This is a genomic window from Streptomyces sp. AK02-01A (assembly GCF_033795305.1).
Lineage (GTDB): Bacteria > Actinomycetota > Actinomycetes > Streptomycetales > Streptomycetaceae > Streptomyces.
Genome location: NZ_JARBAE010000028.1, coordinates 1 through 57,671, shown reverse-complemented (window position 1 = coordinate 57,671; position 57,671 = coordinate 1). Strand labels below are relative to the sequence as shown.

Here is a 57,671-nt window from a genome sequence, read left to right as displayed (position 1 = left end):
CCTCGACGTCCATTACGGCCTGCGCCGTCGGCGCCGCCGCGCTCTGCACGGAGTCTCACTGAGCGTCGCGCCCGGCGAGACCGTCGGCGTCATCGGCGAGACAGGATCCGGCAAGTCCACCTTCGCCCGCGCCACACTCGGACTGGTACGCGCCTCGACCGGCTCGATCGTCATCGGCGGCGAGGACGTGAGCGCCTACGGAAACCGTCAGTGGCGCGACCTGCGCCGCCGCGGCGTGATCCAGTACGTCTTCCAGGACCCGCTGCGCAGCCTCGACCCCGACCTCACCATCGAGGACTCACTGACCGATCCACTGCTCGTCCAGGGCGTCCCGCGCAAGGAAGCGGCCCAGCGGGTCCGCTCGTTCCTCGCCCGCGTCCGCCTCACCGAGGACCTCCTGGACCGGCTGCCCGGTGAACTGTCCGGAGGCCAGCGCCAGCGGGCCGCGGTGGCGCGGGCGCTGGTCACCGAACCGCGGCTCGTCATCCTCGACGAGCCGGTCAGCGCCCTGGACTCCGCCAACCGGGTCCAGGTCCTGGAGATCCTCAAGGAGCTCCGCGCCACCGGAGTGGCCCTCGTCTTCATCTCCCACGACCTCGGGTCCGTCGCCGGGATCGCCGACCGCGTCGCCGTGCTGTACCAGGGCGAACTGGTCGAGGTCGGCGCCGCCGACGACATCATCAACCGGCCCCAGCACGTCTACACACGCCTGCTCGTCAGCTCCGCGCCCACACTGCACAGCGCTCCGGCCAACCGTGCGGAGCGCGAGGCGCTGCGCGCGCTGCTGCACACCTGAACCCACCACGAACAAGGAGAGCCATGTCCCGCACGATCCACCTCGCGCTCCATCCGTACGGCGTCGGCGGCCCCGGCCAGCACGGCCTCTGGAGAGACCCGCGCGTCGCGAAGAACGCCAGCATCGACATCGCCTACTACATCCGGCAGGCCCAGGCAGCCGAACACGCGCTCTTCGACGCCCTCTTCGTCGTCGACAGCCAGTTCATCAACGCCACCTACCCGGCGCACTATCTCAACCGGCTGGAGCCGCTCACACTGCTCTCGGCGGTCGCCACCCACACCCAGCACATCGGCCTGGTCGGCACGGCCAGCTCGACATACAACTCGCCGTTCAACCTCGCGCGCCGGTTCGCCTCACTCGACCACATCAGCGGTGGCCGCGCCGGCTGGAACGTGGTGACCAGCTTCGACACCGGCACCTCCAGGAACTTCGGGCTCGACGAACACCTCGACTACACCACCCGCTACGGCCGCGCCCTGGAATTCGTCCAGGTCGCCCGCGGCCTGTGGGACTCCTACGAGGACGACGCGTTCCCGGCCGACGTGGCACGCGATGTCTTCCTCGACCCGGCCAAGCTGCACGAACTCAACCATGACGGCGAGCACTTCAAGATCGCCGGGCCGCTCAACCTCTCCCGCTCGCCGCAGGGCCAGCCGGTGATCTTCCAGGCCGGAGTCTCCGAGGAGGGCCGCGACCTCGCCGCGCGGGTCGCCGAGGGCATCTACGCGCCGGGCGGCACGCTGCGGCAGGCGCAGGAGTACTACGCGGACATCAAGCGGCGCACCGCCGCCTACGGCCGCGATCCGGAACACATCAAGATCTTCATCCATGGCGGCCCGGTCGTCGCCGCCACCGACGAGGACGCCAGGAACCGCGAGCGGGAGATCTTCGAGGAGGACAACGACTTCGACCGCAACCTCGCTCTCCTCGGCCGTTCCTTCGGCGCGTACGACTTCAGCCGACACGACCTGGACGCGCCGTTCCCGGACGTCGCGCACCTCGCCGAGAAGGGCGGCAGGACGGGCGCAGCCAAGATCATCGACCGGGCCAGGGCCGAGAACCTGACGTTGCGTCAGGTCGCGGAGTCGATCAGCCAGTTCCGTCGCTCGCCGTTCGTCGGCGCACCGGAGACCGTCGCCGACACCATCGAGCAGTGGTTCGACGCCGGCACGTTCGACGGCATCAACCTCGCCTTCCGCACCGACGACGATCTCAACCTCTTCGTCGACGGCGTCGTCCCGATCCTGCAAAAGCGCGGACTGTTCCGCACCGAGTACGCCGGCGACACGCTGCGCGCCAACCTCGGCCTGCCCGTCCCAGCCAACCGCCACACCGCCGAGCGCCTGCTCGCGAACGGCTGAGGACCGCGCGGCCGGGCCCGCACCGCGACACTGGTGCGGGCCGGAGCGGTGGGACACCCGCCGCGCGCGGTCGAGCAGGCCTCGCCGCGCAAGCCGCGGCGCGGGCGCTGCCGTTCACGGTGATACACCTGCCCGATCCCGACGCACGCGCGATCCACGGCACCGTCAACGTCCTCGTACGTCCCGATCAGCACATCGCCCGGCGCGGGACGGGGCTGCCCGACGGAGGTGCCGGCACGGTCCTCGACCATGTGCTGGGCGCCGACCATCACGAGGCCGCGACGACAAATCTCGTCACCGCCGGCGCGACAGGCGCACAGCCGCCGACACCGCCGCCCGGTCCGCCGACCGGTGTGCGATCGGCTTCCTCTCGCCACGACTCCTGCGTGGCCCGACCCTTGAAAGGCAGTCACACCATGACCAACGGGACACCGCGCTTCAGACTCGGTTTCCTCACACACGTCCAGGGCCACGGCGACGACGTGGCCCGGACCTACCGCAATGCCCAGGAACTCTTCGTGGCCGCCGACGAACTCGGCTTCGACGTCGGCTGGGTCGCGCAGCACCACGTCTCCCTCGGCGGTGGCGGCCTCTCCTCACCGTGGACGTTCCTCGCCCACGCCGCCGCGAGGACCACCCGGATCCGGCTCGGCACCGCCATCACGATCCTCCCGCTGGAGGACCCGGTCCGCCTCGCCGAGGATGTCGCGGCCGTCGACACACTCAGCGGCGGACGCGTCGAGATCGGCGTGGGCAGCGGCTCCAGCGATGTGGAGTACGCCGCGTTCGGCCGGGACATCGCCCGCAAACGCGAGCTGACCAGCCAGAATCTGGAGGTGCTGCGCCGGGCCCTGGCGAATGAGGAGGTGCGCACGCCCGGCTTCCGCATCCAGCCTGCGGCCGGCGACTTCACCGACCGGATCTGGCAGGGCGTCTTCAGCGGGCAAGGCGCGCGGTACGCCGCGGCCGGTGGCTCGAACCTGCTGCTCAACCGTGCCGCGTACGGCTTCGACGCGCCGACCGACCAGGTGCAGCGACCCTGGGCGGACGCCTTCCTCGGCGCCTGGGACCAGCCGCGTCGCCCACGAGTGGGACTGTCCCGGTTCGTGTTCCCGGCGAAGGACAGGGACACCGCGCTCCGGCAGATCGGCGACGACGTCCACCGCGCGGCGCTCCGCTTCGCGGCGAACGGCGCCTTCCCCAAGGGCCTGGACAGGGCCGAGGCGCTGCGCCGCTTCCACTCGTTCTACGGCCCGCCCGAGGAGATCGTCACAGCACTCCGGCAGGAGCGGGTCCTGCCGGTCGCGACCGACCTGATCACCCAGTTCAATCCCGCCGTACCCGACCACGACGCCGCGATCCGCGCACTGGAGCTCATCGCGACCGAAGTCGCACCCGCCTTGGGCTGGAAGCCCGCGGCCAAGCCCGAACCCGCAGGAGTGTGAGATGACCGAGTACACCGACCACCACGGTCCCGAGGGCCTCCGCACGCGCGGCACGATCATCGTGGTGCCCGGCCGAGGCGAGACCCGGGCGACTTATGCCCGGTTCGGCAAGCGGCTCGCCGCCGACGCCTACCGTGTCCGTGTCATCGACACCCCGGACTTCGACACCGCCGATCCGACCGGCTCGCTGGCCCGCTTCGGCGCGCGGCTCGCCGATGCCGTCGAGGGCACCGCCGCCGAAGACGGTGTCGTCCGCCCGGTCGTGCTGGTGGGAGCCGACATCGGCGCCGCCGCTGCCGCGCTCCTCGGCCGAGAGGACACTCCTGCCGCCCGGCGGCCGGACGCCGTCGTCCTCGCCGGGCTCCCGGGCCACACCGCCACCGTCGTCGGCGCCTGGGACCACGAGCTGGACGTACGCACCTCCTGCCCCGCTCATCGAGGCACACTCACCGACGACTCCGGGGTCCGGCGAGGCTCGCTCGACGACGCGGTGCCGCAGGAACTGCTCACGGCGGCATACGACAGCGAGGTCGCCGTCCCGGCGCTGATCCTCATCGGCGACGCCGATCCGCTCGCGGATCACAATGCGCTTGTCCGCACGGCCAAGTCGCTGGACCGTGCCCGCCTTTCGGTGGTCCGAGGCGGCCACCACGATGTCCTCAACGACCTGCAGCACCGCTCGGTGGCGGCCGAGATCGTCACCTTCCTGGAGACGCTGCGCAACGAACTGGTGCCGGTGGTCGCGGTGGAATCGAGCGCGTGGTGAGCGCCCCCGTCCGGCGGACGCGCCGCCGACAGCCGATAACTCGATGGCGTCACCGCTCTCGGTTTCTCCGCACGGGAAACGCCTCTGTGTGCCCGGCCACGGCTTCGAAGAGAAAAAGCGCCTGGTCCACCAGGTCCTCGCCGGAGATGTGCAGAGTTCCATTGCCCCAGTTCAGCAGCAGCTCGCCGACTCCGCCGACGACGGCCACGGACATGGCGGCCGTATCGACCCGAGGATCGAGAGGACCCTCTCTCAGCAGCGATGCCACGAGGCCGGTCATGCCTTCCATGCCGCGCCGCCGCTCGTAGGCGGTCAACGGGCCGGCGCTCAGCGACTCGACGAGTTTGACTCGCCCTTTTCGTGGATCCGCGACCGGCAGCCTGACAAGGACGTCGATCATGTCGCGAGCCCGCTCGTGCCGCGTCCGGCCCGTTCCGATCGCCTCGGCGCATCTGGTGATCTGTTCCTCGTAGATGTCCCTCACGAGCGCCGCCATGACGTCGTCCAGGGACGAGAAACTCTCCGTGAAGTATCTGTCCTTCAATCCCGCGTGGCGAAGTACCGAGCGGATGGAGGTGCGAGCGTATCCCCGGCCGGCGAAGAGTTCGAGACCGCTCTCCATGATGCGCCGACGTCGCAGCGAGGTGCGCTGCTCCGCCGTCATTCCTCCATAGGTCCTCATGCCGTGCCGCCTCTCCCGGTGCGCTGTGTCCACACGACGCGGTGTCACACACTGATGGCCTGGTGTCGAGGAGGACGCGGTGGGCCTCTCCGCGGGGGTCAGGTCGGCCGCGGCGTCCGGCCCGCCTCCAACGCCATCCAGCGAGAGCCTTTTCGTCCATTCTACGCATCTGGTGACATTTGCCCCCAGATCGGTGTAGCGTCGGACGCGTGTGGTAGCAAACTGCATAAACGCCCCTCCTGAGGTCGTCTCGTGCCGAGAGGGGCTGCGCAGTGGTGGCTCCCGGCTCAAAGGGCCGAGTGTGAGTCGGCGCGATCATGATCGCCGGTACCGGCCGTGCGTCCCACTGAGCGGCCGTCCACACGGTGACATCCACAGGTGACGTCCACACCCTGGACATGACCGGAGGGTGCCGCGGCCACCAAGGACCACCGCGAGAGAAGAATTCATCATGGATACGAATCAGTTGTTCATCGGCGGACACTGGATACGTCCGTTCGGCCGCCGCTCCATCACCGCCGTATCCGCCAGCACCGGCGAGTATCTGGGCGTGGTTCCGGAGGGCTCCGTGCCCGACATCGACCGCGCTGTCGGGGCCGCGCGTGCCGCGTTCGACGCGCCCGGCGGCTGGCCCGCCTGGGAGCCTGAGCGCCGTGCCGCGGCCATGATCCGGCTCGCTGACGCGCTCGACGCGAGGAAGGAGGCGACGGCGAACGCTGTCAGTGCGCAGAATGGCATGCCGATCTCCGTCGCCGGGTTCTTCGAGGGCATGGTCCCAGCGGCCCTGCTGCGCTATTACGCGCATCTGATCGGCACCACGCCCGATGAGGAACTCCGTACCGGGCTGCCGCGTGGCAAGACGCTGGTCCGCCGCGAACCCATGGGAGTGGTGGCCGCCGTCGTGCCCTGGAACTTCCCTCAGACCATCGCCTTCTTCAAGATCGCTCCGGCCCTGGCGGCGGGTTGCGTCGTGGTGCTCAAGCCGGCGCCGGAGACGGTGCTCGACTCGGTGCTGCTGGCGGAAGCGATCGACGCGGCCGACATTCCTGATGGAGTGATCAACATCGTGCCCGGTGGGCGCGAGGTGGGCTCCTATCTGGTCTCCCATCCCGGCGTCGACAAGGTGTCGTTCACCGGATCGACCGCGGCGGGCCGCGAAGTGGCCGCCGCCTGTGCTCAGTTGCTGCGACCAGTGACCCTGGAGCTGGGAGGCAGGTCGGCCGCGGTCGTTCTCGAAGACGCGGACCTCGCTTCTCATCACGAGCAGTTCTTCATGGCCAGCCTGCTGAACAACGGCCAGGCCTGTTACGCCAGTACCAGGATTCTGGCCCCGCGTGGCAGGTACCACGAGGTAGTCGAGTTCTGTACGGCCATGGCGCGGGACGCTGTCGTGGGTGATGCGCTCGACCCGGCCACTCAAATAGGCCCGCTCGTCAGCGCTCGGCAACGAGAACGAGTACAGGGCTTCATCAGCGAGGGCCTCGGCGAAGGCGCCAAGCTCACCACGGGAGGAGGCCGGCCGGCCGGTCTTGACCGGGGCTGGTTCGTAGAACCCACCGTTTTCGCGGACGTCGACAACGCCTCCGCTCTCGCGCAGGAAGAGATCTTCGGCCCGGTCCTCACCATCACGCCCTATGACGGCGAGGACGACGCCGTGCGCCTCGCGAATGACTCGGCGTACGGCCTCGCCGGCACCGTCTGGACCACCGACACGGACCACGGCGACCGGGTGGCCCGCCGGATCCGGACCGGCACCGTCGGGCTCAATGGCTACCTGCCCGACCTCACCTCTCCGTACGGAGGCAGAAAAGCCAGCGGCCTCGGCCGCGAAATGGGGCCCGAAGGACTCCAGGCCTACCAGCAGTTCCAGTCGATCTACCACCCCTGACATGACATCCGGCAGCCGATCGCTCCGTGCCGGACGAGCCAGACCGGGACGATCGCCCGCCGGGCGATGGGCGCATCATGACTTCCACCAGAACCGAAGGATTCGACTACGTCATCGTCGGCGCCGGCAGCGCCGGTTGCGTACTCGCGGACCGCCTGAGCCGCGACAACTCCGTACACGTGCTTCTCCTCGAAGCAGGCGGTCCCGACACCGATGAGGCCATCCACGCACCGGCCGCTCTCGGAACGCTGTTCGGATCGGACGCGGACTGGAACTACCAAACAGCCGAGCAAACCCCGGCCGGCCGCACCTTCTACTGGCCGCGGGGCAGGACGCTGGGCGGGTCGTCATCCACCAACGTCATGATCTACACCCGTGGCAATCCGCACGACTACGACCGCTGGCGCGACGAGCACGGCGCGGCAGGCTGGGGCTACGACGACGTCCTCCCGTACTTCAAGAAGTCCGAGTCGAACCGCCGGCTCGGCGATCCCTACCACGGATCGGACGGCCCACTGCGTGTCGAGGACCGCGTCTACACCCATGAACTCTCCGAAGCCTGGCTGAAGGCAGCCGTCAACTGGGGCCCCGACTACAACGACGACTTCGCGGGAGCGTCCGCACTCGGTGCCGGCCCTTATCAGGTCACCTGCCACGACGGCCGCCGTTGGTCGGCCGCCGACGCCTATCTGCGTCCCGCTCTCGACCGGCCCAATCTCACCGTGCGCACCGGCGCCATGGCGACGGGAATCACACTCAGCGGGTCGCGCGCGACCGGTGTGACCTATCTGCTGGACGGAGCGGAGCGGATGGCGCACGCGGACCTGGAGGTCCTGGTCTGCGGCGGCTCCGTCAACTCGCCGCAGCTTCTGCTTCTGTCGGGCATGGGCGACCCCGGTGAGCTGCGCGATCTTGGAATCGACGTCCATGTGCCGCTGGCAGGCGTCGGACGGAACCTGCAGGACCAGCTCATGGCTCCCGTCGTGTGGGAGACGAAGAACTCCAGTGACATCGTCCGGGACCTGCTCACTCCGGACAATCTGCGGCGCTGGCGGGCCGGCCGGGGCGGCCCGTTCGCCTCCAACTACGGCGAAGTCGGCGCGTTTCTCAGTGTGACGGACGACAGTCAATGGCCCGACATACAACTGGTCGGAGGTGCCACGGCGCTCATCCTCAGCGGCCAGAAATTGCCCGACCGGCCGGTGTTCACAATGAACTGCGTCGTCCTGAATCCGTCGGCTCGCGGTACCGTGCGCCTCGCGTCTGCCGATCCGCGTACTCAACCGGTCATCGATCCCGGATACTTCGACACTTCGGCGGATCTTCCGCTCATGGCCGCCGGCCTCAGGTCGGTCATCGATATCTCCCACCGCCCGCCCTTCGCCGACTGTCTGGCGCGACCGTATCTCCCGGCCACGGCCGAGCTCGACGCCTTGGACGACGCGGCTCTCGACGAGCACATCCGTCGCTGGAGTGCGACGGCCTACCACCCTGTGGGCACCTGCGCGATGGGCGCCGGTGAGGACTCCGTCGTGGACCCGGAGCTCAGGGTGCACGGCGTGGAGCGGCTCCGTGTCGTCGACGCCTCCGTCATGCCGACCATCATCAGCGGAAACACCAACGCACCGACGATCATGATCGCCGAGAAGGCAGCCACGCGGATCCGCGCGCGGCAGAGCTGACTGCCAACTCACGCCTCCGGCCTCGGAGTTGGACACCTCACCAGCGTGCCGCTGTCCCGGCCGGCAGGGACAGCGGCACGATGGCGTCAGTTCTTCACGTCAGTTCTTCACAGTGAAGCCCGCGCGCAGCAGCGACTCGTCGCGGGAAGACGGGCCGACGAGCAGTTCGAAGTCGCCCGGTTCGACCAGGCGGTTCCCTTCGGCGTCCACGATCGTGCACTCCGCGACCGGCAGCTCGACGGAGACCTCGCGCGTCTCGCCGGGAGCGAGGCTCACCTGCCGGTAGGTCTTCAGTTCCTTCTCGGCCCAGGTCACCGAGGTGACGGAGTCGCTGATGTACACCTGCACGGTCTCCAGCGCGGGCCGGGTGCCGGTGTTACGGAGAGTGAGCCGCGCACGCACGGTGCCGCCGGTCCCGACGACAGGAGCGAGCACCTCCAGGTCGCTGTAGTCGACCGTGGTGTAGCTCAGGCCTTCTCCGAAGGCGAAGGCCGGGCTCTGTGTGAGGTCGGCGTAGCGGCTGCCGTGCTGGCCGCGCACCTGGTTGTAGTACGTCGGCTGCTGGCCCGCGTGCCGGGCGAAGGAGATCGGCAGCCGTCCGGTGGGCTCGACCAGGCCCAGCAGCAGTTCGGCCACGGCCCGGCCGCCGGTCATCCCCGGGTTGAAGGCGTGCACGATCGCCGCCGCGCCGAGCGCGGAGGGCGGCAGCACAAGGGGCTTGGAGCTGATGACCACGACGACGAGCGGTGTGCCCGTCGCGGCGAGCGCGTCCAGCAGGGCGACCTGGCCGCCGACGAGTTCCAGGGTCGCGGTCGACCGTCCCTCGCCGACCAGCTCGATGCGGTCGCCGACGACGGCGACGGCGTAGTCGGCGTCGCGGGCGGCGGCGACGGCCTCGGCGATGAGCGTGTCGTCGGGCTCGGCCGGGACGACGACCTCGGGACGCGGCTGGCCGTCGGGGAAGAACGCGCCCTCGGGGTCGGGACCCACGGTCAGGATGTCGGCGCCTCGCGCGTGGGTGACGGTCCAGTCCGCGGGAACGTGCTCGCGGAAGCCGTCGAGCACGGTCCGGATCATGGCGCGCGGGTGGCCGTCGGGCAGCCAGTCGGCCTGGCCCGAGGAACCGGCCCAGTCGCCGAGCTGGGTCTGCGCGTCGTCGGCGTTGGGGCCGATGACGGCGACGGTACGGGGCGCGGCGGCGGGTCCGGCGAGGGCACGGCCGTCGTCACCGGCCTCGAAGCCGCCGGCGAGCGGCAGTGTGCCGTCGTTGGTGAGCAGGACCAGCGAGCGGCGGGCCGCTTCGAGGTTCAGCTCGGCGTGCTCGGCGCTGCCGATGACGAGCGCCTGACGGTCGGCGTCGGGACGGCGCGGGTTCTCGAAGAGGCCCAGCTCGAACTTGAGCGTGAGGATCCGGCGGACCGCCGCGTCGATCTCCGCCTCGTCGAGGGTGCCCTGGACGACCGCCTCCTGGGCGCCCGCGAAGAACTGCGGTGTCGTCATCACCATGTCGTTGCCCGCGTGCACCGCCGCGGCGGCGGCCTGCGCGTGGTCGGCGAAGATGTGCTGCTCCCACACCATGCGGCCGACGTTGTCCCAGTCGGTGACCAGGGTGCCGGTGTAGCCCCACTCGCCGCGCAGCACCTCGTTGAGCAGCCAGTTGTTCACCGTGATGGGCACGCCGTCCATCGACTGGTAGCCCAGCATGAACGTACGGCAGCCCTCGCGGGCCACGCGTTCGAACGGCGGCAGGAACCACGAGCGGAGCTTGCGCCGCGAGATGTCCGCCTCGCTCGCGTCCCGGCCGCCCTGCGTCTCGGAGTAGCCCGCGAAGTGCTTGGCGCAGGCCAGGATGGCGGTCGGATCGTCCAGTCCGTCGCCCTGGTAGCCGCGCACCATCGCCGAGGCGAGCTCACCGATGAGGAACGGGTCCTCGCCGAAGGTCTCGCTCACCCGGCCCCAGCGCAGGTCGCGCGTGATGCAGAGCACCGGGGAGAACGTCCAGTGGACCCCGGTCGCCGCGACCTCGACGGCCGTGGCGCGGGCGATGCGCTCCACGAGTTCCGGATCCCAGGTCGCGGCCATGCCGAGCTGCGTGGGATAGATCGTCGCACCCTCCCAGAAGGAGTGGCCGTGGATGCAGTCCTCCGCGACGAGCAGCGGGATGCGCAGCCGGCTCCGCTCGGTGAGCTCGGCCGCTTCGAGGACCCGCTCGGGCGCGGCGTGCAGGATCGAACCGGCGTGGAAGTCCTCGACGAGGTGCCGTACGCCGTCCTTCGCGTTGAGCTGGAGCATCTGACCGACCTTCTCGGGCAGCGTCATACGGCCGAGAAGGTCGCTGACCCGCTCTGCCACGGGCAGCGAGGGGTCGCGGTAGGGCGGGAAGGGGCCCACAGGGGTTCCTTTCACAACGTCGGTGACGTTCGGCGGGGCACGTGGATCGGTTAGCGCGGTGGCGCTGTGGTGCCGTCGGACTCGGAGCGCTCCCACGCGCGGCTCCGCCGGCGGGAACCGCTCCATGACATACCGTACGCCCAATGCCGACCAGGTGGTAGGTATGTTGTCTGCGCACGGGTGATTCCGTGCGCGTGTGGTGGTGTCCCCGACCGACAGAACCGGGAGAGTGACGCGATGTCCGTCGAAGCGCGGCGCGGCTACGCGAAAGGCCGCGCGAAGCGGAGCGAGATCCTCGGCCAGGCCATGTCGATGTTCGGCGAGGCCGGCTACCGCGGCGCGTCGCTCCGTACGATCGCGACCCGCTGCGGCCTCTCGCACCCCGGACTGCTGCATCACTTCCCGACCAAGGAATCGCTGCTGCTCGCGGTGCTGGAGCACCGGGACGAGGTCGACGAGGCATGGCTCTCGCTCGGCGATCCGGTCGGCGTCGACCGGCTGCGGCGCCTGGTCGATCTGGCCGCGCTGAACGCGACGCGACGCGGGATCGTGGAGCTCTTCTCCGTCCTCGCGGCGGAGGCGACCGCCGCCGACCACCCCGCTCACGCGTATTTCGTGCGGCGGTACCGGGCCTCGGTCGCGGACGCCCGGAGCGCCTACCAACAGGCCCGGGACGAGGACGCGTTGCGTGCCGGTATCGATCCCGACGCGGCGGCCCAGCAACTGATCGCCCTGATGGACGGGCTCCAGGTGCAGTGGCTTCTCAGCGACTGCGCGACGGACATGGCCGGTGTGATGCACGCACATGTCCAGGCGCAGCTCACCGTCCCGCTCTGAGCGTACGGACGAGGCCCCGCCGGACGGACGGGGCCTCATGAGCAGCCGCTGAGCTCCGAGCGGTCGGCGTCGAATCTCGGCTCCGGCCCCGTTTGCCCGCGCCGCGACCGCGGGACCAGACCCGCCGGGCAGTCCCGGGCATCCCTGTGAGGAAACAGATCCGTGTACCATCAGCTTCGCCTGGGAAACAGATCTGTTTCCTCTATCGATGGAGCACGTCATGTCAGGAATCGGCCAGCTCACCGCCACCAACCAGACCGCCGAGGGCGCCAATGGCGTCCGCTACGCGTACCGGCGGTTCGGCACGCCGCGGCCCGGAAACGTACCGGTCGTCTTCCTGCAGCACTTCCGCGGAAACCTCGACAACTGGGATCCCGCCCTGATCGATCCGATCGCCGAGCAGCGCGAGGTGATCCTGGTCGACAACGCGGGCGTGGGCGGGACGACCGGCACCGTGCCGGGCACCGTGCGGGAGATGGCACTGGACGCGCTGGCCTTCATCGACGCGCTGGGCCTGACGTCGTACGACCTCTTCGGTTTCTCGCTGGGCGGCTTCGTGGCCCAGGAGATCGCTCTGGTCCGGCCCCACCAGGTCCGGCGGATCGTCCTGGCGGGAACGGGCCCGCAGGGCGGCCGTGACTTCCACCTCTGGACCGGCGAAGTGCTGGCGGCCGCGCGCCGCGACGAGCCCGCCGCCGAGGACCTTCTCACTCTCTTCTTCCAGCCCACCGAGACCAGTCGGGCCAAGGGCATGGAGTTCGTCCAGCGCATCTTCACCCGGCAGCAGGACCGCGACATACCGACCGACCACGCCACGCGCGACGCCCAGCACACCGCGATCTCCGCCTGGGGCATTCCGGACGACGGCCGACTGGTCAGGCTCGCCGCCATCCAGCAGCCGGTCCTCGCCGCGAACGGCGACCGTGACGTCATGGTCCCCACCGAGAACACCCACCTGCTCGGCGAGCACCTGCCGAACGCCAAGGTCGTCATCTACCCCGACGCCGGCCACGGCTTCCTCTTCCAGTATCCGGCCGAATTCGCCGCCGAGGTCAACACGTTCCTCGGCGAGTAACCGCCGTCACCGACAGCACGACGAGAGAGAACCGCGATGAACAAGCTGCTGAAAGACGTGATCGCCGCGCACGGCGGCCTCGACCGCTGGAACGAGTTCTCCACGCTGACCGCCCGCGTGCGCGGCGGCGGCGCGCTGTGGACCATCAAGGGCCAGGAGGGCGTCATGGACGACGTGACGACCACCATCGACCTGCGCCGTCAGTTCACCAGCCACACTCCCTTCGGCGGCCCCGGACTGCGCGGCTCCTTCACACCCGGCCGTGTGGCCGTCGAGAAGGACACCGGTCAGGTGGTGGAGGAGCGGTTCGCGCCTCGCGAATCGTTCGCCGGTCACATCCAGGGAACGCCGTGGGACCTGCTGCACGTGGCCTACTTCACCGGATACGCCATGTGGACCTACCTCACCGAACCGTTCTCCCTGGCCCAGCCGGGAGCGGAGGTCGAGGAGATCGACCCGTGGGACGAGAACGGTGAGACGTGGCGCCGGCTGCGCGTGGTCTTTCCCGAGGAGTTCGCGGCCCACTGCCGCGAGAACGTCTACTACGTCGACGACAAGGGCCTCATCCGGCGGCACGACTATGTCGCCGAGGTGCTCGGGTCCGATCCGGCAGTAGCCGCGCATTACATCTCGGACCACCGTGACGTCAATGGCATCGTCGTACCCGCTGCCCGCCGCGTCTTCCTGGCCGACGAGGACGGCCGTCCGCGGCCGGAACCGCTCATCGTCTCGATCGGCATCGAGGACGTCCGTCTGACGTGACGGCCGGACGCGATGATCTGACGGCCCCCCGGGCCCGGACCGTCTTCGGTGACGTCCGGGCCCGGCGTCGCGATACGGCGTACCAGCGCGAAGGCGAGGCCGCCGTCGAAGAGTTTGGCGAGCTGTTCCCGGCGAAGCGGGTCCACGAGATCACCGGCCGGGACGCGAGCGCTCCGGCCGAGCCTCGGGCCTGCGCGGACCGGCGGGCTGCCAGCGTCCGCGCTGCCTATCCACGGCAGGGTGTGGCTGTGGCGAGCGAGGCCCAGCACACTCAGAGGCATGAACGGAACAAGACCGCTGGGTGAGTTCCTCCGCACGCGCCGGTCCCGGCTGCGGCCGGAGGATGGCCGCCAGCGGTCGACGGTGGTGGCGAGCCGGCGGACTTCGGGGATGTCGGAGTCCGCGCCGATCTGCGGGATCTGACTTGGAGCCGGTCGGCTGAATGCTCGGCGACGCCGCCGAGTTGCGGCCCTCGCGTCCGCCATACACGTCGAACCTGACAGCGTGGCTGTTGTCAGGTTCGAGGTGCGGAGCCGGGGGCGGTCAGGTGTTGACGATGCCGGCGGCGAGGCCGGTGTTCGCGTCCGGTACCGGGTGCGAGCTTGACGCTGCTCGCTGTTCCAGCACGCGGGACACGGCGTTTCGAAGGGCGGTGTCGGGACCCGTCATGAACCGTGTGCGCAGTGCCACCAGTTCGGGACCCGCGCTCTCGGGCGACCCGGCGTTGAACGGCGGCTCGGGATCGTATTCCATGACGAGCTGTGCGAACTTCGCGGCCTTCTCGCCGAGAGTGTGCGCGATGACGGTGAGGCCGAAGTCGATTCCCGCGGTCACACCGCCCCCGGAGAACCTGTTGCGGTCGATGCACACACGCTCCGTCGACACCTCGACGCCCAGCTGTGCCAGTTCTTGCCTGGACGCCCAGTGCGTGGCCGCGCGGTAGCCGTCGAGCAGTCCCGCTGCCGCGAGGACGAGCGTGCCGTTGCAGACCGCCGTGATGTAGGAGGCGGTCGCACCGCGGTCCTGCAGGAAGGCGATGGCGGCCGGGTCGAGCATCACCCTGTCCACAAGCCCGCCACCGACGAACAGGATGTCGAGCTGTCGGGGGCAGTCGTCGAAGGTGGTGGTCGGGACGATGGCCAGACCGCCGTCGTCCGAGACGACGGGGTCGAGGGTCTCGGACACGAGGTGGACCTTCATACCCGCCAGGGCGAAAGTGGTGTAGGGACCGACAAGGTCGAGTGCGGTGTGTCTCTCGAAAAGAAGGATGCCGACCTCCAGAGGCCGCGCGTCGCCTGTCAGGTGGTCGGGCCAGTTCGTCGTGTGGTCCGTCATTTTCTGGAGCCTCCGAGATGCAAACGCTTGTAGTGTTTCCTGCCGTGACACTGCGGTCCCCGGACCGGCGCACTTCCAGCACGGGTACGTTCCACCGCGCCGTTCGCCGACAAGAGTGGAGTCTGCCCCACCCGCAAGTTGCAGTCAAGCTGAAACTTTCTCGACGAGCGAGGCACCGTGACCGTCCCACCCCAACCCATCAGTACCGCCTTCCTGCTCGCAGCCCTCGGCAGGCACGTGCGCGACGACGTCGAACAGACACTGAAAACAACCGGCTACACCCTGCGCCACCTCGCCGCCATCGGGCATCTGCGTCGCGAACCCGGCCTTTCCTACAGCGAGTTGGGCCGCCGGGCGGGTATCACTGCCCAGAGCGCCCAGGCCACCGTCCGCCAGCTTGAGGAGAGGGGGGTGGTCGAGCGGCGCACCGAACCAGGTCGCGGCCGTGCCGCCGAGCTCCACGTCACCGAAGAGGGCATGCGACTGCTGGTCTCCGGCCAGGATGCCTACGCCGAGGCCGACGCGGGCCTGCGGGCCGCGCTCGGCCCCGACGCCTGCCGCGATCTCAACGGACTGCTGCTCCAGGCGCTCTCCGCCCGCACGGCGTCGCCACCTGGTCCGGCCTGACCTCCGAAGCGTTCACTGTTCCCGAATTGCTCACGCTCGCCCGGCAGGCGGCGGGATCCGCTGAGCATCACTTCACGGGCTTGCAGATGCCCGTCAGTCTGATCATGGACTGGCGCCGTCGCGGGCCAGTCGCTTCATCTCGACCACCGTCAGGATGACGGCTTGGCCGGCGGCGGCCTGCCTGATTTCCCGCGCCAGGGTGAAGGCCTTCTCCTGCGCTCCACCGCTCCGCGACCGGAGCCTGCTGCCGGCGGGCACAGGCGGAGGAAGTCCCCGCCTCGAAGGAGTCTGTTGCCGGAGCGCTGGTGGCGGACCCCTATTGACGGCGTCGGCGTGGTCCACGGCGAGGGCGTCGCACACGCATCAGTCGGTTCCTCTCATAACGATGCGTGCGGCGACATGCACGCGCGTCCGATACGTCTCCAGCGTCGCCGATTCGTACTTTGCCCCGGCCGAGGCAGCGAAGAGGTGTTCGGCGAGGTCTGTCGCGGAGATGCCCGCTTCTTCCCAGGGAGCGGCATGTCCGGTCCGGTCGAGCAGCCGGGCGATGTCCGCGACGAAGTCCCTCTCCATCTCTCGCATGCGTGGCCCGGCAAACGAGGTCGCCGCCTCCAGGAGTTCGCCGAAGTGACTCAGCTCGACTTTGCCGACTGTCAAGGCGTGGAACGCCTCCAAGGCATCCACCAGCCGGCCCGCGACAGGGAGGTCTTCCCGCTCCAGTGCGTGCTCGACCGAGCTCCGCATGTCGGACAACATGCGTTCCACCACGCGCCGGAACACGGCGTCCTTGGACTTGAAGTGCAGATAGAGCCCCTGCCTGGAGATACCTGCTTCCCTGGCGACGTCGTCCATCGTTGTCTTGCGCAGGCCGAAACGCAGGAAGACCCCGGTTGCCGCGGTGACAATGCTCTCCTGCCGCACCGATACCGCGGCCGCTTCGTCGGCGTCAGGCATCGGTCGTACGCTCCGTCCGTCCCGGAAGCGGGTAGGTGACACCGGTGAGCACCGTGCTCTCCTCCCAGAGCCGGGCGGCGACCGCCGTATCCTCGGCGCGGCGGACGATCCGGGCCGCTGACGGATACCCTTTGGTCTCGAAGAAGAAGCGTGGCCCCCAGTAACTGCCGCCCGGGGCGGTCGGATCAGTGGCGGCACGCATCAGTCCGAGTGCGCCGACTTCCGGTTTCATGCCGACCAGGGGGCTGATCCGCCTGATCGCGGAATGTGAGTGACGTGTGAGTTCCGTGGAGGTCCAGCCCGGGTGAGCCGCCGTCACGGCCAGGTCGCTGCCGGACGCTGTGAGCCGACGCTGGAGTTCCAGCACGAACATCATGTTGGCCAGCTTGCTCTGGTTGTAGGCCGCACCGCTGGAGTACGGGCGCCGCCGCCAGTTCAGATCGTCGAAGTCGATACGACCGAACTTCTGCGCCAGGCTGGTCATTGTCGTCACACGTGCCCCCCGCGTGTGCAGCAGCAGGGGCAGCAGATGACCGGTGAGGGCGAAGTGCCCGAGGTGGTTGGTGCCGAATTGCAGGTCGAAGCCCTGTTCGGTGCGTGATGGCGGAGACCACATCACTCCGGCGTTGTTGACCAGCACATCGAGACGGTCATGGCCCTCCCGGAAGTGGTCGGCGAACGCCGCCACTGAATCGAGATCCGCGAGATCGAGCAGACCGGGCTCCACCGAGCCTGACGGCCGCATGGCCCGGATCTTGCCGACGGCGTCGGCGGCCTTGTGCGGATCCCGGCAGGCGAGCACGACGTGCGCCCCCTTGCACGCGAACATCGCCGCCGCCGCGAAGCCGATTCCCGCGTTGGCGCCCGTGATGACGACGGTCCGTCCCGCCTGATCGGGAACGCTGCTCAAGTTCCATCTCGACACCTGATGACACTCCTCTCGCACTGCTTATGATCATGACGAACTTTACACGTACCGTCAATCTTGTCTAGTTCTGGAGGGCCGCGAACGCGGCATCGACAATGCCCGGCAGGGGCGGCGGGAGCATGGCGTCCAGGAGGTCCTTGTCGGCTGTGCCCTGCCAAGGTTCTCCGGCGAAGATCAGGTCGGGGCCGGAGCCGGCTTCCTCGGCGAAGCGGGCGTGGGCGGTCACCGCGAGATCTGTTCGGTGTGTCGGCAATCGGACGCATGGCCCCGCACCGTCGACAACGCGAACACGGTCTGTATGGGGATGACCGGCGCCGCCCCTCGGTCACCGAGGATGAGGCCCGCGTCATGTCGTCCGCCGCCGCCCCTTCCGACCGGTTGCTCCGCGTCGGGGCCGTACCGCTGCCTCACTCGGGAAGGAGCGGTACGGCCCCGACGAGAACGTGCGGCACCGATCCACGATCAGGCACTCGGTCGCGGAGAGTTGTGGTGTGTCAGCCACACCGAGCCATGCGCGTCGTCGTGCCGCGCGCTGTCCGGCGGCCTCCACGGTTCTGGAGTCCTGCTGTCAGGCCCAGGGGTCGAAGGGGATGCCGGACGGCTTGGAGGCGTTCAGGAGGTTCCGGAAGCGGTCGTCCTTGTCTGTGGTCTTGATGGTGGCCGAGCCGAAGTCCGCGTTCATCAGACGGTCCCGCAGAGAGATGCTGGGCCACCCGTTCCAGTCCACGATGGGGGGCTGGCGCCAGTTGTGATAGTGGTTCTCCGCCGGCTCGTCGTTACCGTTGGCAAGCCGGAAGAAGTGGGTGCCCAGACCGTCCTTGTGGTACACGACCTTGGGGTGGGAGCCGTCGAAGAGTACCTGCGAACGCGGATAGGTCTGCTGGCTGGAATGCTGTGTGGTCGTGACGTATTCCACCTGGTTGGACGCCTGGTTGATCCATGAGATCACGTGCTCGAAGTCATGGCGGTGACCACCGAGTCCGCTGCCGGCGACAGCCTGGTCCTTCTCGAAGTAGCTGGCGTATACGACCGCACACCATCCGTTGTTGCACTTCGAGCGGGCGTAGGTCTGGGTCCGGTCCAGGTCGGACTGATCACGGCAGCTACCGTTGACCGCGCCCGAGGTGTTCAGACCGGGATTGAGCGCTCCGTCGGGTGCGATGGCGGCGACGGGATAGCAGCCATCGCCGTCGTAGTCATACGCGGGTGAGAACGACGCCTCATAACCCCCGGCGCTCTGGGGCAGGTTCGGCAGATTCTCGGCGTGAGCCACTGACGACGGCAACACCACCATCAGGACCGTGGCGCCGAGCAGCGCCCCCAGCCGGGACCGCTTCTGCTTGAAAAACGCCAGAGCCGACCTACCAGCTCCGCGCGACGGCAGATTATCCATGTGCGTCCTCTCGGATGACTCGGCGAGCAGTCGACGCGGTGCCGACACGGCCGAGTGATGGCTGCCGACAGCATCCCCCGACGGGAGTGTCCATGACAGGTTCTCTTGAAGACCACTTCGGTGAACCGCTCCTGAACAAGATCGATCCCTCCTGTGGCAGCCATAGTCCTCATTCCGCCGAGGTCGGGCATTCGCGATATACGGACCACCGTGGAAACTCGCTCGGCACCGTGACGCCGGGCAGGCTCACGCCCTCAACGGGACGCGTCGGCAGCCCGGACGAATCAAGCCGCGGCCCCGCCCGGCAGTCCAACAGCGCACCACCTGGTTTCACATGTCAGAGCGACACCTCCTGTGGACGAGTTCCGGAGGCTGCCGGCGATCTACCGCCGTCGCCGCGCCGCGCGCCTTCGAGCAGTGGCCCCTGCCCGACCGCCGACCGCCTTTCAGGACTTCCTGGACCACCACGGGATCCCAGGTCCGAAGCCCTGGCGGACCGTCAAGGGCCGTCAGAAAACTGACGGGCCGTCAACGACCCCTCGTCGAGAGTTGGTTGCTCGCCCGACGCACACCGCGCTGCCATCGTCCCAGCCAGGCATGATGCAACACGCATTTAATATTAAATCCAAGATTGAACCGTTGCCCTCACTCGGTGTCGGCTGGCAGATTGCGTGGCACGCAAGATTTTCACTGCCCGGGGTCGGGGCGCTCGCGCGTTCATCACGCGGGTCTGCCCGACAGCAGCGCGCGGCTCCCAGGCATCGCACCAACCATCGTGGCGCGGCGCTGCGCACACGCACACGCACACGCACGGCGTTGTACGGACACCCCGCAGACCAGCGAAGTCGACCCACCCTGATTCCGTGACGGATAACGGCCCGGCCCACCCGGACCGTGAAAGGCGATGTCGGTAGATGACTAGCAGTGAAAGCTCAAGACTCTCCCGCCGGATGCTTCTTCGGACCACCGCGGCGGCCGGCGCCGGGGCGGCCGCGACGGTGATCAACCCGGGCGCCGCCTCGGCAGCGCCCGCGACACCTCTGACCGACCATGACCAGCCGTCCACCGGGCCGAAGAGCGGGCGCATCCCGACCCCGGCGGATTACTTCGGAACTCCGATCGGAACCGACGGCTTCCTGGCTCAATGGAGCAGGATGGTCCCGTACTTCCAGCTGATCGGCGCTCGCAGCGACCGGGTGAAGTACGAAGAGATCGGCAAGACCACCCAGGGACATCCGTACGTCCTGCTGACCATCAGCTCTCCGAAGAACCTGGCCAATCTCGACAAGCTGGTCGCCACCAACGCCCGGCTGGCCGACCCCCGCGGGCTGTCCGAGGCCGAGGCGAAGAAGCTGGCCACCAAGGGCAAGCCGTTCTACTACGTGCAGGCCGGCATCCACTCGACCGAGGTCGGCAACTCCCAGGCCGCCATCGAATGGGCCTACCGGCTGGCCACCGAGCGGTCCGAATACATCGAGAAGATCCTGGATAACCTGGTCATCCTGCTTCAGCCGTGCCAGAACCCGGACGGCATCGTCCTTGTCAACGACTACTTCGCCGCGACGGCCGGCACCGACTACTCGCGCACCTACCCCGACCTGTACACCAAGTACACCGGCCACGACGGCAACCGTGACTGGATCATGCTGACCCAGGTCGAGAGCAAGTACAACGCCTCGATCCTGAACAAGTACCGGCCCCAGGTCTTCCAGGACTCCCACGGCGCCAGCGCCGGTTCTCCCCGGCTGTTCACGCCGCCGTACCTGTCGCCGTACGACCCCAACATCGACACCATCCTGATCCAGCAGACCGACACGGTGGGCCTGGCGATGCAGCGGGGCATGACCGTCGCCGGTATGAAGGGCAACGGCTGGGGCTCGGAATACGACTTCTGGTCCGCTTCCCGGCAGTACTGCGCCTACCACGGCGCGGCGCGCATCCTGACCGAGGCGGCGGCCGCCTCCAACCTCGCCTACCCGCAGGTGGGCACGGGACCGCTCGGCCGGCAGACCACCGACATCAACTTCATCGAGCCGTACGACTCGAACACCTGGACACTGCGCAACATCATCGACTGGGTCTCCCAAGCCTTCTACTCGGGTCTGGAGACGGTCGCCTACGACACCTACAACTGGCTCTACAACTCCTACCGCATCGGGGTCAAGGCGGTCACCCGGACCAGCCCGTACGCCTACGTCATCCCAGCCGGGCAGCGTGACCCGCAGGCGGTCTACGACGCCCTTGAGATCTTCCACCTCGGCGCGGTGGAGATACACCAGGCACAGGCCGCGTTCACCGCCGGCGGCAAGCGGTATCCCGCCGGGTCGTACATCATCTATATGCAGCAGCCTTACGCCGGGTTCGCCAAAACGCTGCTGGAGGTGCAGGACTACCCGCAGCTGCTGGAATACCCCGGTGGCCCGCCGCAGCGGCCGTACGACACCACCGCGCAGACCCTGCCGATGCTGCTCGGCTTCCAGGCCGACCTCATCGCCACGTCCTTCTCGGCCGGCACCAAGCTGCTGAGCTCCGTCAAGCCCCCGGCGGTCGTCACAACGCCCGCACCGCCGAGCAGCGGGGCGTACGCGATCGGACCGGAGTCCTACGGGGTGTTCCGGATCGTCGCCGCGCTGCAGAAGCAGAACATCCCCACATTCCGCGCCGCCGCCCAATTCACCGACGGCGATCGCACGTTCCCAGCCGGCACCTTCCTCGTCCCGCCGTCCTCGGCGGCCCGGCAGCTCCTGCAGGCCCAGTCGAAGGCCACCGGCATCCCGGTGTCCGCCCTCCGCACGGTGCCGGCCGTGGCCGGCATCCAGCTCAAGCAGGGCACAAAGATCGGCCTGATCAAGCCCCCGGGCAACATGCCGTCCGGCTGGCTGATGTGGACGTTCGATCAGTACGGGGTGGACTACTCCGTCGTGACGGCGAGCGACTACGCCAGCCTCGGCAAGTACGACGCCATCATCATGCCGAAGGGGGTCAGCAGGAACTCCATCGTCAACGGGCTGAACTCGAAGAACTACCCGCCCGAGTGGGCCTGGGCGTTCGGTGTCGGCACGACCGGCTGGGACCAACTGCGCGACTTCGTGACCGGTGGCGGCACGCTGGTCACCTACGGCAGCGCGACCGCCACCGCCCAGTCGCTGTTCAGCCTGCCCATCACCTCCGCGCTGCCCGGCGGCTCCTCCTCGGACTTCTACTGCCCGGGTTCGCTGCTGAGCCAGGAGTTCGACACGAACAACCCGGTGGCCTGGGGCCTGTCGGCGAACAACCCCGTGTGGTTCGTGTCGAACGACGCGTACAGGTTGACCGACACGAGCACGTACCCGGTGGACGTGGTGGCCAAGTACCCCGACAGCGGAAGCCAGTTGCAAAGCGGCTGGCTGATCGGAGGCGAGGACCTCAACGGGGCGGTCAACGGGCTGTCCTGGACGATCGGCAAGGGTTTCGTCGTCACCTTCGGCAGCGAGATCGGGTTCCGCACCTGGAACCGGTCCGAGCAGCGGACGCTCTTCAACGCGGCGTTCTACGGGCCGTCGACAAAGCTCACGGCCGACCAGTTCAAACGCCTCGGAAAGTAGATCGCGTGGTGGGGACGGGCCCTCCCGCCCCCACCACCGGCCATCCCCGGCCAGACAGAGAGGAAGACACGGTTGTACCCCGCCGATGGGACCTGGACCAGCACGCTGACCCACCTGGAATGTGGACGGTGCGCCGAGCGGTACGACGCGGATGTGCCGCAGAACGTGTGCCGCTGTGGTTCGCCGCTGCTGGTCCGCTACGACCTCGACCGGGTCCGGGCCTCGGTCCGACCGCGCGACATCGCGTCGCGCGGCACGGACCTGTGGCGGTACCGGGAGCTGCTGCCGGTACGGGATCCCGCGAACGTGATCACACTCGGCGAGGGCTGGACACCGATCGTGCCACTGGCCGAGTACGGCCGGCGGATCGGGGTACCGGGCCTGCTGGCCAAGGACGAGGGAATGCTGCCGACCGGCAGTTTCAAGGCGCGGGGCGCGGCGGTCGGTGTTTCCCGGGCACGTGAACTGGGCGTGCGGCGCCTGACTCTGCCGACCAACGGCAACGCCGGCGCCGCCTGGGCCACCTATGCCGCGCGGGCGGGCACGGAGTGTCTGGTGGTGATGCCCGAGGACGCTCCGCAGGTGACCCGTAAGGAGTGTCTGGCGGCCGGCGCCCGGGTGTACATGGTGGACGGTCTGATCGGCGACGCCGGTCGCATCGCGGGGCAGGCGGTACGGGACGGCTGGTTCAGCGCCGCGACGCTGCGTGAGCCCTACCGCATCGAGGGCAAGAAGACGATGGGTCTGGAGATCGCCGAACAGTTCGGCTGGCGGGTGCCGGATGTCGTGGTGTACCCGACCGGCGGCGGCGTGGGCCTGATCGGTATCCGCAAGGCGCTCGACGAACTGGCCGCGCTGGGCTGGATCACCGGGCGGCTGCCCCGGTTCGTGGCCGTGCAGTCCACCGGATGCGCGCCGATCGTGCGGGCCTTCGAGTCGGGGGCCGAGACCGCCGAACCGTGGCCGGCGGACCAGGCACGCACTGTCGCGTTCGGTATCAACGTCGCCGGCGCGCTGGGTGACTTCCTCATCCTGTCCGCGCTGCGGGACAGCGAGGGCACGGCGATCGCCGTCGACGACCGGGACATCCTGGAGGAGCAGTTGGCCTGTGCGACGTCCGACGGTGTGCTGATGTGCCCGGAGGGGGCGGCGACGCTGGCCGCGGTACGCCGGCTGCGCGCCGACAAGTGGCTCGACGGAGACGAGGAGGTCCTGGTGCTCAACACCGGCAGTGCGGTCAAATACGCCGACACCCTGGAGGTCGGCCAACCGCCCCGCCTGCGACGCGACGCGGACCTGCCGCCGGAGGCCGCCGCGGCCGAAATGACCAGCACGGCCCGCGGCTTTCGGACACCGCGATGACCGAGTCGCCGAACGTGGACGGTCGGCTCTCCCAGTCACCCGCCGACACGCGGCAGGCAATGGTGGAGCTGCGTGGGGTCCACAAGTCCTACGACGGTGTTGAGGTACTCAGGGGCGTTGACCTGACGGTGGCCCGCGGTGAGGTGGTGGCCGTCATCGGCCCGTCCGGTGGTGGCAAGAGCACCATGCTGCGCTGTGTCAATCTGCTGGAGCCGGTCACCTCCGGCCAGGTGCTGCTGGAGAACGAGGACCTGACGGGGCCCGGGGTCGATCTGAACACGGTGCGCCGGCGCATCGGCATGGTGTTCCAACAGTTCAACCTCTTCCCGCACCTGTCCGCCGTCGACAACCTCACCCTGGCGCCGCGCAAACTGCTGCGGATGCCGAAAGACCAGGCGCGGGAGCGGGCCACCGCGCTGCTGGCCCGCGTGGGGCTGGCCGACAAGGCCGACGCGTACCCGAGGCAACTCTCGGGTGGGCAGCAGCAGCGGGTCGCCATCGCCCGCGCGCTGATGATGGATCCCCACGTGATGCTGTTCGACGAAGTGACGTCCGCACTCGACCCGGAGCTGGTCAGCGAGGTCCTCGACGTGATGCGCGACCTGGCCCGTTCCGGAATGACGATGCTGTGTGTCACCCACGAGATGGGCTTCGCCCGTGAACTCGGCGACCGCCTGGTGTTCATCGACGGTGGGGTGATCGCGGAGCAGGGCCGCCCGGCCGATGTGCTGGACCGGCCCCAGAACGACCGTACCCGCCAGTTCCTGCGCAAGGTTCTCAGATAGCCCGCCCGAGCGGGCAGAAGGAAGTCACCTCGTGAGATCGAAATACGGCACTGTCATCGGTGCGGCGATGGTCCTGGTCCTCGCCGCGGGCTGCTCCTCTTCACCCGACGAGTCATCCTCGTCCACCGCCGCCTCCAGCAGCCCCGTGAACGTGGGGGCGCCGCTGCCCGACGCGGTGAAGAGCAAAGGCAAGCTGACCGTCGGCGTCAAGTGCGACTACCCGCCGTTCGGATACATCGACGAGTCGTCGAAGAACGCGGGCTTCGAGATAGCCATCGCCCGCCAGATGGCCTCCTACGCGTTCGGCAACCCCAACGCGCTGACCCTGACCTGTGTGACCGGATCCAACCGGGTGTCGTTCCTGACCTCCAAGCGCATCGACCTGATCGAAGCGACGATGAACTACACCCCGGAACGCGCCGAGACCATTGACTTCTCCACCCCCTACTTCGACAGCGGCGTGAAACTGCTGGTCCCCAAGGACTCCCCGATCACCTCGTTCGACCAGTTGGCCGGCAAGCCGGTCATCAGCATCTCCGGCGCCACCGCCAGCCTCTGGCTGACCCAGTGCATGAAAGACGTCAAGCAGGCACTGTTCACCGAGACCAGCCAGGCACTGACCGCACTGAACCAGAACCGCGGCGTCGCGTTCGCCCAGGACGACACTCTTCTCCTCGACCTGGCGGCGAAGAACCCCAAACTCAAGGTCGTCGGCGAGACCAAGGCCGACAGCCCCTGGGGAATGGGCGTCCGCAAGGGCGACGCGCAGATGCTCGCCTGGGTCAACGGCGCCCTCGCCCACATGCAGCAGACCGACTTCTTCTGGACCGAATTCCAGAAGACCGTCACCGACCCCTCCGTACAGAAGCAGTTCGCCAAGTACGTGCCCCGCCCGGGCAGCGAGCTGACCTACCCGTCCGGCTCCACCCTGAAGTGCTGAGCATGCTCGACGCCTCCGGCTACTCCTTCGACCCGGGCTTCATCGTCGAGCATCTCGGCGAGCTCGGCACCGGCCTGCTGCGAACGCTGGCGATCAGCGCCATCGGCATGGCCGGTGCCCTGATCGTCGGCGTCCTGCTCGGCGCGATCAGCACGCTCCGCATACCGGTCGCACGGCAACTGATCACGGTCTACACCGAGGTGTTCCGCAACACCCCGCTCCTGGTACAGATCTTCTTCCTCTACTTCGCGCTACCCGAAACCGGGCTGCGACTCGACGGCTTCACCGTCGGCTGGCTGTCACTGCTCCTGTGGGGCGGTGCCTACAACGCGGAGAACTTCCGCGCCGGTTTCGAAGCCGTCGAAGGCGGCTATGTCGAAGCCTGCCGAGCCCTCGGCTTCCCCCGCCCGGCCGCCTTCCGACACGTCACCCTCCCCCTCGGCGCCCGCATCGCACTGCCGTCGGTCACCAACATCCTCATATCCGTCTTCAAGAACTCATCGTTCATGGTCGCGATCAGCTACCCGGAACTCACCGAAACCGCTGTCAACATCGTCGCCGTCACCTTCCGGGCGTTCGAGATGTTCCTCGCCATCGGCGTCGTCTACCTGGGACTGGTCTGGCTCATGTCACTGGGCGCCGGAGCCATCGAGCGTCGCTTCGCGATACCAGGAGAACACTGATGCCCCCATGGGCCGGACCCGTAGCCGGCTACCTCGCCGACGGCCTGCGCGAAACCGCACTGCTGGCCCTGGTCAGCATCGCCGCCAGCCTTCTGGCCGGAACCCTGCTCGGCGCCGTACTCACCCTGCCCAGCAGACCGGTCCGGGCGGCGGCCCGGGCCTATGTCGAAATCTGGCGGGGCCTGCCGATCATCATCATCCTGTACTTCATCTTCTTCGTCCTGCCCATCATCGGCGTACTGGTGAACACCTTCACCGCCGCCGCCGTCGGACTGTCCCTGTGGGGCAGCGCGAACATGGCCGAAGTCGTCCGCGGCGCCGTCCAGTCGGTACCCCGGGGGCAGGCCGAGGCCGCAGCGGCGCTGGGCTTCTCCTGGACCGGACGCATGCGGCACGTCCTGCTGCCGCAGGCCGCCCGGCGAGCACTCCCGCCGCTGATCGGACTCGTCGTCAACCTCACTCAGCAGACCTCACTGGCCGCCGTTATCGGACTGCTCGACATCCTCGAAGCATCACAACGCTCCATCGAGCGGCTCACCCTCTCCGGCGGCTCCTCCCACGCGGTACCGATCCTCGGCGCCGTACTCGCCGTCTTCTTCGTCATCTGCCTGCCACTGACGATGCTGTCCCGCTGGTACGAGCGCAGACTTCACTGACGCGCCCGGCCGCGCCGTAGCCACTCGGGGAAGTACCGTGCCCGGTAGACATCTTCACGGAGAAATTCACGGAGAAAGGGGGGCTCCGGCGACCATGACCGTCCCGCGCCACACCTTGCTGAACGCCGCCTACGACTATCTGCGGGCCGCCATCCTCGAAGGCTCCCTCACCCCGGGCTCCCGCGTCACCGTCCGTCCCCTGACCGAACAGCTCGGCCTCAGCCCCACCCCCATCAAGGCCGCACTCGCCGCACTCGAACGCGAAGGCTTCCTCATCGCCGTCCCGCACCGCGGCTACTTCGTCCCCGAATTCACCACCGACGACCTGCTGGAGCTGTACGAGCTGCGGGAGGCCCTCGACGGCATCGCCGCGCGCCGGACGGCCGGGGCCCCCTACCGTGAGCAGATCGCCGCCGAGTTGGGCCTGCTGCTGGAAAAGCAACGCAAGGCGATCGAGGCGAACAACCTGCACTCCTACGGGGAATTGGACCTCGCGTTCCACCGCCTCATCTGGGAGGGCTCGGGCAGCCGACGGCTCATCCCCATCGCGGAGAACCTCATCGCTCAAGTGCGCCTGGGCAACCGTCTCTCCGCGCGGGCGCCCGGCCGGCTGCCGGTAGCCATCGAGGAGCACGAGGCCATTCTGGAGGCGATCCGGAACGGCGACCCGCGCGCCGCGGAGCGGCACATCCGGCTCCACGTCCGTGAAGCGGGCCATGCGCTGCAGCGCTACCTTGAGGTACGGAGTGCGGCGGAGCAGCCGCAGCAGCCGTGACTTCGCGCCACCGCCAACCCGGACTCACCCTCACCGCCGACTCCGGGAAACAGAAAGTGCCGACTGAGATGGATCTCAGCCGGCACTCTGCGGTATCCCGTGGGCTACCAGTTGGTGTCCGAGGGGGGACTTGAACCCCCACGCCCGATAAAGGGCACTAGCACCTCAAGCTAGCGCGTCTGCCATTCCGCCACCCGGACGAGTGGTCGAACCGCGGTGTTTCCTCGCGGCGACATGGACAACGATACCAGGGGATGGATGGCGTCCTCGCCCGTATATCCGGTGGTCAGCGATCCGCGGCCGCCGCCTGCGCGGCGACCGCGTGTACGCGATGTCACCGTGGCGGCACTCGGCGTACGGGCATGCGCTCGGTGCGGTTGCCCGCCGGCCGGACCGGCGGGCAACCGTACGGACCTGTACAGCGGCCGGGTCCCGTGGCCTGGGCCGTGTCTGACACATAGCGCCGTCCGCCCGGAGGGCGGGGCCCGCGACGTCTGGTGCGTGCGATCCCAAGGCGGAGGATCATCCGTGTACTGGACGTACTCGGATGACTCCGACAACGCGGTGAGCGTGCGTGCCAGACGTCGCAGGCCAGGCGGGATGTGTCAGACAGGGCCTAAGGCATCAGGTGGTAATCCGGGAAGTTCCCCGGCGGCCGCTCCCCCGGCGGCCCGTCCGTCACCGCTCGTACCAGCAGCTCGCCGCCCACGAACGCGCCCCGCCAGGAGTGGCCGAAGCCGCCGAAGAGCTCGTCACGGTCACCGCGCGAGCGCGGCTTTCCGTGGCCGACCTTGAAGGCGCGGATCTGTGGCGAGAGCCGCTCATAGGTCGCCGGGTCGTCGGTGGACAGGGTCGCGACCAGCGCGCCGTTCGACGCGTTCATCGCGGCCAGCAGTTCCGCCTCCGTATCGACCAGGACGATCGTGTCGACCGGGCCGAAGGGTTCCGCGTGGTGCAGCGGCGAGGACGGTGGCGGGCCCAGCAAGGTGACGGGCGGCAGATAGGCGCTCGTGTCCTGGCCCGGCAGGAAGCGCCCGTCGGTGAGCGCTCCCTGGTGCAGCGGGACCGCACCGCGGTCGATCGCCTCGGCCACGTGGTCGCCCAGTTCCTTGGCCTTGGCCGCGTTGATCAGAGGTCCGAAGTCCAGTTCGGGCAGCGGATCCTCCGGATGCTCGACCGCCAGAGGGTGGCCCAGCCGGATGGAGCGTACGGCGGGAAGATACGCCTCCAGGAAGTCCGCGAAGAGCGAGCGCTGCACGACGAAGCGTGGATACGCGGTGCAGCGCTGCTTTCCGTAGTCGAACAGCTTGGGGATGACGGCGGTCAGCGCGGACCAGTCGCTGTAGTTCCAGATGCCCCAGGTGTTCAGACCTTCCTGTTCGAGGATGTGGCGCTTGCCGAGGTCGGCGACCGCGGTGGCGATACCGGCGCCGGTGTCCCGGCCGCCGACGAAGGACACACAGCCGATCTCCGGCGAGCGCACGAGCGCCTCGGAGAGTTCGCCGCCGCTGCCGCTGACCAGTGTGACGGGGATGCCCTCGCGCGCGGCGAGGGCACAGGCCAGGGTCAGACAGGCCACGCCGCCGTCGGTCGGCGCCTTGGCGATCACCGCGTTGCCCGCCAGCGCCTGGACGAGCATGGCGTGGACCAGGACGGACATCGGATAGTTCCAGCTCGCGATGTTGGAGACGGGCCCCGGCAGCGGCGTCCGGCCCGCCAGCATCGGCTCGACTCCTTCGATGTACCAGCGCACTCCGTCGATCGCACGGTCGACGTCGGCCTGGGCGAGCCGCCACGGCTTCCCGATCTCCCAGACGAGGAGAAGGGCGAGCAGTTCCCGGTGTTCGGTCAGCGCGTCGAGAGTCGCCGCGACGCGCGCCTTGCGCTCCGGCAGTGGGACGTGCCGCCAGGCGCGGTGCTCGTCCAGACAGGCGCGCACGGCCTGCTGGGCGGTGGCGGCGTCCAGCCGCGGCGGCCCCGCGATGGGACTGCCGTCGACCGGACTGGTGGCGGGCAGGGCGCGCCCGTCGGACCGCCACGACGACGCCCACAGATTGCGGACGCGGTCGTCGTGGAAGGCCTCGGGTGCGACGACGAGACAGCGCTGCCACGCGTCCTGCCAGGCCGTCCCTGGTTTGAGAGTGAGGTGGTGAGTGAGGGTGGGTGCCATTGAGGGTCTCCGCTCTGAGGAGGCGGGAGGTGCATGGCTCGGCCTGGATACCCCGGGCGGAACAGGGGTATCACTACCGCCGCGGTGTTGTTACCGGGCGGTAGTGAGCCGGGGTCGTTGGTGGCACGCACCAGTCATCAATTATGAGCCACATCACGCGATGCCGCGAGGCGGTCCAGGACCAGCCGCGCGGTCTCCGACGGCGTCGAACCGACGCGCACGCCGACCGCCTCCAGAGCCTTCTTCTTGGCCTCCGCGGTGCCGGAGGAGCCGGAGACGATCGCGCCCGCGTGTCCCATGGTCTTGCCCTCGGGCGCGGTGAATCCGGCGATGTAGCCGATGACCGGCTTGGTCACATGCCCGGCGATGTAGGCCGCGGCGCGTTCCTCCGCGTCGCCGCCGATCTCACCGATGAGCACGATCAGCTCCGTGTCCTGGTCGGCCTCGAAGGCGGCGAGGCAGTCGATGTGGGTGGTGCCGACGACGGGGTCGCCGCCGATACCGACCGCCGAGGAGAAGCCGATCTCCCGCAGCTCGTACATGAGCTGGTAGGTGAGGGTGCCGGACTTGGAGACGAGCCCGATACGGCCGGGCTTGGCGGCGATGTCCGCCGGGATGATGCCGGCGTTGGACTGCCCGGGACTGATCAGCCCGGGGCAGTTGGGACCGACGATACGGGTGCCCCGCTCCTTGGCGTACGCCTGGAAGGCGACGGCGTCGTGGACGGGGATGCCCTCGGTGATGACGACCGCGAGCCCGATGCCGGCGTCCGCCGCCTCGATGACGGCGGCCTTGGCGAACGGCGGTGGGACGAAGACGACGGTGACGTCCGCGCCGGTCGCCGCCATGCCCTCGCGCACCGAGCCGAAGACGGGCACGGCTCGGTCGTCGAAGTCGACCGTGCGGCCCGCCTTGCGCGGGTTGACGCCGCCGACGATGTCGGTGCCCGCGGCGAGCATCCGCCGGGTGTGCTTCATGCCCTCGCCGCCGGTCATGCCCTGGACGAGGACCTTGCTCTCCTTGGTCAGGAATATCGCCATGGTGTCCTTCTCCTTGTCAGGCGTTCGCCAGTGCGGCGGCCTGTCGGGCCGCCCCGTCCATGGTGGTGACCTGCTCTACGAGCGGGTGGGCGCGGGCCGCGAGGATCGCGCGGCCGCGGGCGGCGTTGTTGCCGTCGAGCCGGACCACGAGCGGCTTGGTCAGCCGTACGGATTCCAGCGCCTGGACGATGCCCTCGGCGACGGCGTCGCAGGCCGTGATGCCGCCGAAGACATTGACGAAGACGGAGTTCACGGCCGGGTCGGAGAGGATGACGGACAGGCCGTCAGCCATCACCTGGGCCGACGCTCCTCCGCCGATGTCGAGGAAGTTGGCCGGGCGGGCGCCGCAGCCGGCGACCACGTCGAGGGTGGACATGACGAGCCCGGCGCCATTGCCGATGATGCCGACCTCGCCGTCGAGTTTGACGTAGTTGAGGCCCTTGGCGGCCGCGGCGGCCTCCAGCGGATCGCCGGCCGGATCGTTCTCTCCGTCGCCCCAACGCACCTGCCTGAAGCGGGCGTTGTCGTCAAGGGTCACCTTGCCGTCGAGGGCGAGAATCAGCCCTTCCGTGGTGCGGACCAAAGGGTTCACTTCGACCAGCAGCGCGTCCTCGCGCACCAGCACCTGCCAGAGCGCCTGGAGCACGGGCACGGTCGACGGCGGTAGTCCGGCGGCCGTGGCGATCTCCGCGGCCTTCGCCTCGGTGACCCCTTCCGAAGGATCGACGGGGATCCGGGCGACCGCCTCGGGACGGGTGGCCGCGACCTCCTCGATCTCCATCCCGCCCTCGGCCGAGGCGATGGCGAGGAAGGTCCCGGCCGCCCGGTCGAGGACATACGAGACGTAGAACTCAGCTTCTATTTCCACTGGTTGAGCGAGCATCACCTTCCTGACGGTGTGGCCCTTGATATCCATGCCGAGAATCTGACGTGCTGTCAGTTCGGCTGCCGCCGGGTCGGCCGCGAGCTTCACTCCGCCCGCCTTGCCGCGGCCACCGGTCTTCACCTGTGCCTTGACGACCACGCGTCCACCGAGCCGTTCGGCGGCGAGTTTGGCCTCTCTGGCCAGCTCCACCACCTCGGCCTCCGGCACCGCGATGCCGTGGTCCGCGAAGAGTTCCCTTGCTTGGTGCTCGTACAGATCCATGCCGGCTCCCTTTTGACGAAAGTGCCGCACGCCCTCTGGACACCACCCACCGGATGCGGGATAACAAGTTTCATACAGTATTCGTCGACTGTATGCAATGTACCGGGAGGGCGAACGCCCTCCCCTACGAAGGGACAGGGACTTCCTCATGCCCGACGACAGCCAGGAACTCATCTCCGGTGGTCATCTGGTCGCCAAGGCACTCAAAGCAGAGGGTGTCGAGGTCATTTACACACTCTGCGGCGGTCACATCATCGACATCTACGACGGCTGCGTCGACGAAGGCATTGAAGTCGTCGACGTACGTCATGAGCAGGTAGCCGCGCACGCCGCCGACGGCTACGCCCGTATCACCGGAAAGCCGGGCTGCGCGGTGGTCACCGCGGGTCCCGGCACCACCGACGCCGTCACCGGTGTCGCCAACGCCTTCCGCGCCGAGTCCCCGATGCTGCTGATAGGTGGTCAGGGAGCGCTCACCCAGCACAAGATGGGCTCGCTCCAGGACCTTCCGCACGTCGACATGATGACTCCGATCACCAAGTTCGCCGCCACCGTGCCGGACACGGCGCGCGCGGCCGACATGGTGTCGATGGCGTTCCGTGAGTGCTACCACGGCGCACCCGGCCCATCATTCCTGGAGATTCCGCGTGATGTGCTCGATGCCAAGGTGCCGGTGGCGAAGGCCCGGGTCCCCGAGGCCGGCCAGTACCGGGCCTCGACCCGCTCGGCCGGAGACCCCGAGGCCATTGAGAAGCTCGCGGACCTTCTCGTACAGGCGGAGAAGCCGGCCATCCTGCTCGGCAGCCAGGTCTGGACGACCAGGGGCTCGGACTCCGCGATCGAACTGGTGCGGACGCTCAACATCCCCGCGTACATGAACGGCGCGGCGCGCGGCACGCTGGCGCCGGGCGACCCGCACCACTTCCAGCTCTCCCGGCGGTACGCGTTCTCCAACGCGGATCTCATCGTCATCGTCGGTACGCCGTTCGACTTCCGGATGGGTTACGGCAAGCGCCTCTCGCCCGACGCGACCGTCGTCCAGATCGACCTCGACTACCGCACGGTCGGCAAGAACCGCGACATCGACCTGGGCATCGTGGGTGACGCGGGACTCGTCCTGGCGTCGGTCACACAGGCCGCGAGCGGCCGGGTCAACGGCGGATCCGTCAAGCGCAAGGCATGGCTGGACGAGCTGCGCGCCGCCGAGCAGACGGCGATCGAGAAGCGGCTTCCGCAGCTCAGGTCGGACGCCTCGCCGATCCACCCGTACCGGCTGGTCAGCGAGATCAACGACTTCCTCACCGAGGACTCGATCTACATCGGCGACGGCGGCGACATCGTCACCTTCTCCGGTCAGGTCGTCCAGCCCAAGTCGCCGGGCCACTGGATGGACCCGGGCCCGCTCGGCACGCTCGGAGTCGGCATCCCGTTCGTCCTCGCCGCCAAGAAGGCGCGGCCCGACAAGGAGGTCGTGGCGCTCTTCGGCGACGGCGCCTTCTCGCTGACGGGCTGGGACTTCGAGACGCTCGTCCGCTACAACCTGCCGTTCGTCGGCATCGTCGGCAACAACTCCTCGATGAACCAGATCCGTTACGGCCAGAAGGCCAAGTACGGCGACGAGCGCGAGCGCGTCGGCAACACCCTCGGCGACGTCCACTACGACAAGTTCGCCCAGATGCTGGGCGGTTACGGCGAGGAGGTCCGCGATCCGGCGGACATCGCGCCCGCGCTCCAGCGCGCCCGTGAGTCCGGACTGCCGTCGCTGATCAACGTCTGGGTCGACCCCGACGCGTACGCCCCCGGAACCATGAACCAGACCATGTACAAGTAGAGGAGCCCTCCCATGACCCAGGCTCTTGAGACCCCGCAGGGCACGAAAGCACTGTCCGGCTGCCGCGTACTCGACATGACGCATGTCCAGTCCGGCCCGTCCGCGACCCAGTTGCTCGGCTGGCTCGGCGCGGACGTGGTGAAGCTGGAGGCGCCGACCGGCGACATCACCCGTAAGCAGCTCCGGGACATCCCGGATGCCGACTCGCTGTACTTCACGATGCTCAACTGCAACAAGCGGTCCATCACCCTCAACACCAAGACGGAGCGCGGCAAGGAGATCCTCACGGAGCTCATCCGCCGCTCGGACGTCATGGTGGAGAACTTCGGCCCGGGCGCCGTGGACCGTATGGGTTTCACCTGGGAACGCATCCAGGAGATCAACCCGCGAATCGTCTACGCCTCGATCAAGGGCTTCGGCGAGGGCCCGTACACCAACTTCAAGGCGTACGAGGTCGTCGCGCAGGCGATGGGCGGCTCGATGGCCACGACCGGTTTCGAGGACGGGCCGCCGCTCGCCACGGGCGCCCAGATCGGCGACTCCGGCACCGGCATCCACGCCGTCGCCGGTATCCTCGCCGCGCTCTTCCAGCGTGAACACACCGGCCGCGGCCAGCGGGTCAATGTGGCCATGCAGCACGCCGTGCTCAATCTCTGCCGGGTGAAACTGCGCGACCAGCAGCGGCTGTCGCACGGTCCGCTCGCCGAGTATCCCAACGAGGACTTCGGCGACGAGGTCCCGCGCAGTGGCAACGCGAGCGGTGGCGGACAGCCCGGCTGGGCGGTCAAGTGCGCGCCGGGCGGGCCCAATGACTATGTGTACGTCATCGTGCAGCCGGTGGGCTGGCGTCCGGTCACCGAGCTGATCGGCCGGCCGGAGCTGGCGGAAGACCCGGAGTGGGCGACCCCGGAGGCCCGGCTGCCCAAGCTGGGCAAGATGTTCCAGCTCATCGAGGAGTGGACCGCCACTCTCCCGAAGTGGGAGGTGCTGGAGAAGCTCAACGCCCACAACATCCCGTGCGGCCCGATCCTCTCCACCAAGGAGATCATCGAGGACGCCTCGCTGGCCGCGAACGAGATGGTGGTCGAGGTCCCGCACCCTCAGCGCGGCTCGTTCACCACCGTCGGCAGCCCGCTGAAGCTCTCCGACTCCCCTGTGGACATGGTCACTTCACCGCTGCTCGGCGAACACAACGAAGAGGTGTACATCGGCGAGCTCGGCCTGGGCGCCGAGGAACTGCGCCTGCTCAAGACGAACGGAGTCATTTAGCAGTGGACACGACAGAACCGAATCTCGCGGCCGTACGCGCCGTCCTGAACACCGCGCTCGCCGAAGGACGTACGGCGCTGACCGCGCCCGAAGGCAAGGCGCTCACGGACGCGTACGGCATCCCGACCCCGGCCGAGGCGCTCGCCGAGTCCTCCGACGAGGCCGTGGCGCTCGCGGACCGGATCGGCTTCCCGGTCGCGATGAAGATCGTCTCTCCGGAGATCCTGCACAAGACGGACGCGGGCGGCGTACAGATCGGGCTCAAGTCGGCCGCCGAGGTGCGGGGAGCGTTCACCTCGATCGTCACCAACGCCAAGGCGTACGACCCGGACGCGCGGATTCTCGGCGTCCAGGTGCAGCAGATGGTGCCGGCCGGCACCGAGGTCCTGATCGGCACGGTCACCGACCCGACCTTCGGCAAGATCGTGGCCTTCGGCCTCGGCGGCGTACTGGTGGAGGTCCTCAAGGACGTCACCTTCCGGCTGGCGCCGGCGTCCAAGGACGACGCGCTGTCGATGCTCGACGGGATCCGCGCCGCGGAGATACTCCGCGGCGTCCGGGGCGGCGCCGCCGTCGACCGCGACGCGCTGGCCGACCTGGTGGTCAAGGTGTCCCGGCTCGCGGCCGACTTCCCGGAGATCGCCGAGGTCGACCTCAATCCGGTGTTCGCCTCGGAGAACGGTGTGATGGCCGCCGATGTGCGGGTCCTGCTCACCACCGAGACCCCGGTCAAACGGCGGACATACGGTCGCGAGGAGATCCTCGTCTCGATGCGCCGGCTGATGAAGCCCAGTTCGGTGACCGTGATCGGGGCCTCCAACGAACAGGGCAAAATCGGTAATTCGGTCATGCGGAACCTGATCGACGGAGGTTTCCCGGGCGATATCCATCCGGTGAACCCCAAGGCCGATGACATACTCGGCCGTAAGGCATACAAGAGCGTGATGGATGTTCCGGGCGAGCCCGATGTGGCGATCTTCGCGATCCCCGCGAAGTTCGTTCCCGCCGCGCTCGAAGAGGTCGGCCGCAAGGGCATTCCGAACGCCGTCCTCATCCCGTCCGGCTTCGCCGAGACCGGCGAGCACGAACTCCAGGCACGGATCGTGTCGATCGCCGAGGAGTACGGCGTCCGGCTGCTGGGGCCGAACATCTACGGCTACTACTCCACCTGGCAGGACCTCTGCGCGACCTTCTGCACGCCGTACGACGTCAAGGGCGGCGTGGCGCTGACCTCGCAGTCCGGCGGTATCGGGATGGCGATCCTCGGATTCGCCAGGACCACCAAGACGGGTGTCTCGGCCATCGTCGGCCTCGGCAACAAGTCGGACCTCGACGAGGACGACCTGCTGACCTGGTTCGGCGAGGACCCCAACACCGAGTGCATCGCGATGCACCTGGAGGATCTCAAGGACGGCCGGGCCTTCGTCGAGGCGGCTCGCGCCACCGTGCCGAAGAAGCCGGTGGTGGTCCTCAAGGCCGGACGTACGGCGGCCGGTGCCAAGGCGGCCGGTTCGCACACCGGTGCGCTCGCCGGTGACGACGCGGTGTACGACGACGTCCTGCGGCAGGCCGGCGTCATCCGGGCGCCCGGTCTCAACGAGATGCTGGAGTACGCGCGGGCCCTTCCCGTGCTGCCCACTCCGCAGGGCGACAATGTCGTCATCATCACCGGCGCCGGCGGCTCGGGCGTGCTGCTCTCGGACGCCATCGTCGACAACGGTCTGTCGCTGATGGAGATCCCGCCGGACCTGGACGAGGCGTTCCGGAAGTTCATTCCGCCCTTCGGCGCGGCGGGCAACCCGGTGGACATCACCGGCGGCGAACCACCGTCCACGTACGAGGCGACGATCCGGCTCGGCCTGGAGGACCCGCGGATCCACTCGCTGGTCCTGGGCTACTGGCACACGATCGTCACACCGCCGATGGTCTTCGCCGAACTGACGGCGCGGGTCGTGGCCGAGTTCCGCGCGCGTGGCATCCAGAAGCCCGTCGTGGCCTCCCTCGCGGGCGATGTCGAGGTCGAGGAGGCGTGCCAGTACCTCTTCGAGCACGGTGTCGTGGCCTACCCGTACACCACCGAGAGGCCGGTGGAGGTGCTCGGCGCGAAGTACCGCTGGGCGCGGGCGGCGGGTCTGCTGTGACCCACATGTATGACGCACCGTCAGTTCGAGCTGGCGGCCGGCGGGTTGGGGGGCGGTCGATGACCTGACCTGCCCGTGCGAGCACGAAAGGTATTGGACAGGGGGCGCTGGCCAGGCTCTTTCGATGCAAGGGGTGCGACACACATGACAACGACTCAACTTCCCACCTCCGTACCATTCAAGGAGGTGTCGGACCGCAACGGCCGTGTGTACCGGATCGGTGAGACCGACCGGGACATCATGGGCCGCCCACGATGGACGATGGTGCTCTTCCCCTGGATGGGCATGCTCGGCATCAGTTCGTCGGAGTACGCGTTCACCTCGGCGGAGGACACTCTGCACGAGGCCCATCTCTGGAACAGCGGACACATCTTCTGGCTGATGGGCGTCTGGATCTTCTTCCAGGCGGCCGTCGCCTTCCCCGCCGGACAGCTCCGTGAGAGCGGCAGGCTGCCCGCCCGCTACGCCATGATGCTCGGCGCGCTCGGCACACTGCTGGGCTATGTCTCCCTCGCCTACGCGCCGCATGTGATCGTGGCGTACATCGGCTTCGGAATGTTCAGCGGTATCGGCGCGGGTCTGGTCTATGCCACCTGCGTCAATATGGTCGGCAAGTGGTATCCGGAGCGCAAGGGAGGCAAGACCGGCCTCGTCAACGGCGGTTTCGCCTACGGTTCCGTGCCCTTCGTCTTCCTCTTCACCTCGTACATGGACCTCAGCAACTACCAGGGCGTGCTGGTGCTCGTCGGTGTGATCTGCTGCGCCGTCGTCGCGTTCGCCGGATGGTTCTTCAAGGACCCGCCGAAGTACTGGTGGCCCACGGGCGCCGACCCGCTGAAGGTGTCCGAGGACCCGAGGGTCCGGCGGGCACTGGCGAAGAACCCGCCGGCGGTCAAGCAGTACACACCCAGGGAAGCGGCACGCACACCGGTGCTGTGGATGATGTGGTTCTGTCTGCTCTGCACGGCCGGGATCAACATCTTCGGAATCGCCTTCCAGGTGCCCTTCGGCAAGGACATGGGATTCGCGGGCGGGATCGTGGCCACCGCGATGTCGCTCAAGGCGATCGTGAACGGCACGGGGCGCGGTGTCATCGGCTGGATATCCGACCGGTACGGGCGCCGTAACACACTGATCATCGTCTGTCTGGTCCTGGGCAGTGCGCAGTTCGGCGTGCTGATCTCCGGGTCCATGGGCAGTATGCCGTTCTTCCTGTTCTGCTCGATGGTCTCCGGCTTCGGCGGCGGGGCGATCTTCCCGCTGTTCGCGGCGATGACCGCGGACTACTTCGGCGAGAACAACAACGCTTCCAACTACGGCATGGTCTACAGCTCCAAGCTCATCTCGGGGCTGGTCGGCTCCGGTATGGGAGCCGTGGTGGTGGGCGCCTGGGACTACAAGGGCGCCTTCATCATCGCCGGCGGTATCGGCCTCGCCTCCGCGGTGCTGGCCCTGTTCCTGAAGGCGCCCGGCAGGCCGGACGCCAAGAAGATCGAACCCAATCCGAACCCGATCGGCCGGGAGATCGCCTGATATGACAGCGGAACCTCTCTCCGGTACGTCCGCGTCGGCTTCGGCCGGCGCGGGCTACCGCGAAATCACTGACGCTCGTGGCCGTGTCTACCGGGTCGGCGAGACCGACCGGCAGATCCTTGGACACTCCCGCAAACTCATGGTGTATCTGCCGTGGGTCGCCATGATGGCCATCAGCGTCTTCGAGTACGCGTACGGATCGGCGGAGGATGTCCTCTCGGCCGCGCACGGCTGGACCCAGAGCAACACCTTCTGGATCCTGAGCGTCTGGGTGTTCTTCCAGGCCGGTGTCGCCTTCCCGGCGGGCTGGTTACGGGAGAAAGGGATACTGACGGCGCGTGGTGCCACGATGATCGGCGCCGTGCTCTCCTTCGTGGGCTTCCTGTCCATCTCCCACTTCCACAATGTGTCGGCCGCCGTGCTGGGATTCGGTCTGCTCGGCGGCGTCGGCTCCGGGCTGGTCTACGCCACCTGCATCAATATGGTGGCCAAGTGGTTCCCGGAGCGGCGGGGCGGAAAGACCGGCTTCGTCAACGGCGGATTCGCCTACGGCGCGGTCCCGTTCATCTTCATCTTCAACTACGCGTTCGACACCAGTAACTACCAGGCGGTGCTGGACCTGATCGGGGTCTACATCCTGGTCGTCGTGGCCGTCTGCGCCTGGTTCTTCAGGGACCCGCCACAGAACTGGTGGCCGGCCGATGTCGATCCGCTGAAGGTGGAGGCGGGCAGCAAGAACGCGATCACGCTGGCCAAGAACCCGCCCGCGTCGAAGCAGTACCGGCCCAAGGAGGCCATCAGGACCGGCATGCTGCCGCTGATCTGGGTGCTGCTGGTGATCACCGCCGGTGTGTCCATCTTCGGCATCTCCTTCCAGGTGCCGTTCGCCAAGGACGTCGGCTTCGGACCGCTCGTCGCCGCCTCGTCGGCCGGTGTGCTCTCCGTGGTCAACGGCATCGGGAGAGGCGTCGTCGGCTGGCTCTCCGACCTCTGGGGACGCAAGATCACACTGATCTTCGTGATCACGGTGCTCGGCCTGGCGCAGTTCGGAATCCTGTGGGCGGGCAACTCCAGGAACGAGGTCCTGTTCCTCGTGTTCGCCTTTGTCTCGGGCTTCGGCGGCGGAGCCTTCTATCCGTTGTTCGCGGCGCTCACTCCGGACTACTTCGGAGAGAACTACAACGCCACCAACTACGGTCTCGCCTACAGCGGCAAGCTGGTCAGCGGCTTGTTCGGTGGCGGACTCGGCGCGATGGCGATCGACTCCTGGGGATACGACGGGGCGTACATCCTCGCCGGCGGACTCTCCCTGGTGGCCGCGGCCCTGGCCACGCTGCTGCGCAATCCCGGGCTGCCACGAGGCAAGACGATCGTGCCCACTCCGCAGCCGGCAGGCGGGTGAGCCGAGGGGCCCACGAGCTCGGTCGAGCGCATGGACCCGACACGAACGGACGGCCCTCCGCACGGCATTCACTCAGCCGCGCGGAGGGCCGCCGTCGCGTGTGACGCCCCCTGTTCGTCACACGCGCCGCGTTGTCACACTCCGCTGGTAGTCGCTCGCCCCGTAGTCGCGCGCCCGTGTCATCACTGGCCATGCGATCGAGCTCTCGTCATCGCTCGTCGGTGTCATCGCTCGTCGGTGTCAGGGAGCGCTCGTGTCTTCACACTCTCCCGTCGTCGCCAGTGCCGCGACCGGCGAGATCCACACGACAGGTCCAGTCGCATCGGACTTCCGGGTCACATGGAGCCGTCGTGCACGAACTGCGTGGAGCGGCAGTTGAAGTCAGCGCCGCCGGCACCGTCGCGCAGACAGGCCTCCAGTGTGTAGGTGCCCGTGATCGGCATCGGCAGCCAGCCGGAGACGCCGTTGGCGTTACCTCCGCACGTCCCCGAGCCGTTCGCGGCCTGGGCGGTGTAGGAGAAGCTGCCCTTGGTGAGGTGCACGATGGCCCGGTAGCCGTCGGCGGTGCCCTTGTCGCAGATCGAGACACTGTAGGAGTCGGAGGACAGAGTGACGCTGGCGAAGGCGGAACCGCCCTTCTCCGACGACCAACTCTGCGTGGTTGAACGCGAGTATGCCTCCGCGGTGCCGGTGGAGAGCATAACCATCGCCGTCGCCGAGGCGGTGGCGCCGGCAATCATCGCGACGCGTCGTAGCCGCATGTGTTCTCCGATTCATCAGTGTGAGTGTGTCCGCTGATGAAGATGCTGCTCCGCCGACATTGGACAAACCTTGAGGAAACCTTGTACGCATCGCGCGCCGGCCTGACGGTTACGGTCGGTCAGGCGCCAGGAGTCACCAGAACAGCCGACCGACGACTCCCGGTAAGCCTGGGCAGGAGCCCGCGTCCGAGCGCTCCCCCCGGGCGGCCCGGCCCGGATGCATCGGTCTTCGCTCACTGGTCCCGGCGGCGTACTCCCACCACCGCGATCGCGGCGGCGACAAGCGCCCAGACCGCGTACACGGTCCACGCTCCGGTCAGCGTCCACGGGTACGCGGCCGGGCGGTCGCCTGCCTGGACCAGACGCAGCCATGCCTCGAAGGGCATCGCGTGCGCGACGACGGCCGTTGTATACCGGCCGTCACTGACGGCCAGGGGCAGCACCATGAGCAGCACCACCACGGCGATCACGGCGGCCGCGCCGCGCCGGAGGAGCACGCCGAGAGCCATCCCGATGAGTGCGGCCAACGGCGACAGCAGCGTGGACGCCACGACGACGCGCAGAGCGCCCGGGTGACTGAACGGGACGCCCGCGTGCCGCCCGGACAGGATCGCCTGGGTCAGACCGAACGAGGTCCCGGCGACCGCCGCACCGAACAGGGTCATGACCGCGGTGACCACACACGCTTTGGCCGCCATCACCGACGCCCTGGCCGGCACGGCCGTGAACGTGGTGCGGATCAGTCCGCTGCCGTATTCGCCGGTGATCGCGACGGCGCCGATGGCACCGGTGGCGAGCAGCAGGACCATGCCCGCGTTCGTCGTGAAGGCGTCCCCGAGCGCCAGGCCGTCGGAGACGAAGGCGGCCCGGGAACGCACGTCGTACTCGTACCAGTAGCGGTAGTGGTCGTAGGCGGCGCCCCCGTTGAACGCGATGACCGCCAGTGCGCTGATCGCGTACATCCAGGCGGTCGAGCGCAGTGACCACAGCTTGATCCACTCGGCGGCTATGAGGTCGCGGAACCGGGCGGCGGGCACACCGACGGTCGGAACAGCCGCTGTGGTCATCGGCGGTCTCCTGCGAGATATTCGGCGCTGTCCGCGGTGAGTTGCATGAACGCCTCCTCCAGGAAGGCCCCGCGAGCGGTCAGTTCGTGCAACAGGACGCGATGCTGGAGGGCGAGTTCACCGATCCGGGCCGCGGTCAGTCCGGTCACCGTGAGGAGACCGTCGCGGTCCACACGTACCGCACCGCCTTCCGCGGTCAGCGGATCCGTAAGCGCCCCCGGGTCGGGGGTGCGCACGGTCACGCTCGCCCCGGTGGCCCGTGCCGCGAAATCCGTCAAGCTCTGAGCCGCGATCAGCTCTCCCCGGCCGATGACGACGAGGTGGTCGGCGGTGTGCTCCATCTCGGACATCAGATGGCTGGAGATGAACACGGTACGTCCCTCGGCGGCCAGCCTCCTGAAGAGGCCACGTACCCACTGCACACCCTCCGGGTCAAGGCCGTTGAGCGGCTCGTCGAACAGCAGAACCGGCGGATCGCCGAGCAGGGTGCCCGCGATTCCGAGGCGTTGCTTCATCCCGAGTGAGAACCCGCCGATCGCGCGCCGTGCGGCTCCGGCCAGTCCGACCTCCCGCAGTACGTCGTCCACCCGGCCCTGTGGGATGCGGTTGCTGCGGGCCAGTGCGGACAGATGCGCTCTCGCGGAGCGCCCGCCGTGCACGTCACCCGCGTCGAGAAGGGCGCCCACCTGACGCAACCCGCGCGGGCGGTCCCGGAACGGGCGGCCGTCAATGGTGGCGGTACCGCTGGTGGGGTCGTTGAGCCCGAGGATCATCCGCAGCGTGGTGCTCTTGCCGGCGCCGTTCGGCCCGAGGAAGCCGGTGACGTGCCCGGGGCGAACGGTGAAGGTCAGGCCGTTGACGGCGGTGGTCCCGCCATATCGTTTCGTCAGTTCGTTGACTTCGATCACTCCGCCAACGCTCCCGTGTACCACCGCGGTTGACATCCCACCGGGGGCGCGCATTCGCCGGGCACCCGACGACCGTGGTTGTACACCCACGGTCCGATGCCCGGCGAAGCACCGGTGGCTACGATCGGCGTATGCACGCCACGCCGCCTCTTCCGCTGTTGAAACGCGTGCCGCCGGAAGTCTGGACGGCGGCGACCTGGTGTCTGTCGACGGTCTCCCTGGTGCGTGGGTATCTCGGGATTCCGGGTATGCCGCAAGGTCTGCCGCCACTGACGCCCGTGGACTGGACGCTGCTGGCCGCGGCCACCGCCATGGCACTGGACGGCAGCAGACTGCTGCGCCGCCGGCCGCTCATCGCCCTCGCTCTGCTGCTCGCCGGTTCGCTCACGGCAGCGCTGGCGCTGAATTCGGTGTTGCTCTCACAGGTGCACTATCTGGCAGCCGGCATCGCCCTGGGATTCGTCGTGGCGACTCGGCCGAGCCGGACCCGTCTTGTCGCCTTCGTCATGACGCTCGGGGTGGTGCCCGGCTACGCTCTCATCCGGTCACTGCTCGGACTTCCCCTCTCCTACCCCAACGATCTCGCCGACGGCAATTGGACCGGGTGGCTGCCCTTCTCCTTGATGGCGGTCGTCGCCTGGTTGATCGGGAACTCGACGCGACAGACCCGCGAGTACGCGGCGCGGCTCGGCGCCCAGGCCACGGCGCAGGCGGTCACCGCGGAACGGCTGCGGATCGCACGCGAGCTGCATGACATGGTTGCGCACAGCATCGGCATCATCGCCCTGCAGGCCGGTGCGGCGGCCCGGGTCATCGACACCCAGCCGGCCGGAGCGCGGGAGGCGATGACGGCGGTGGAGCTGGCGGGCCGGGAAACACTGTCGGGACTGCGGCGGATGCTCGGCGCGCTCCGTGAGGCCGACCCGGCGCAGCGATCGGAGGGGATCCCGCTCAGTCCGGCCGCGGGTCTGGTCGACATCGACCGGCTGGCCGCCGCGACGACGGCTGCCGGTGTCCGGGTCGAGGTGCGGTGGCGGGGCGAACGTCGCCCGCTGCCACCGGAGATCGAGCTGTCGGCGTTCCGCATCGTCCAGGAGTCGGTCGCCAACGTGGTGCGCCACGCGGGCGCCCCTTCCTGCCTGGTGTCCATCGACCACGGCGACGAGGAACTGTCGATCGAGGTCGTGGACAGCGGCCTCGGCCGGGGCGCGTCGTCGGGCGCCGGGTACGGTCTGGTCGGGATGCGCGAACGGGTCGGCCTGCTGCACGGTGCCTTCACCGCCGGACCGCGTCCCGAAGGTGGTTTCCAGGTGACCGCCCGGCTGCCCGTACCGGCGGGAACCCGATGACCATCCGGGTGGTACTCGCCGACGACCAGCCGCTGGTCCGTACCGCTCTGCGGCTGGTCATCACCGATGTCGCCGACATCGACGTGGTCGGCGAGGCCGGCAGCGGAGCGGAGGCGGTCCAGTTGGCCGGGACCGTCGCGCCCGACATCGTGGTGATGGACATCCGGATGCCGGACGTGGACGGTATCGAGGCCACCCGGCTGATCACCTCGGGAGCAGGTACCGCGCGTGTACTCGTCCTGACGACATTCGACGACGACGATTACGTCTACGGCGCGCTGCGCGCCGGCGCGTCCGGATTCCTGGTCAAGGACATGGGGTTGGACGACATTCTGGCGGCGGTTCGGGTGGTCGCCGCCGGGGACGCCCTGATCGCACCGAGCGTCACCCGCCGCCTGATCGAGGAGTTCGCCCGCCGCCCGGAGCCGGCGGTTCCGCGAGTGATCGACGGCATCACCGAACGCGAACGGGAAGTGCTGACGCTCGTCGGGCGCGGCAGGTCCAACACCGAGGTCGCCGGAGAGCTGTTCATCAGTGTGGCCACCGTCAAGACCTATGTGACCAGGCTGCTCACCAAGCTGGATGCCCGGGACCGGGTCCAGCTCGTCATCATCGCCCACGAGGTAGGTCTGGTGGGGCGGTCGCGGTGAGCGGGAACAGGCCTCAGACGTCCCACGGGTCGGCGAAGGCCCTCCGCGCGGCCTCGTTTTCAGCCGCGCGGAGGGCCGCCGTCGTGTGAGACGCCGGTGTGGACGGGGGTTACCGCTTCTCGCGCAGCGAGTGCAGGTGGTCGGCCGACTTCCGGGCGAACGCGACCGAGTCGACCGGACTGTCGTGCTCGACCTGCCAGTGGTGGTTCGGCCGGCCGCCGCGGGTCTTGTTCACCGCCGAGATGAACCTCTTGTAGTCGATCTCTCCGTCGCCGACGTCGACCATGTCGTATCCGTCACGGGCGGCCTCGTTGTGCGTGCCGTCCTTGACATGGAAGAGCGGATAGCGGTCCGGCTGCTTCAGCACATAGTCCAGCGGCTCGAAGGGACGAGGCTTGCCCTCGACGGTCTTGCTGAAGCGGAACTGGCCGGTGTACGCCCAGTAGATGTCCATCTCCAGATAGACCAGGTGAGGGTCGGTCTCGGCCAGCAGCACGTCGTACAGGCGGACGTCCGGCCGGTCGGTGGCGAAGGAGAACTCCTCGCCGTGGTTGTGCTGGTAGAACTTCATGCCGCGCTTCTTCGCCGCGGCTCCGTAGGTGTTGAAGTCGTCGGCCGCCCGCTTCCAGGCGTCGACGGTGGAGCCGTAGCGGAACGGTCCCGAGGCGGTGCCGATGTGCTTCAGACCGAGAGTCTGGGCATCGTCGAGAACCTGTTCGAGGTTCTGCGCGAAGCTGTAGGCGTTGGGGTTGTTGTCGTCGTAGTAGTTGACGTGGCTGCCAATGCCGTTGAGGCCGTGGTCGCGCGCCAGCCGCCGCAACTGGGGCAGCGTGATCTCCCCGGTGCCCTGGGTGTAGCCGGCGTACTCGACCTCGTCGTAGCCGAAGCGCTCCAGCTCCTCGAAGACCTTGGCGAAGCCGAGTTCGGCGACCTTGTCGCGCAGCGAGTAGAGCTGGATGCCGAGACGGCCGGGCGTCAGGACGGGCTCGGTCCTGCCGTGTCCGTGTCCGTGGTCGTGTCCGTGGCCGTGGCCCTTCCCGTGGCCCTTGCCATTGGCCGCGGCGGGGACGGCGGACAGGCCCAGCAGTGCGGCGGCGCCGGTGCCTGCGGCGACACCGAGCATGTTGCGCCTGCTGAGCTTGTGGGCCAGCTCGGCGTCGACGGACTTCTTGCGGCTCATGTACGGAACTCCTTTTGTCAGTGCAGTCCTGCAAGCTGGAGGAGCAGGGATTTCACATCGGTGGCCGCTACGCGGTCACCGACGGCGCGGGGGGTGGAACACAGGATGAGCGGACCTTCTTCGTCGCTCGCGGGAAGGCGGCCATGGCTGCCGCGAATAGGTGAGGGGTCGAGCGGGACGACCGCGAGGCGGTAGCGCATACCGAGCTTCTTGCGGGCGATCGCCTTGGCCGCCTTGAGGCGCACATACGGATCGAGCGGGTCCATGAAGAGCTCCACCGGGTCGTAGCCCGGTTTGCGGTGGATCTCGACGAGCTGCGCGAAGTCGGGAGCCCGTTCGTCGTCGAGCCAGTAGTAGTAGGTGAACCAGGCGTCCGGTTCGGCGACGGCCACCAGTTCGCCGGAGCGCGGATGGTCCAGGCCGTGGCTCTTCTTGCCCTCGTCGTCCAGGATCTCGTCGATGCCCGGGAGGTCCGCGAGCGCCTCGCGAGTGGCGTCGAGATCCTCCGGACGCCGCACATACACATGCGCGAGCTGATGGTCGGAGACCGCGAAGGCGCGGGAGGCCATCGGGTCGAGATACTCCATGCCGTCCTGGGTGTGGACCTCCAGCAGCCCGGCCCGGCGCAGCGCCCGGTTGATGTCGACCGGACGTGAGACCCGGGTGATGCCGTACTCGGAGAGCGCGACGACGGTACGGCCCTCGGCCCTGGCGTCGTCGAGCAGCGGTGCCATGGCCGTGTCGAGCTCGGCGGCGGCCCGGTGGGAGCGAGGGTCGTCGGGGCCGTAGCGCTGGAGGTCGTAGTCGAGATGCGGCAGGTAGCACAGGGCCAGATCGGGCCGGCGGGTGTCGATGATGTGGCGGGTGGCGTCGATGATCCACTGCGAGGAGACGATGTCGGCGCCGGGGCCCCAGAAGTGGAAGAGCGGGAACGTACCGAGCTTCTCGGTGAGTTCGTCGTGCAGCGACGGCGGGCGGGTGTAGCAGTCGGGTTCCTTGCGTCCGTCGGCGTAGTAGACGGGGCGGGGCGTGACGGTGAAGTCGGTGTCCGCGCCCATCGCGTACCACCAGCAGACATTGGCGACGGTGTAGCCGGGATGGACCCGGCGGGCCGCGTCCCACAGCTTGTCGCCGGAGACAAGACCGTTGTGCTGGCGCCACAGCAGCACGTCGCCCAGCTCGCGGAAGTACCAGCCGTTGCCGACGATGCCGTGCTCGGCGGGCAGCGTCCCGGTGAGAAAGGTGGACTGCGCGCTACAGGTGACGGCGGGCAGGACGGTGCTCAGCGGGGCCTGGGAGCCGGCGCCGGCCAGCTTCTGGAGGTTCGGCATATGAGGCAGGAGCTGGGGCGTGAGTCCGACGACATCGATGACCAGCAGTGGGGTCGGGCTCGCGGTCATGGCAGCTCCTTCAGGCCGAGGTCGACCAGCAGGTCGCGGGCCAGGGTGAGTTCGGCGGCGATCCCGTCGGCGAGCTGCCCGCGCGAGCGCGGGCGCAGCTCCGGCGGGAGCGCCTGCCAGGTGTATGTCTCGACCTCCAGATGACGGGTCCGCGGTTCGGCCCGGCCGACGAGCCGGGTCAGCGCGTCCTGGAGTACGGGAAGGGTGGAGGTCAGCGGCGGTGCGGGCGGGGCGTGCAGCGGGACGTGGAAGTGCGAGCGCCAGGGCGTGTCGTCGGGCAGCGCGCCGCCGCCGAGGGCCTCGTCCAGGTCGTCGGTGCCGTGCAGCCCGGTGGCCGTGCGCGCGCGGGTCTGGTGGAGGAAGCGTGGTTCGGCGAAGGCGCCGAGGGCCGCGCGTACCTCGGGCCGGTGCGGCTGCTCGGCGTGCAGGGCCGCGGAGAGCTGGGCCTTGGGAATGGAGATGTGTGCCGCTTCCAGCGCGTCCAGTGCGGTGGCCGGGTCCTCGAAGGAGGTCGCGAGATGGCAGGTGTCGACACAGATGCCGATGCGGTCGCTGGCGATGTCGGTGAGCGGCCGGATCGCGTCGGCGGTGGTCTCGACGGTGCAGCCCGGTTCCGGTTCCAGAGCGATCCGGATGGACTTGCCGGTCAGCTCCTCCAGTGCGTCGAGCCGCTCGGCGAGTGTGGTCAGCGCCGCCTGGGCGGTGCGGGCCGAGGCGTCGTCGAACGCGGTGCGCCAGGCGAGCGGAAGGGTCGAGACGGAGCCCTCGGTGACATCGTCGGGCAGCAGCGCGGCCAGCAGCCGGGCCAGGTCGCTGGTGTGGGCGAGCCGCTCGGGGTCGGCCCAGTCCGGTTTGTAGACGCGGTACTTGACCTCTTCGGCGCCGAAGCCCTCGTACGGGAAGCCGTTGAGAGTGACGACCTCAAGGCCTCGCCGGTCCAGTTCGGCGCGCAGGCCGCGCAGTACCGAGGGATCGTTGATCAGCGTCCTGGCGGCGTTCTTGGCGAGCCACAGGCCGATGCCGAGGCGGTCCCGGCCGAGTCGCCTGCGTACCGGCTCGCAGTGGTCGCGAAGCTGGGCGAGGACACCGTCGAGGTTCTCGGCGGGATGGACGTTGGTGCAGTACGAGAGGTGGACGGTGGAGCCGTCGGGATGGCGGAAGCGCATGGCCTCACTCCCCGCCGCGGAGGATGGAGTTGCCCTCGTGGAGGGCCTCCGGCGCGGGGACGTCGAGCTGGAGTCTGCCGCTGAGTCCGTAGAAGGAGACGGGATTGCGCCACAGGACCTGGTCGACGTCGTCCTCGCCGAAGCCGGCGGCGAGCATCGCGTCTCCGACCTTGCGGGTCTTGAGCGGGTCGCTCTTGCCCCAGTCGGCCGCCGAGTTCACCAGTACCTTCTCGGTGCCGTACGCCTTGAGGACGGCGACCATGCGGTCCTCGTCCATCTTGGTGTCCGGATAGATGGAGAAACCGAGCCAGCTTCCGCTCTCCGCGGCGTCCTTGACGGTCGTCTCGTTGAGATGGTCGAGCACGACGCGGTCCGGCGCGAGCGCCGACTCGCGTACGACGTCGATGGTGCGGCGCAGGCCGGACAGTTTGTCGCGGTGCGGCGTGTGGACGAGCGCGGGCAGTCCGTGGTCGGCGGCGAGCTGGAGCTGGGCGGCGAGCGCGGTGTCCTCGGCCGGGGTCATGGAGTCGTAGCCGATCTCGCCGACGGCGACGACGGAGTCCTTGACGAGATAGCGGGGCAGCTCGTCGAGGACCGGAGCGCAGCGCGGGTCGTTCGCCTCTTTGGGATTGAGCGCGAGCGTGCAGTGGTGGGCGATGCCGTACTGCGCGGCGCGGAACTGCTCCCAGCCGAGCAGCGCGTCGAAGTAGTCGAAGAAACTCTCCGGCGAGGTGCGCGGCTGGCCGAGCCAGAAGGAGGGCTCGACGAGGGCGCGGACTCCGGAGGCGTACATCGCCTGGTAGTCGTCCGTGGTGCGGGAGGTCATATGGATGTGGGGGTCGAAGATGCGCATCAGGACTCCTCGCCGGTCAGATTCAGTGCGTGGTGCAGGTCGGCGGGTACGGATCGGCCGGCCGCGGTGCGTTCGGCCGCGAAGTCGGCCAGCATCCGGGCCAGTTCGGCATCTCCGTGGGCACGCTCCGTCAGGCCGTCGACGGCGTCGAGCGGCACTCCTGTGAAGAGGCATTTGAGGATGGCGTGCCGCCAGGCGTGCGGGTCGAGGTGGGCCGCCGCGTAGGGACCGACGGCGGCGGCGACCAGCCGGGTGTCATTGGTCCGCAGCGCGTCCTCGGTCAGCGGCAGCGCGTCGGGTCCTGTGACGAGGCGCGGCAGGGCGAGCAGTACGGCGCGGCGTTCGGCGGCGGTGCCCCGGTGGTAGAGCCGGGTGAGGACGGCGAGATCGGCGCGCGCCTCCTGGAGCAGCAGGACGCGTACGGAGTCGACCGTGTCGGCGGACGGCCCGCAGTGGCGTCCGGCGGCGGCGAAACTCAGCTCCCAGCCGGCGAAGGCAACGTTGTCGTCGCCTTCACCGGCCACGGCCTCGGCGAGCGCGCGGTCGAGCCAGGATCTGGCGGCCGGATCGAGCCGCGGGGAGAGCTCCTCGCGGGTGGGGGTCATGCCGGTGCTCCCTTCGTGCGGAGGAAGTCCAGGGAGGTGCGGGCCAGTTCGGGCCCGGCGTGCGAGTGGCGCGGCAGTTCGACCACGGTCAGTCCCTGGTAGCCGGTGGCGGCCAGCGCGTCGAGCACCGGCGGGAAGTCGATCTCGCCGTCTCCGAACGGAAGGTGCTCGTGGACACCGCGCCGCATGTCCTCGATCTGCACATGCCGCAGCCAGGGCGCGGCCTCCCGGACGCAGTCGGCGGGCGGGGCCGGCTCCAGGCACTGGCAGTGGCCGATGTCGAGAGTGAGGCCGAGCGGTCCCGGATCGCCGAGGCGCTCTCTGAGCTGGTGGAAGCCGGCCAGGTCGGAGACGAGATGGCCGGGCTCGGGCTCGACGGCGAGCGGGACACCGGCGGCTTCCGCGGCGTCGAGGACCGGGCTCATCGCCTCTTCGAGCCGCTTCCAGGCGGTCTCGGTGTCGGTGCCCGCCGGAGTGATACCGCTGAAGCAGTGCACGGCGTGCGCGCCCAGATCCGCGCCGACCCGGACAGCCGTGATCAGCAGCCGGGTGCGGGCGGCGCGGCCGTCGGGGTCCGGATCGAGCAGCGAGGGCCCGTGCTTGCGGCGCGGGTCGAGCACATAGCGGGCGCCGGTCTCGACGGTGACGCCGAGTCCCAGGTCCGCCAGCAGCCGGGCGACCCGCTGGGTGCGGGCGGCGAGTTCCGGGGCCATGGGGTCGAGATGCATATGGTCGAGCGTCAGTCCGACTCCGTCGTAACCGAGATCGGCGAGCAGCCGGAGCGCGTCGTCGAGCCGCAGATCGGTCAGCCCGTTGGTGCCGTAGCCGAAACGCAGGCTCATGTCGGGCTCACTTTCCTGGCGAGTGCGCGGGCGAGAGGTACGAGCGCCATGACACCGAGCCCGACACCGGCCGCACCGCCGCGCGCGGCGAGCGCCGCCTGCAGCGGGATCATGGCGCGGATCCCACCGCCGACGGCGCGCTGGGTCAGAGGCGGAGACGGATTGAGCGCGGCGTGCAGCAGGGGCCGCGCGGCGGTCCCCACATACACGGCGGAGAGCGCGCCCGCGACGGCCGGGACGCCGGGTCCGGTGCGCCGGCTCACGGCGGAGGCCGGTGGCGCGGGCCTGCGGCCGGCCGCGACGCCCAGGACGGCGGTGGCCGCGAGCGCGGCGAGCGGCGCGGCCGTCGATCCGCCCTGTGCCTCGTGGCGGGAGACGGTGGTGACGGCGACGGTGTGCGCGCCGAGCAGCGACGCCGACGGCAGCGCGGTGCGCGCGCCGCTCCACCGGCCCGGGTCGCGACCGGCCCGCTGTGCGGTGTTTCCCCGGCCCGCTGTCGCCGTCGCGCCGAGCAGCAGGTCGAGTGCCCGGGCCGCACCCATGGCCAGCGGGCCCGCCGGAGTGTGCTTGAGATGGATGTCGTACGCCCAGACGGTGGCCGCCAGCGCCGTGCCCACCGCCAGTGCCGGACGGCCCGCCGCCGCCGCGAGCCCGAGGCCCGCGGCGGTCAGGGCGCCCGCCGCCGCGAGCGCGGCCGGCGGAGAGACACGGCCGGACGGGATCGGGCGGTGCGGGCGGTCGATGGCGTCCTCTTCCCGGTCCGCCCAGTCGTTGAGCGCCATGCCCGCCTCGTAGAGACAGAGCGAGGCGCCCATGGCGAGCGCGGTGCCGCGATGGGGACGCACTCCGAGGGCGGCCGCTCCGGCCAGGGCGTCGCCCGGGACCGTGAACAGGGCGGACACCCGCAGCAGTTCGGCCCAGGCGCGCAGGGTCACCGCGTCTCCTTCAGCCGGTCGGCGAAGGTGAGAAGTACCTCGAACTGTTCGGCGAGCGCGGCCGGACCGCCGTCCGGATCCTTGAAGTAGAAGCCCAGTTCGGGCAGGGGCCCGCTCAGCCCGGCTTCATGGGCGCGGGCCACCAGCCGGGCCAGGTCGAGGACGAGCGGCGCGGCGAGCGCCGAGTCGCAGCCCTGCCAGATCGTCTGGAGGATCATCCGGGAGCCGAGGAAGCCGTCGAAGGCGATGTGGTCCCACGCGGTCTTCCAGTCGCCGAGCGCCGGAACGTCGTCGATATGGACCTCGCCCTCCGGGGCGGTGCCCAGGGTGTCGGCGAGGACGCGTTCCTTGCCGGCGTTCTTGGCCGCCGCGGCGGCCGGGTCGGCCAGCGCCGCTCCGTCCCCGCCGCCCAGCAGGTTCGTGCCCGACCAGGCGCGTACGGTCAGGGCCCGCTGGACGAACATCGGAGCGAGCACGGAACGGAGCAGCGTCTGGCCTGTCTTGCCGTCGCGGCCGGCGTGGGGAAGTCCGGCGGCCTCGGCGGCGGCGGTGAGGGCGGCGGTGCGCAGCCCGGTGGACGGAGTGAAGTTGACATAGGAGCAGCCGGCCCGGACGGCGGCCGCCGCGTACAGCGAGCTGGCGGGCAGCCGTGGGTCGTCCGGTGCCGGCTGGGCCTCGGTGGAGGAGACATTGACGACGACCACGCGCGCGACCGCGGTGCGGCGCGCGAAGTCCGTGATGTCGTCGGCGAAGGCGGCGATGAGTTCCTCGTCGCTCCTGGTGTCGCCCTGCTGCGGTCCGCCGGTCCGTATCTCCTGGTCGGCGGTGGTCAGTTCGGCGCTGATCGCCGGGGCCAGGCCGTGCGGCAGCACACCGGCCGCGGTCAGTTCCTCGGCCCGTTTGGGCAGCGGACAGCTCGCCGTGTCATGTCCGCCGAAGACGAGCGAGGAGAGGGCAGGAAGGCCCGACTCCGCGAACGGCGCGGTCTCGGTGACCATGCCCGTCGCGGGGTGGAGCCCGGCGGTGACCGCCGCGCATCCCGCGACGGCCGTGGTGGCGACGGAGCCACGCGCTCCGACGAACCAGATTCCGGTGCGTACTGCAGTCGATTCTTTGGTGACCGTCGTCACGGGCTGCCTCCCTGCCGGTGATGGGGTGGTGGACGGCGGGCGGGGGGTACGGCGCCTCCCCGCCCGCCGTCGTCTGACGGGCCGCCCCTCCTAGTGGTTTCTAGGAGGCGGGCAGCTCCTTGAGCTGGATGTTGCGGTAGGACACCTGGTCGTCGGCGCCATGGTTCTGGATGCCGATGTAACCGTCCGCCAGGCTGCGCGCCGGGTCGGTGTTGGTGAAGTCGTTGATCTTCACGCCGTTCAGGAAGATCTGGAGACGTTCACCCTGGACCCGGATCTCGTAGTTGTTCCACTGCCCCGGAGGCCGCAGAACCTGGTCCCTGGCCTTGATGTTGGCCGACTTGAAGGTGTAGACGGAGCCGGTGGTGCGGTCCGCCGCGTCGGTGGCGTCGATCTGCACCTCGTAGCCCTTGTCCACCGCCGACCACGGATCGTCCGAGGCCGGGAAGCCCACGAACACACCGGTGTTGTCGTCTCCGGCCAGCTTCCAGTCGAGCTTCAGCGAATAGGACTTCAGCTCCTTGGCCTGGTACCAGAGCAGACCCATGCCGCCCTCGGAGCGCAGTTCACCGTCGACGACGTTGAACTTGCCCGGTCCGGCCTGCTTCCAGCCGGCCAGGCTCTTCCCGTTGAAGATGTCCCGGTAGCCGGTGTCGGGCTTGCAGTTGGCCTTGACCTGGCCGGCCGCGTAGCGCAGTCCGCCGAGCAGATGCTCCCGGAAGGGCGCGTCCGCGTAGGACTCCTTGGTGTGGCCGCCGCCGGTGTAGAAGGAGCGACCGCCACCGTAGGTCTGGCACCAGGCGATCGGGTGATCGCCCTTCATGTTGCCGCCCTGGTAGGTGGTCTCGTCCAGCGTGGCGAGGACCTTGGCCTGGGTGCGCGGGTTGGTGCGGTAGTTGTACCACTCGTCGGTGCGCTGCCACTCGTCACCGAGGTGGGCGGTGGCCGGGTTGTCGTGGTCCTCGACCCGCACGGTGGCGGGCTGGATCGCCGGGTGGGAGTCGAAGTACGCGCCCACCAGACCGCCGTAGAAGGACCAGTCGTACTCGGTGTCCGCCGCGGCGTGCACACCCATGTAGCCGCCGCCGGTGGCGACGTAGTTCTCGAACGCCTTCTGCTGGTCGGCGTTGAGGACGTCACCGGTGGTGGAGAGGAAGACCACCGCGTCGTACCGGGCCAGGTTGTTGGTGGTGAACTGGCCGGCCTCCTCGGTGGAGTCGACCGTGATCCCGGTGGTCTTGCCCAGCTCCTTGAGCGCGGCGGTGCCCTGCGGGATCGAGTCGTGGCGGAAGCCGGCGGTCTTCGAGAAGACCAGGACCCGCTTCTCGGTCTTGCCGGGCACGGCCGTGGAGATCTGGAAGTCGTCCAGGTCGTACAGAGCGCCGTCGCCGCCCTTGAAGACCAGGAACAGCTCGGTGGTCTTCGCCGGTACGGAGCGCAGCGGTACGTCGATGTCCTGGAAGATGTCCCAGCTACCGGTGACCGGGATCGGCGCGGAGCCCAGCAGGTTGCCGGTGGCGGAGCCTGTCCTCACCTCAAGGAATCCGCCGGAGCCGCCGGAGGAGACCCGGGCGGTGAGCGTCTTGGACCCCTTCAGGTTGTACGGCGTGAAGGAGATCCAGTCGTCGTTGTTGATGTCGCCGACGGTCTTGCCGCCATTGGCGCTCGCCTTGTCGTAGGTCTTGATGCCGGAGGAGTTGTTGAAGTGCTCGGCCTGCCGGTGACGGGGCTGCAACTGCGCCTGGTCGTGGCTGGTGAGCGCCGCCTGGCCGCCGCCTCCGCCGTCGGTGTACTCGGCGTCGATGACACCGAAGATATTGGCGTTGGGGTCGTGTTCGGCGTCGGCGGGCGCGGTGATGGTGCCTTCGCAGCCGTTCGCCGAGGTGATCGGATGGCCGTGGTTGTCATGGCCCAGGATGTAGCGGACGACGACCTTGGAGCAGTCGATCGCGCCGTCTTCCGGGTCGGTGACGGTGACCTTGAAGGGCAGTGTGTCGCCGAAGTTGAAGAGCGTGCCCTCCGCGGGCAGTTCCAGCGTCACCTTCGGCGCGGTGTTGCCGACGACCACGTGCACGGACGCGGATCCGGTGTGGCCCGTGCCGTCGGAGACGGTGAGGTTCGCGGTGTAGGTGCCGTTCTTCTTGTACGTGTGCGCGGGGTTGGCCTCCGTGGAGGAGGTGCCGTCGCCGAAGTCCCACTCATAGGTGACGGGGTCGCCGTCCGGGTCCTGGGTGCCCGCCGAGGAGAAGGTCACCTTCAGCGGCGACTTGCCGGAGGTCTTGTTCGCGGCCGCCGCGGCGACCGGCGACCGTCCGCCGGTGATGTTCTCGATGCGGTAGACCGCGGAGTGCTCGTCACCGCCGAACCAGGAGAGACCGTAGTCGAGCACATAGAGCGCTCCGTCGGGGCCGAACTCCATGTCCATGACCTGGGTGCCGGACCACGGGAAGTCGTTGATCTTGCTGACCGTGCCGTCCTCGCCCTGCTCGATCCGCTTGATCCACTGGCGGCCGAACTCACCGGCGAAGAAGTCGCCGTCGTAGGCCTCCGGGAACTTCACCGGAGAGTCCAGATCGGCGTCGTAACGGTAGACCGGACCGCCCGTCGGAGACTCGGAGCCGGAGCCGAACTCGGGCACGCTGCCGCCGTCGTACGGGATCCACGCGGCCTGAGCGGCCGGCAGGTCGACCAGGCCGGTGTTGTGCGGCGAGGTGTTCTTGGGCGCGTCGCAGTCGAACGCCGCACCGGAGGTCCCGGTCGCGAAGTCGTAGTCGATGAAGGCGTCGTTGTCGCCGGTGCAGTACGGCCAGCCGAAGTTTCCGGCCTCCGTCACCCGGGCGAACTCCACCTGACCGCCGGGCCCCCGGGTCGGCGACGCCGCGCCCGCGTCGGGGCCGTAGTCACCCACATAGACGATGCCGGTCTTCTGGTCGACCGAGATGCGGAACGGGTTACGGAAGCCCATCGCGTAGATCTCGGGCCGGGTCTTGTCGGTGCCCGGCGCGAAGAGGTTGCCCTCGGGAATCGTGTACGAGCCGTCCTCGGCGACCTTGACGCGCAGGATCTTGCCGCGCAGGTCATTGGAGTTGCCCGCGCTGCGCCGGGCGTCGAACGCCGGGTTGCGGTCGGGCCGTTCGTCGATCGGCGTGTAGCCGTCGGAGGCGAACGGGTTGGTGTCGTCGCCGGTCGACAGATACAGGTTGCCGTCGGCGTCGAAGGCGATGTCGCCGCCGACATGGCAGCAGGTGCCGCGGGAGGTGGCGACGTCGAGGACCTTCTTCTCGCTCGCCTTGTCGAGTGTGCCGTCCTCGTTCAGCGTGAAGCGCGAGAGCCGGTTGTAGCCGTCGAACGGCGCGAAGTCGGCGGCGGAGCCGTTCTCCGGTGCGTCGCCGGCGGGAGTGTTGAGCGTGGGAGCGTAGTAAAGGTAGATCGCCCGGTTCTCGGCGAAGTCGGGGTCGACTCCGACGCCCTGCAGGCCCTCCTCGTCGTGGCTGTAGACCTCCAGCGTGCCGGACACCTTGGTGACTCCGGCGGCGTCGGTGATACGCAGTGTGCCGTCACGCGAGGTGTGCAGCACCTGCCGGTCCGGCAGGACGGCGAGCGACATCGGCTCGCCCACCTCGTCGGCGCCCTTGGCGAGGGTCACCTGCTGGAAGCTTTCCTCCGCGGCCGGTGTCTCCGGGTCATGAGCGGCGGCGGGTACGGCGCTGAGGCTCGCCCCGGCGAGCAGGGCGCCCGTCAGGAGTGCGAGGAGGGATCTGGCTCTGGGGCGTTTTCTGTGCACGAAAGTCCTCCACAATGGGCTGTTCGTACGTGCGGGTTGCCATGGAGCGCGGAGTACCGCGCTCGCCTCCCGGGTGGTGCTCGTCCTGCACCGGGCCCGGGGAAGGTGGCTGCGCCACCGACGTGCGCCGTCACATCGGTGACCACCTATGACCTGTACATCTCAATGGACGGTAGCTGTGTTCGTCCGGGACCGAAAGACCTTGCGCACTGGAGAAGTTGAACTTTTTCCTGCCCCAGGACAAAGCAGCGGATGGTTGTTTTGAGGCTCGGTTCGCCTGTTTTTTGGGGCTCGGTTCGCCTCCGGGGCGCTTTATGCCACTGTCGACGGTCGACCGTGCTCGATTCGCTCGTACCTCACGAACCTCCGCGCGCTCTCCCTTTCGACAGCGGCGCGCCCTTCGGCTCACATACCTCTTTTTTGGGGCTCGGTTCGCCTCCGGGCGCTTTATGCCACTGTCGACGGTCGACCGTGCTCGATTCGCTCGTTCCTCACGAACCTCCGCGCGCTCTCCCTTTCGACAGCGGCGCGCCCTTCGGCTCACTCGCCTCTTTTTTTGGGGCTCGGTTCGCCTCCGGGGCGCTTCAGGTGGTGCCGACGGTCGACCGTGCTCAGGTCGCTCGTTCCTCACGACCCTCCGCGCGCTCTCTCTTTCGACACCACCGCGCCCCTTCGGCTCACTCGCCGGCGGTCGGCAGGAGGCGGACGTACCGGCAGGAGCCGGGCGTCACCGGCGGGAGCCTGACGTGCCGCAGGAGGCGGGCGTCCACCGGCGGGAGGGGGACGGGGGTGCAGGAG

The 57,671-nt window shown here is 68.8% G+C and carries 47 protein-coding genes and 1 tRNA gene (1 of these 48 running past the window's edge); 25 read left to right on the top strand and 23 right to left on the bottom strand.

Annotated features, from left to right (window positions below):
- The 4 genes from PV679_RS23915 to PV679_RS23900 form a co-directional block, all read left to right on the top strand.
- A protein-coding gene (locus PV679_RS23915; RefSeq protein ID WP_319682428.1) for an ABC transporter ATP-binding protein crosses the window boundary here: on the top strand, positions 1-796 show its 3' portion. The gene continues 74 nt to the left of window position 1, outside the view; 796 of the gene's 870 nt are visible here — the last part of the coding sequence; its start codon lies beyond the left edge, outside the window; its stop codon occupies positions 794-796.
- Positions 797-819: 23 nt separating this feature from the next.
- The gene (locus tag PV679_RS23910) at positions 820-2,160 is read left to right on the top strand and encodes an LLM class flavin-dependent oxidoreductase (RefSeq protein WP_319682427.1); all 1,341 of its coding nucleotides are present in this window, start codon (positions 820-822) and stop codon (positions 2,158-2,160) included.
- Positions 2,161-2,279: 119 nt separating this feature from the next.
- Positions 2,280-3,605, top strand: a complete 1,326-nt coding sequence (locus PV679_RS23905; RefSeq protein WP_319682426.1) for an LLM class flavin-dependent oxidoreductase — start codon at positions 2,280-2,282, stop codon at positions 3,603-3,605.
- Position 3,606: 1 nt separating this feature from the next.
- On the top strand, positions 3,607-4,371 hold the full coding sequence (locus PV679_RS23900; RefSeq protein WP_319682425.1) for an alpha/beta hydrolase: 765 nt from the start codon (positions 3,607-3,609) through the stop codon (positions 4,369-4,371).
- Between the two features lie 49 nt (positions 4,372-4,420).
- On the opposite strand, the gene PV679_RS23895 is transcribed toward PV679_RS23900, so the two are convergent.
- The gene (locus PV679_RS23895) at positions 4,421-5,053 is read right to left on the bottom strand and encodes a TetR/AcrR family transcriptional regulator (RefSeq protein WP_319682424.1); all 633 of its coding nucleotides are present in this window, start codon (positions 5,051-5,053) and stop codon (positions 4,421-4,423) included.
- 451 nt (positions 5,054-5,504) lie between these two features.
- Here PV679_RS23895 and PV679_RS23890 point away from each other — a divergent pair, with 451 nt between their 5' ends.
- Together PV679_RS23890 and PV679_RS23885 are read left to right on the top strand one after the other, a co-directional pair.
- Positions 5,505-6,941 (top strand): aldehyde dehydrogenase, encoded by a 1,437-nt coding sequence (locus PV679_RS23890; RefSeq protein WP_319682423.1) that lies wholly within the window; start codon positions 5,505-5,507, stop codon positions 6,939-6,941.
- A 77-nt stretch (positions 6,942-7,018) separates the two neighbouring features.
- Positions 7,019-8,623 (top strand): GMC family oxidoreductase, encoded by a 1,605-nt coding sequence (locus tag PV679_RS23885; RefSeq protein ID WP_319682422.1) that lies wholly within the window; start codon positions 7,019-7,021, stop codon positions 8,621-8,623.
- A 99-nt stretch (positions 8,624-8,722) separates the two neighbouring features.
- On the opposite strand, the gene PV679_RS23880 is transcribed toward PV679_RS23885, so the two are convergent.
- Complete coding sequence (locus tag PV679_RS23880) at positions 8,723-11,014, bottom strand: glycoside hydrolase family 3 N-terminal domain-containing protein (RefSeq protein ID WP_319682421.1); 2,292 nt, start codon at positions 11,012-11,014, stop codon at positions 8,723-8,725.
- 237 nt (positions 11,015-11,251) lie between these two features.
- On the opposite strand from PV679_RS23880, the gene PV679_RS23875 reads away from it, so the two are divergent.
- From PV679_RS23875 to PV679_RS23860, 4 genes are all read left to right on the top strand, one after another.
- Positions 11,252-11,851: a TetR/AcrR family transcriptional regulator gene (locus tag PV679_RS23875; protein WP_319682420.1), complete on the top strand. Its 600-nt coding sequence runs from the start codon at positions 11,252-11,254 to the stop codon at positions 11,849-11,851.
- A 220-nt stretch (positions 11,852-12,071) separates the two neighbouring features.
- Positions 12,072-12,926, top strand: a complete 855-nt coding sequence (locus PV679_RS23870; RefSeq protein ID WP_319682419.1) for an alpha/beta hydrolase — start codon at positions 12,072-12,074, stop codon at positions 12,924-12,926.
- A gap of 36 nt (positions 12,927-12,962) precedes the next feature.
- Complete coding sequence (locus tag PV679_RS23865) at positions 12,963-13,688, top strand: hypothetical protein (RefSeq protein WP_319682418.1); 726 nt, start codon at positions 12,963-12,965, stop codon at positions 13,686-13,688.
- Positions 13,685-13,993 (top strand): hypothetical protein, encoded by a 309-nt coding sequence (locus PV679_RS23860; RefSeq protein WP_319682417.1) that lies wholly within the window; start codon positions 13,685-13,687, stop codon positions 13,991-13,993. The genes PV679_RS23865 and PV679_RS23860 overlap by 4 nt, the downstream gene beginning before the upstream one ends.
- 238 nt (positions 13,994-14,231) lie before the next feature.
- On the opposite strand, the gene PV679_RS23855 is transcribed toward PV679_RS23860, so the two are convergent.
- Positions 14,232-15,023, bottom strand: a complete 792-nt coding sequence (locus PV679_RS23855) for a DJ-1/PfpI family protein (protein WP_319682416.1) — start codon at positions 15,021-15,023, stop codon at positions 14,232-14,234.
- Positions 15,024-15,200: 177 nt separating this feature from the next.
- On the opposite strand from PV679_RS23855, the gene PV679_RS23850 reads away from it, so the two are divergent.
- Complete coding sequence (locus PV679_RS23850; RefSeq protein ID WP_319682415.1) at positions 15,201-15,650, top strand: MarR family winged helix-turn-helix transcriptional regulator; 450 nt, start codon at positions 15,201-15,203, stop codon at positions 15,648-15,650.
- 363 nt (positions 15,651-16,013) lie between these two features.
- Here PV679_RS23850 and PV679_RS23845 read toward each other — a convergent pair whose 3' ends face one another.
- From PV679_RS23845 to PV679_RS23830, 4 genes are all read right to left on the bottom strand, one after another.
- Complete coding sequence (locus tag PV679_RS23845; RefSeq protein ID WP_319682414.1) at positions 16,014-16,604, bottom strand: TetR/AcrR family transcriptional regulator; 591 nt, start codon at positions 16,602-16,604, stop codon at positions 16,014-16,016.
- Positions 16,597-17,529 carry an oxidoreductase gene (locus tag PV679_RS23840; RefSeq protein WP_319682413.1) on the bottom strand — a complete coding sequence of 311 codons (933 nt, stop codon included), beginning with the start codon at positions 17,527-17,529 and terminating at the stop codon, positions 16,597-16,599. The genes PV679_RS23845 and PV679_RS23840 overlap by 8 nt, the downstream gene beginning before the upstream one ends.
- Positions 17,530-17,593: 64 nt before the next feature.
- A complete protein-coding gene (locus tag PV679_RS23835) occupies positions 17,594-17,758 on the bottom strand; it encodes a hypothetical protein (protein WP_319682412.1) in 165 nt (54 codons plus the stop codon).
- Between the two features lie 342 nt (positions 17,759-18,100).
- Positions 18,101-18,826, bottom strand: a complete 726-nt coding sequence (locus PV679_RS23830) for an NPP1 family protein (protein WP_319682449.1) — start codon at positions 18,824-18,826, stop codon at positions 18,101-18,103.
- 1,013 nt (positions 18,827-19,839) lie between these two features.
- On the opposite strand from PV679_RS23830, the gene PV679_RS23825 reads away from it, so the two are divergent.
- The 7 genes from PV679_RS23825 (at position 19,840) to PV679_RS23795 (ending at position 27,710) form a co-directional block, all read left to right on the top strand.
- Positions 19,840-22,509, top strand: coding sequence for a M14 family zinc carboxypeptidase (locus tag PV679_RS23825; RefSeq protein WP_319682411.1), 2,670 nt, complete (start codon positions 19,840-19,842; stop codon positions 22,507-22,509).
- Between the two features lie 72 nt (positions 22,510-22,581).
- Complete coding sequence (locus PV679_RS23820; protein ID WP_319682410.1) at positions 22,582-23,871, top strand: threonine synthase; 1,290 nt, start codon at positions 22,582-22,584, stop codon at positions 23,869-23,871.
- A 59-nt stretch (positions 23,872-23,930) separates the two neighbouring features.
- Positions 23,931-24,656, top strand: a complete 726-nt coding sequence (locus PV679_RS23815) for an amino acid ABC transporter ATP-binding protein (RefSeq protein ID WP_319682448.1) — start codon at positions 23,931-23,933, stop codon at positions 24,654-24,656.
- Positions 24,657-24,687: 31 nt separating this feature from the next.
- A complete protein-coding gene (locus tag PV679_RS23810; protein WP_319682409.1) occupies positions 24,688-25,596 on the top strand; it encodes a transporter substrate-binding domain-containing protein in 909 nt (302 codons plus the stop codon).
- A gap of 2 nt (positions 25,597-25,598) precedes the next feature.
- On the top strand, positions 25,599-26,279 hold the full coding sequence (locus PV679_RS23805; RefSeq protein ID WP_319682408.1) for an amino acid ABC transporter permease: 681 nt from the start codon (positions 25,599-25,601) through the stop codon (positions 26,277-26,279).
- Positions 26,279-26,935 carry an amino acid ABC transporter permease gene (locus PV679_RS23800; protein ID WP_319682407.1) on the top strand — a complete coding sequence of 219 codons (657 nt, stop codon included), beginning with the start codon at positions 26,279-26,281 and terminating at the stop codon, positions 26,933-26,935. Before PV679_RS23805 ends, PV679_RS23800 begins: the two co-directional genes overlap by 1 nt.
- A 94-nt stretch (positions 26,936-27,029) precedes the next feature.
- Positions 27,030-27,710 carry a GntR family transcriptional regulator gene (locus tag PV679_RS23795; RefSeq protein WP_319682406.1) on the top strand — a complete coding sequence of 227 codons (681 nt, stop codon included), beginning with the start codon at positions 27,030-27,032 and terminating at the stop codon, positions 27,708-27,710.
- 112 nt (positions 27,711-27,822) lie between these two features.
- Here the strand turns inward: PV679_RS23795 and PV679_RS23790 are convergent.
- The 4 genes from PV679_RS23790 to sucC all read right to left on the bottom strand — a co-directional run bounded on the left by PV679_RS23790 (position 27,823) and on the right by sucC (position 32,067).
- Positions 27,823-27,910 (bottom strand) — tRNA-Leu (locus tag PV679_RS23790).
- A gap of 416 nt (positions 27,911-28,326) precedes the next feature.
- Complete coding sequence (locus tag PV679_RS23785) at positions 28,327-29,880, bottom strand: aldehyde dehydrogenase family protein (RefSeq protein WP_319682405.1); 1,554 nt, start codon at positions 29,878-29,880, stop codon at positions 28,327-28,329.
- 137 nt (positions 29,881-30,017) lie between these two features.
- Positions 30,018-30,920 carry a succinate--CoA ligase subunit alpha gene (gene sucD, locus PV679_RS23780; protein WP_319682404.1) on the bottom strand — a complete coding sequence of 301 codons (903 nt, stop codon included), beginning with the start codon at positions 30,918-30,920 and terminating at the stop codon, positions 30,018-30,020.
- A gap of 16 nt (positions 30,921-30,936) precedes the next feature.
- Entirely contained in the window at positions 30,937-32,067 is a 1,131-nt protein-coding gene (gene sucC, locus PV679_RS23775) for an ADP-forming succinate--CoA ligase subunit beta (protein WP_319682403.1), read from the bottom strand.
- A 148-nt stretch (positions 32,068-32,215) separates the two neighbouring features.
- On the opposite strand from sucC, the gene PV679_RS23770 reads away from it, so the two are divergent.
- From PV679_RS23770 to PV679_RS23750, 5 genes are all read left to right on the top strand, one after another.
- Positions 32,216-33,898, top strand: coding sequence for a thiamine pyrophosphate-binding protein (locus PV679_RS23770; RefSeq protein ID WP_319682402.1), 1,683 nt, complete (start codon positions 32,216-32,218; stop codon positions 33,896-33,898).
- 12 nt (positions 33,899-33,910) lie between these two features.
- Positions 33,911-35,167, top strand: a complete 1,257-nt coding sequence (gene frc / locus PV679_RS23765) for a formyl-CoA transferase (protein ID WP_319682401.1) — start codon at positions 33,911-33,913, stop codon at positions 35,165-35,167.
- Between the two features lie 2 nt (positions 35,168-35,169).
- On the top strand, positions 35,170-37,308 hold the full coding sequence (locus PV679_RS23760) for an acetate--CoA ligase family protein (protein WP_319682400.1): 2,139 nt from the start codon (positions 35,170-35,172) through the stop codon (positions 37,306-37,308).
- 144 nt (positions 37,309-37,452) lie between these two features.
- Positions 37,453-38,841 (top strand): OFA family MFS transporter, encoded by a 1,389-nt coding sequence (locus PV679_RS23755; protein ID WP_319682399.1) that lies wholly within the window; start codon positions 37,453-37,455, stop codon positions 38,839-38,841.
- 1 nt (position 38,842) lies between these two features.
- Positions 38,843-40,243 (top strand): OFA family MFS transporter, encoded by a 1,401-nt coding sequence (locus PV679_RS23750; protein ID WP_319682398.1) that lies wholly within the window; start codon positions 38,843-38,845, stop codon positions 40,241-40,243.
- A 335-nt stretch (positions 40,244-40,578) separates the two neighbouring features.
- Here PV679_RS23750 and PV679_RS23745 read toward each other — a convergent pair whose 3' ends face one another.
- The 3 genes from PV679_RS23745 to PV679_RS23735 form a co-directional block, all read right to left on the bottom strand.
- Positions 40,579-41,004: a hypothetical protein gene (locus PV679_RS23745; RefSeq protein ID WP_319682397.1), complete on the bottom strand. Its 426-nt coding sequence runs from the start codon at positions 41,002-41,004 to the stop codon at positions 40,579-40,581.
- A 233-nt stretch (positions 41,005-41,237) separates the two neighbouring features.
- On the bottom strand, positions 41,238-42,071 hold the full coding sequence (locus PV679_RS23740; RefSeq protein ID WP_319682396.1) for an ABC transporter permease: 834 nt from the start codon (positions 42,069-42,071) through the stop codon (positions 41,238-41,240).
- Positions 42,068-42,979 carry an ABC transporter ATP-binding protein gene (locus PV679_RS23735; RefSeq protein WP_319682395.1) on the bottom strand — a complete coding sequence of 304 codons (912 nt, stop codon included), beginning with the start codon at positions 42,977-42,979 and terminating at the stop codon, positions 42,068-42,070. The genes PV679_RS23740 and PV679_RS23735 overlap by 4 nt, the downstream gene beginning before the upstream one ends.
- Positions 42,980-43,110: 131 nt before the next feature.
- On the opposite strand from PV679_RS23735, the gene PV679_RS23730 reads away from it, so the two are divergent.
- On the top strand, positions 43,111-44,328 hold the full coding sequence (locus PV679_RS23730) for a sensor histidine kinase (protein WP_319682394.1): 1,218 nt from the start codon (positions 43,111-43,113) through the stop codon (positions 44,326-44,328).
- Entirely contained in the window at positions 44,325-44,978 is a 654-nt protein-coding gene (locus PV679_RS23725) for a response regulator transcription factor (protein WP_319682393.1), read from the top strand. Before PV679_RS23730 ends, PV679_RS23725 begins: the two co-directional genes overlap by 4 nt.
- Positions 44,979-45,087: 109 nt before the next feature.
- Here PV679_RS23725 and PV679_RS23720 read toward each other — a convergent pair whose 3' ends face one another.
- From PV679_RS23720 to PV679_RS23680, 9 genes are all read right to left on the bottom strand, one after another.
- Complete coding sequence (locus tag PV679_RS23720) at positions 45,088-46,158, bottom strand: sugar phosphate isomerase/epimerase (protein WP_319682392.1); 1,071 nt, start codon at positions 46,156-46,158, stop codon at positions 45,088-45,090.
- A gap of 17 nt (positions 46,159-46,175) precedes the next feature.
- Positions 46,176-47,558: an alkaline phosphatase family protein gene (locus PV679_RS23715; RefSeq protein WP_319682391.1), complete on the bottom strand. Its 1,383-nt coding sequence runs from the start codon at positions 47,556-47,558 to the stop codon at positions 46,176-46,178.
- Complete coding sequence (gene eboE, locus PV679_RS23710) at positions 47,555-48,724, bottom strand: metabolite traffic protein EboE (protein ID WP_319682390.1); 1,170 nt, start codon at positions 48,722-48,724, stop codon at positions 47,555-47,557. The genes PV679_RS23715 and eboE overlap by 4 nt, the downstream gene beginning before the upstream one ends.
- Before the next feature lie 4 nt (positions 48,725-48,728).
- Complete coding sequence (locus PV679_RS23705) at positions 48,729-49,577, bottom strand: TatD family hydrolase (protein ID WP_319682389.1); 849 nt, start codon at positions 49,575-49,577, stop codon at positions 48,729-48,731.
- Positions 49,577-50,182 (bottom strand): EboA domain-containing protein, encoded by a 606-nt coding sequence (locus PV679_RS23700; RefSeq protein ID WP_319682388.1) that lies wholly within the window; start codon positions 50,180-50,182, stop codon positions 49,577-49,579. Before PV679_RS23700 ends, PV679_RS23705 begins: the two co-directional genes overlap by 1 nt.
- Positions 50,179-51,024: a sugar phosphate isomerase/epimerase family protein gene (locus PV679_RS23695; RefSeq protein WP_319682387.1), complete on the bottom strand. Its 846-nt coding sequence runs from the start codon at positions 51,022-51,024 to the stop codon at positions 50,179-50,181. Before PV679_RS23695 ends, PV679_RS23700 begins: the two co-directional genes overlap by 4 nt.
- The gene (locus PV679_RS23690; RefSeq protein ID WP_319682386.1) at positions 51,021-51,959 is read right to left on the bottom strand and encodes an SCO3242 family prenyltransferase; all 939 of its coding nucleotides are present in this window, start codon (positions 51,957-51,959) and stop codon (positions 51,021-51,023) included. Before PV679_RS23690 ends, PV679_RS23695 begins: the two co-directional genes overlap by 4 nt.
- Positions 51,956-53,089, bottom strand: a complete 1,134-nt coding sequence (locus tag PV679_RS23685) for an inositol-3-phosphate synthase (RefSeq protein WP_319682385.1) — start codon at positions 53,087-53,089, stop codon at positions 51,956-51,958. The genes PV679_RS23690 and PV679_RS23685 overlap by 4 nt, the downstream gene beginning before the upstream one ends.
- Before the next feature lie 100 nt (positions 53,090-53,189).
- On the bottom strand, positions 53,190-56,873 hold the full coding sequence (locus PV679_RS23680; RefSeq protein WP_319682384.1) for a ThuA domain-containing protein: 3,684 nt from the start codon (positions 56,871-56,873) through the stop codon (positions 53,190-53,192).
- Positions 56,874-57,671 lie beyond the last annotated feature (798 nt).

Bases quoted from the DNA above. Each gene is read 5' to 3' on its own strand.
- PV679_RS23910 (WP_319682427.1), top strand. From the start codon at position 820: ATGTCCCGCACGATCCACCTCGCGCTCCATCCGTACGGCGTCGGCGGC.
- PV679_RS23900 (WP_319682425.1), top strand. From the start codon at position 3,607: ATGACCGAGTACACCGACCACCACGGTCCCGAGGGCCTCCGCACGCGC.
- PV679_RS23895 (WP_319682424.1), bottom strand. From the start codon at position 5,053: ATGAGGACCTATGGAGGAATGACGGCGGAGCAGCGCACCTCGCTGCGA.
- PV679_RS23890 (WP_319682423.1), top strand. From the start codon at position 5,505: ATGGATACGAATCAGTTGTTCATCGGCGGACACTGGATACGTCCGTTC.
- PV679_RS23885 (WP_319682422.1), top strand. From the start codon at position 7,019: ATGACTTCCACCAGAACCGAAGGATTCGACTACGTCATCGTCGGCGCC.
- PV679_RS23875 (WP_319682420.1), top strand. From the start codon at position 11,252: ATGTCCGTCGAAGCGCGGCGCGGCTACGCGAAAGGCCGCGCGAAGCGG.
- PV679_RS23870 (WP_319682419.1), top strand. From the start codon at position 12,072: ATGTCAGGAATCGGCCAGCTCACCGCCACCAACCAGACCGCCGAGGGC.
- PV679_RS23865 (WP_319682418.1), top strand. From the start codon at position 12,963: ATGAACAAGCTGCTGAAAGACGTGATCGCCGCGCACGGCGGCCTCGAC.
- PV679_RS23855 (WP_319682416.1), bottom strand. From the start codon at position 15,023: ATGACGGACCACACGACGAACTGGCCCGACCACCTGACAGGCGACGCG.
- PV679_RS23845 (WP_319682414.1), bottom strand. From the start codon at position 16,604: ATGCCTGACGCCGACGAAGCGGCCGCGGTATCGGTGCGGCAGGAGAGC.
- PV679_RS23830 (WP_319682449.1), bottom strand. From the start codon at position 18,826: ATGGTGGTGTTGCCGTCGTCAGTGGCTCACGCCGAGAATCTGCCGAAC.
- PV679_RS23825 (WP_319682411.1), top strand. From the start codon at position 19,840: ATGACTAGCAGTGAAAGCTCAAGACTCTCCCGCCGGATGCTTCTTCGG.
- PV679_RS23815 (WP_319682448.1), top strand. From the start codon at position 23,931: ATGGTGGAGCTGCGTGGGGTCCACAAGTCCTACGACGGTGTTGAGGTA.
- PV679_RS23805 (WP_319682408.1), top strand. From the start codon at position 25,599: ATGCTCGACGCCTCCGGCTACTCCTTCGACCCGGGCTTCATCGTCGAG.
- PV679_RS23800 (WP_319682407.1), top strand. From the start codon at position 26,279: ATGCCCCCATGGGCCGGACCCGTAGCCGGCTACCTCGCCGACGGCCTG.
- PV679_RS23795 (WP_319682406.1), top strand. From the start codon at position 27,030: ATGACCGTCCCGCGCCACACCTTGCTGAACGCCGCCTACGACTATCTG.
- PV679_RS23785 (WP_319682405.1), bottom strand. From the start codon at position 29,880: ATGGCACCCACCCTCACTCACCACCTCACTCTCAAACCAGGGACGGCC.
- sucD (WP_319682404.1), bottom strand. From the start codon at position 30,920: ATGGCGATATTCCTGACCAAGGAGAGCAAGGTCCTCGTCCAGGGCATG.
- sucC (WP_319682403.1), bottom strand. From the start codon at position 32,067: ATGGATCTGTACGAGCACCAAGCAAGGGAACTCTTCGCGGACCACGGC.
- PV679_RS23770 (WP_319682402.1), top strand. From the start codon at position 32,216: ATGCCCGACGACAGCCAGGAACTCATCTCCGGTGGTCATCTGGTCGCC.
- frc (WP_319682401.1), top strand. From the start codon at position 33,911: ATGACCCAGGCTCTTGAGACCCCGCAGGGCACGAAAGCACTGTCCGGC.
- PV679_RS23755 (WP_319682399.1), top strand. From the start codon at position 37,453: ATGACAACGACTCAACTTCCCACCTCCGTACCATTCAAGGAGGTGTCG.
- PV679_RS23750 (WP_319682398.1), top strand. From the start codon at position 38,843: ATGACAGCGGAACCTCTCTCCGGTACGTCCGCGTCGGCTTCGGCCGGC.
- PV679_RS23745 (WP_319682397.1), bottom strand. From the start codon at position 41,004: ATGCGGCTACGACGCGTCGCGATGATTGCCGGCGCCACCGCCTCGGCG.
- PV679_RS23740 (WP_319682396.1), bottom strand. From the start codon at position 42,071: ATGACCACAGCGGCTGTTCCGACCGTCGGTGTGCCCGCCGCCCGGTTC.
- PV679_RS23730 (WP_319682394.1), top strand. From the start codon at position 43,111: ATGCACGCCACGCCGCCTCTTCCGCTGTTGAAACGCGTGCCGCCGGAA.
- PV679_RS23725 (WP_319682393.1), top strand. From the start codon at position 44,325: ATGACCATCCGGGTGGTACTCGCCGACGACCAGCCGCTGGTCCGTACC.
- PV679_RS23720 (WP_319682392.1), bottom strand. From the start codon at position 46,158: ATGAGCCGCAAGAAGTCCGTCGACGCCGAGCTGGCCCACAAGCTCAGC.
- PV679_RS23715 (WP_319682391.1), bottom strand. From the start codon at position 47,558: ATGACCGCGAGCCCGACCCCACTGCTGGTCATCGATGTCGTCGGACTC.
- eboE (WP_319682390.1), bottom strand. From the start codon at position 48,724: ATGCGCTTCCGCCATCCCGACGGCTCCACCGTCCACCTCTCGTACTGC.
- PV679_RS23705 (WP_319682389.1), bottom strand. From the start codon at position 49,577: ATGCGCATCTTCGACCCCCACATCCATATGACCTCCCGCACCACGGAC.
- PV679_RS23700 (WP_319682388.1), bottom strand. From the start codon at position 50,182: ATGACCCCCACCCGCGAGGAGCTCTCCCCGCGGCTCGATCCGGCCGCC.
- PV679_RS23695 (WP_319682387.1), bottom strand. From the start codon at position 51,024: ATGAGCCTGCGTTTCGGCTACGGCACCAACGGGCTGACCGATCTGCGG.